Origin of the sequence: Xylocopilactobacillus apicola (assembly GCF_033095985.1) — a bacterium.
Classification (GTDB): Bacteria; Bacillota; Bacilli; order Lactobacillales; family Lactobacillaceae; genus Xylocopilactobacillus; species Xylocopilactobacillus apicola.
Map to the genome: position 1 here is coordinate 1,610,373 of NZ_AP026802.1, position 57,671 is coordinate 1,668,043.

The window sequence follows — 57,671 nt, forward strand, 5'->3', positions numbered from 1 at the left end:
AGTACTAATTCCATGGGAGTTTCTTCGAAAGCAATTTTATTTTCAATAATTTGCGTAATTGCCTGGAGATGGACTTCCTGATCGTCGCAAACATATATTTTCAACATTTCCAGCCTCTTTATTTCTTGATAAAAACCTTTTGCGTGAAAGTATAGTTGGAGCAAGTAGTTTCAAGATCCAAATGATCGGAACTGCGGACAATATCTCTTAAGTTCTGCAACCCAAACCCTCGATTTGCCCCTTTACTTGATTCCCCAATCTTTAAATTAATATTTGGCTCAACACAAGAATTAGCCACCATAATTAAGATCTGTTGCTGCTCATCCAGCAGCATCATCTCTATTTTGGGGTGATCCTGCTCGGCACAAGCTTCAATAGCATTATCTAAAATTATCCCAAGGATCCGAGATAGATCAAACGGATCAACTTTATTAATCTCAATTTTCTCGCTACATTTAATTTTCACATCAATTCCTGCTTGGACGGCTTCAATTATTTTGGTCGACAATAACCCTTTAACAGCGGGCAAATTAATTCCCTTAAGTTGATTCAAAGTACCGGATTTAATCTGAACCTCACTATGGATGAGCTGATTTTTTACCAAGAAATCCTCCAGCCCTTCGACATCAACTCCATCTTTACTCATAAATCCTCTAATCCCAAGCAGGATATTTTTATAGTCATGCTGATTTTTCTGAATTTCCAACTGCATCTTCTCTAAGGTATCGATGTAGCTTTCCATCAGCAATTTCTCCGCCGCCAGTTGCGCCTGATTACGATTGCGCTTCACCTCATAGTTTACATAGATGCCGCCTACAAAAATAAAGATCACCAAGAGAACGAAGACTTGGTTGCCAATTTGAACTTTTTGACTAATATTGGCGGGAGTGATTTTTGGCATCTCAACTTTATTTTTTGGTGCGTCGACTCTATAATAAATCGGTCCCTCCATTCTCAAAAGTTCAGCATTTTGCCAAATAAAATATGATCCTAAAAACGCTGCGAGGACGACCGTTATCAAAATGGTTTTCCGCTTGGAATTAAATAAAACCGAAATTGATTTTTTGAATTTTACTCTCAACATTAGCGTCAGAAAAATCTGAAAAATCAAATTAATTCCTTTGACATAAGAAGATAGTCCTAAAGGGACAAACGGAATTCCTAAAATAATTGTCATCAAGATATTTTCCAACATAAAAAACAAAAGCATCGGCAGGAAATTTCGTGTTTTGGGTAAGAAAATTAGATAAAAAATTCCAATTACCAGAGCAGTAATCAAAAAATAATGGTCGCTCGTCGATATCATAAATGAATCGCTTGCTTTTATAGAAGCAAAGTAAAACACAACGCTTACCAATAAGTCGATTAAAAGAATGGCAATTTTGTTTTTCCAGCTAAATAGGCGATCGAAGTACAAAAACATATTTAGCATTAATGTAAGCGACAAAAATATAATGGAGATTATGAAATCATTAATCAAAGCGAAGATCCTTTTTTTAACTAGTTTATCATAACTAGAAAATGTCCGTTTCTTGTTAATAAAAATTCTTGAGTACGAAACTAATACCAGTCATTTCTTTATCAGATAAAGTTGCAATAACATTATTGTCAGAGCGCATAAAGGGATCTGTAAATGTTTCAATCGAAATTCTAACTTCCCAGGTCCTCACCCCATTCTTTTTCTGGTGTATCAATGCTTCCGTACTCTTTTTCTTGCTCTCTAACAACGTCCCAAAGGTTATAATTTTTGGATAAATTACAATTTTACCGTGTTGTTCAACTTCCCATTCAATCGAATCATTAGACTGTATGTTTAAAATATTTCTAATTGTAACTTGGTTTTTGCTGGTAATTTTTGAAGCAATTCTCAGTGAAGTTTTTTTGTTCATCGGTTTTGTTCAGTAATATAGAAAACATATTCAATATTAAAGCAAGTGGTAGAATTATGATGTTAGCGATCCTTTTTGAATTTAGTTTAAGATCAATTTTGTTTTACAAAAAAATGTTGCTGAGGCCATCAGATAGTGGACTGAGAAGTTGCAAGAAGACAGATCTCGGCTTAAATTATTACAACTTTAAACATAATCTCCGGTTTATCAAGCCACAATAGATTCATCATTTTCAAATTTTATTTAACGTTTTACGAAATTTTCGCGTAATTTATTACCTAGGGGTTGAGGCCACTATAATAAACCAAGGGAGTTTCATCAATGAAACAAAGATTATTGCCCAAGAATGATAAAATTTTTAAGATCATTTTTGGGCGCAAGGAAAATTCCTGGATTTTTAAGGAATTCGTTCATGACTTGATTGGGATTGAGGTGAACGAGGTTACATATCTCGATCCAACCAAGATTTTTTCCATTCGTCATTCAAAAGAAGAAGAGGTCAAGAAAAAAACTGCACCTAAGACTCGAATAGTTGATATTCTAATGGAAATAAATAATCAGACAATGTTGACTTTGGAGATGCAAGTGCGCAAGACGAACTATTTTCTAGAGCGGATCATGCTATACATCTTCTCTTTGTTACCGTTATAATTACGGTAACAAAGAGAAGATGCGGGAGCCTAACAACAAGTATAGTGGGCTCGAGCCTGCAATTCAGATCTGTATTTTGGATTATAATGAATTTGATGATGACAAAGCGATTCATCAATTTCATCTAACTGGTGAAGATGCGGTTGACGGGGTGAAACGACTCATTACAATTGTGACGTTCGAGTTGCATAAACCGATTATCAATGTCGAAGATCCCGTTAGTAGAGATAATCTAGAAGCTATGAGGAGTATCTATATTGATGGAGTGCTTGACAGTGATGCTCCGAAGTATGTCCAGGCAGTTTATAATAAATCAAATTATTACAATTTAACGAAGGAGGATCAATTAGAAGTGGATGCAATAGAAAGCGCAATTGACCAAAGAGAAGCAGAGCTTAGTTATGCCAAAATCGAGGGTAAGAACGAAGAAAAATTTGAAGTCGCTCAGAGTTTACTCGCGCAAGGAATCGATCTTAATATAATTATTAAAGCGACAAAACTTAGTGCCGAAGAGATTGAGAAATTGAAATAGTTGGCAATCAGTCGTAAACAAAAAATTCAGTTCAATTAAGAGCTGAATTTTTTTCGTTTATACTAATAATTTTTTGGATTACTGGCGTGCACAGCGAATACGGAACTAGACAATCTCCTATCTGTAAATACATTTTAAGCAGTGCTGATCATGATCCATGTGAGAAAAACAGTACAATTATAAACGATAATTTTGAAGACGACGATTTGGATGCTAATTCTTCTAGAAGATGATTTAACAGTGTGTAATAATCCTTATTTCCGTTGAGAAACTGCGACTGATATGCTTCCAAGCAACAAAATTCCCAAACAAATTATGGTAACCATACCAAACGGCGGCACGAGTCTTACCGCTGATAATCCGACCGAATTCATTAATAGCGAACCTAACGGTGACCCAATCAGCACTCCAAAAGTGATCCCAATTAGTTGACCTAAAACAATAACTGATAAAAATCGATATAAGAGAATATGTCTAATTCGGAAATTGGAATAACCAATCATTTTCAAGGTATTAAATTCCTTGACCTCTTGAATCAACGTTAATTTAACCAGCATTGACAGAAGCATACATGTTAGCACAATCGTAATTATTAAGATAAAAAGTAACATCGCCTGCAATATTAAGCGCACGTAATTGATCCCAGAAATATAAGTTGCCCGACCGTTTTGAACATTAACGTTATCGACGTTGTCAAACTTCTTAATCAGTTTATTAATTTTAGCTTCATCATATTTTTTAAAATTTATGACCACTTGGCTTGGAGAAAAATTAGAATTCAGTCTTTGAAAACCGCTAATCGACATTTTTGCCGACAATCCATTGTTATTGATACTCTGATAAAAGCCAGTAATTTGATACTTTTTCTTCACTCCTCGGTATTTGAGCTCAATTTGCGCACCAACTTTTTTGTGCAAACTCTGCGCCATTTTCTTGGTTAATAAGATTTCATTTTGATTTGTTGGATAAGACCCCTGCAGCAATTTCGTTGATTTATTAAAATGTTCGAGTATATCTACTGTTGTTTTTTGACCATTTATATTAACCATCATCTGATCGGCTTTAGAAACATAGGTAGGGTGTGTACCTTTAGAAATTTGAGTTGCCACATTGGATAATTGAGCTGAACTATTTTTTGCTAGCAAAACAAGATCCCCGTCAGGCGCCCCTAACACGCTAAGTGCTCCGCTCGTACTATTAAAAAGACTTGCAAAGCCCAGAATAACTACCATTAAAAACGTCAAAAGACTCACAATCGAAAATAAAGTTCCAGTTTTTTTAAATTGACCAATGAATTTGTTGACTCCAAGCGTAAAGTTCAATCGCTTTGGTGAAATTGTCGCTAATTTAAAGTGAAAATTTTTGTGACTCTCAGTAGACTGCTGCATGATTTGAATAATTGGACCAACCCTTAATGCCTTTAAAAAACCAATTACGCAAACAATAATTAAAGCAGCTGCAATCAGTAAACCTATAGTTATGGTGCTAAATAACTCATTTTGACCACCCCAGGAAACTCCAGTGACGTTTGACAAATAGCCGCTTAGAAATACGTAGCTGAAATACCCGATTACAATACCAATTATTGTCCCCGTTAAAATAATAGAAACTGATTTAACTAAATAATTTAAAATTACCTTCAATCGAGTAAAACCTTGTGATAGAAGAATCGACATTTCGAGTTTATTATCGTCAATTGTAACTGTTATCAAATACCACAACATAATTAAAATTGAAATTAAGATAAATAAAGATAATGTTAATAGTAAGATGATAAACACTGAGGGAATCAACATTAAGTTTGATTCAATGTTTGCAAAAGAATAGTCAATCGCACTACTAGGTAAATTTCCTAAACTTTTGAGTACTTTTGGTGTCGTCTTTGCAATCTGGTGATGATTTGAAAGATAACCGGAAATTAATTTATACTTTGCCATGCCGTTTTGCGGATAGTGACTGCTAAACGAATTAAATTTGCTGCTACTCACTAGAATCCTTTTTTGACCTGCCAGAGAAGAAGAAAAAATTGGATCGTCAAAAAACCCCTTGATTTTGAATTTTTGGAAACTTTTTCCCGGTTTTAAAGTAATCGTCTGATTGAGCTTTAGACCATAAACCTTTTTTAAACTTTGAGGAATTAATACTTCGTTACCATTTAATTTTTTTAGATCCTCTCTTTTGAAATCTCGATTTGAATTGGGAGAAAAGAAAACGACTTCTTTATCTTTTACTTGATCAACAAAATTTCCTGTGTAGTACTCCTGAACATAAGAAGTCTTGATCTTACTGTTATTGACCAGTTTCTCAGCAAAATTAGATTTATATTGATTATTTTCAACAGCAACCAGAACTTCTGGCTGTTGACTAGCTGAATATGATTCCAATAAAAACTTTTTAGATTCCAAATGTAAATGAATCGCTGTTGAAAACAAGGATGTGAGAATTAAAGTCATCAACAATAAAACAACGGAAAGAAATTTCTTTTCTTTGAAATTACCTTTTAAAATACTCTTATAAAACATTATTACCACCCCTTTTGACTCAAAAAGGCATTAATATCAGAGATATTTTTAGAGTAATCTAAAGTTAAATTCCCTAAGATCTTACCGTCTGAAAGATAAATTATTTGATCGCAGTAAGATGCTGACCTGACATCATGAGTTACCATTAGAACGGTTGTTTTAAGTTCAACGTTGACAAATTTCAGCGTTTCCATTACTTGCTTTCCTGCAGCAGAATTCAAAGCTCCCGTTGGTTCATCGGCAAAAACAATCTCAGGATTATTCATTAAAGCTCTAGCAATTGCTCCCCGTTGTTTTTGACCACCAGAAAGCTGACTTGGATAATGATTTTTTACATTAAGAAGCTGGACTTTATCTAATAAATCGTTTGCCTGTTTTAAGGCATCTGACTTTGATTGTTTTAAATACCCCCGAACTAACAAGTTATCAAGCAGACTCATATCTTCCAATAATCTAAAATCTTGAAAAATAAAGCCCATATTTTTAGCACGAAAAGATGCCAAGTCACGATTAGACATTCGGCTTAATTCATTATCTAAAAGCAAAATCTTGCCACTATCTGGCTGATCCATGCCACTAATACAGTTTAGAAGAGTCGACTTTCCCGCACCTGAATTACCCATTATCGCAATAAATTGACCTTCTTCAACATTCAAAGAAATGCCATTTAAAATTGGTGTCCTACCATATTTTTTGTTAATGTTTTGCGCTTTTAAAATAATTGTCACAATTAAACCTCCGTTTCACTTTCAAATATCCTCAGTTTATAAACAAAAACGGATGGATCGGTTTAACTTACGTCAATTATCAGTTTTATTACGCGAATTAATCTTCACTTGATTTAAATTTTGCCAGGATGGGGGCAAACTTTTTTATCTGCCACTTTGAACATTCAATTGTGAACCCATTAGAAAGCTTGATGATACCTTCTTTTGAAGAACATTCGACAACTTCTTTTAAGTTAACCAAAGCATCACGACGACAGCGAATAAAATAATCAGGAAAGTGCCCTTCAAACTTTTCTAGCGAACCATTACATTCAAAAATCTGATGTTTAGAAACGACTTTTAGTTTATGATTGCCTACCACTTCTATATCAACGAGATCCTTAAGACGAATGTACTTACGATCACGATCTGAAGTAAATTCAATTTCTTCTTCATGATTATTGGCTTGATCGATGCGATAACGTTCACAGATCGTATCGATTGCTGAATCAATCTTATTTTTCAACAATTCAGGATCAGTTGGTTTAACAATATAATCAAAAGCTCCAAGCTTATATTCAAAAGTCAACATCCCAAATTCAGAATGAGACGTAATGAAAATAATGAAACCATGAGGATCGCTTTCTCTGATTTTAAGCGCTAATTGTAAGCCATCATATTGCTCATTAGCCAAATCAATATCAAGAAAATAGATGCTTGTTGTTGCGGCATCTAAATTACCAATAATTTCCTGCGGATTTGTGGTGGCGACCTCAATTTGCATCGCGATTTCTTCGAACATGGTTTTATCTTTAATAATTTTTGTAATTGCAGCTAAATGAGTTTCTTGATCGTCACAAACGAATATTTTTATCATGGAGTTTAGTCTCTTAACTTATTTTTTTATAAATAATTTTTGAGTGAACGTATAATCGACACAAATTGTTTCAAGCTCTACGTAATCTGAACTTTCAACAAAATCTGCTAAATTTTGTAACCCCAAACCGTGGTTTGCACCCTTTTTTGACCTACCAGCCTCTACATTAATAGTCGGCTCATCACACGTGTTAGCTACAATAATTATCGTCTGTCTTTCGTCATCAATAAAGGCTAAACTCAATTTTGCTTGATCTTGATCAATGCAAGCTTCAATCGCATTATCCAAAATGATACCAAGCGCTCGTGACAAATCAAAGGGGTCTACTTTATTAATTGTAATCTGATCACTGCATTCAACTGTGACATCAATACCTAGTTGAACCGCTTGAATTATTTTTGTTGAAACCAAGCCCTTCACTGCGGGAATATTAATGTTTTTCAGCTGATTTAAAGTCCCCGATTTTATCTCAACATTACTTTCAATCAATTTGTTTTTGGTTAAAAAATTTTCGAGACCAACAGAATCAACTTGACCATTTTCCACAAATCCGCCAATCCCAATCAGCATATTTTTATAATCGTGTTGAACCTTTTTAATTTCCAGCTGCATCTTCTCTAACGTATCAATGTAGCCTTCCATCATCGATTTTTCAGTATAAAGCTGGGCTTTTTGACGATTATTTTTGACTTCGTGATTTACGTAAATTCCCACCACTAAAACAAAAATTGCAAAAATAATAAATGCCTGGTTTATCTGATTGAATTCTTTTAGCGATAGACTAAACTTCTGCCATTGAGTACTTGAGCCAGAAAATTCCGTTCCTTTCCTTTGAATCAAGATTAATAAAATAAAATTAGTGAAAGAAATGTACTTACTAAATGTGACTTTCTCGGCGTATTAAGAAGGATTGAAATTGTTTTTCTTAATTTTTTTCTCATTACTAGAGGCAAAATAATTTGAAAGACAAGATTAATAGCCAATAAATAAAAATACATTTCTTTAAAATTGAATGAAGCTAGAACGATACACATCAGTTTTTGGATAAATAAATTTTCCAGCACGAAAAACAAGAGCATGGGAAAAAAATCACGACATTTAGGCAGGAAAACAAGGTAAAAAAGACCAACTACGATGCCTGCAATCAACAAGTATTGATCAATTCTAATGACTGGATTGTGATCAATCATTTGAGAAATAAAGTAAAATGCCGAGCTTACTATCAGGTTGATTAAAATGACGGCGATTTTACTTTTTGAGCTGAACAAGCGATTGAAAAACAAGAAAATATTTAACTCTAAAAATAGTGACCACAACAATATTGATAAAATAACGATCAAAGTGAATACCCTTTTTGTAACCAGTTTAGCACATTCAAGCAAAAAAACCTCAAGGTTCGTTGGAACCTCAAGGGAAAATTGACTTTAAATTTAAATCAGGAGAATCAATTTTGTTGAAAGGAAGAATGGCGATTTAAATTCAAAAAATTGTTATATCCGCAAGATCTGGCGACTTTGCGGCAGCATAAATATCAGAGACCAAAGGTACTAAAGTAATAAACCCCATCTCATCTTTTGAGATAAAAAATTCTTGATCAGGTTCAATACTTAATTCATCCGGCAAAGAAATTACTAGCGAATTTTTTTGCCTTTGGGCTTTTACCTTTTTCATTATTTAACCTCTTTAACAATCTTTTTTAAAACAGATGTTGGCGTGTCTTGATTTGGTAAATCCAAATACATCGGCTGCCCTCCCTCTACAAGAATTACGGCATCATAAGGAGTCTTAATAATTTGAGATTTTTCAATTATTTTTTTACCAGATTCAGTAGTTCCATCTACTGTGTATAGCTTCTCGCCGATCTCTTGACATTGTCTAGAAAGCTTTTTTAATGCCTCATCTGATTTTTTGGAACCAGGAGTTTTAAAAAAGATAATCTGTCCAGCAGCGTCTTTGTTATCCACCTTTTTTACATATTCCTCAGCTGAAATTTCTTCAATTTCCGGTTTTGAGCTGCTACTTTTGCTACTTTTCGAAACAGAAACACTACTACTAGTTGAATCTTCCTTTTTCGCCTGACACCCTATCAGCAATAACGTGCAGAAAAGTAAGATTATCCCTTTAGTTTTTGACATTAATTCGATTATTTCCCGCCTTTTTTACCATCTGGACCACCTTGATATTCGATTTTGACACCATCTTTTTCCATTTCTTTGAGCTGCTTATCTGTCATCATCATCGAATCGCCTTCTTTCACATTCTTTAAATCTGGTTTCGTATTTAATTTGATTACGATAAAAACCGTTGCGATTACTACAATTAGAGCTGCCGCAGCTCCGATGATCATAAATTTCTTGCCATTATTTTTCTTTTTCATTATTTACTCCATTTCAAAATTTATTTAATTAATTCAACTACATCTTTTTTAGAAGCGTTCTTCGAAGGAATATAGCTAAATACCAACCCGACGAGAACTGAAATTCCCATTGCTAGAAACGCCACAAAAGGATCAAATATAAAATCCAAATTCATTGATTTACTGATGACAAAAGCAATGATATCTCCCAACAAATAACCAATGATTCCACCGAACAACGTCAGCGTTAAACCTTCTAACAGAAATTGCATTTGAATTGCCCTTTCTGTCGCTCCGAGAGCTCTGCGAATTCCAATTTCTTTGATTCGCTCTGAGATCGAGGTATAAACCATGTTCATGACGCCAACGCCTGAAATAAACAGCGAGATTCCGGCAATGAAGCTCACGATCAAGGTTAACATCTGCAGACTTGAACTAATTCTATCAGTCATTTCTGCATCATTTGCAAACTCGTATCTACCTTGATTTTTCATGCTGCCAGATTTACTAAGATTTTTGACAACTTTGTCTGCAACTTTCGCCAAATTTTGATCACTTGGAACTGTGATTTGAATATTTTTCAGTGGTGCTCCACGGAAATAATTCTCATAAGTCGCCTTGTTCATTTCGATTTTGGTGGTATTAGTAATATCTGGTTCGAAAACTCCTTTAATCAGAAAAGATTCATTAGCGATTTCAACTGTTTTTCCCACCGCATCACCATTAGGAAACAGTTCTTTAACTAACTGATTTGAGACTGTCACAACCTTATTACCAATATCAGCGCTGCTTAAATCCTTGCCAGCAATTACTTTTTCGCCCTTACTGTCAACCAAATGGATTTTGGTATTTTGAGAATTTTTACCTAAAACGACCTGCTGGTAACGATACACCTGATCTGGCTTTTCCTTTTCGTACTGCACCTCGGAAACACCAGGCACACTGCGAACTAAATCTAAATCATGCTCATTGAAGTAGACAAAACTGCTTTTACCAAAATTCTCATCATCTTCTGGAGAAAAACTGATCTTCGTCCGATTATTCTTGATATCTTCAGTGTTTAGAAGCTGCTTCAACGAATATCTTTCATACCCCCGCCCAACCGTCACAATTGTGATCACCGCCGCAATTCCGACAATAATTCCAATGATCGTCAAAAAACTGCGGCGCTTGTTTTTTAAAATCGCCTTGATGGCTGTTTCAATACTAATTGTTATTTTCATCCGATCACCTGACCATCTTTAACTTGAACTACTCGCTTACAATAAGAGGCGGCTTCAGGATCATGCGTCACCATCAAAATTGTCGTGTCATGCTCGGAATTTAGCTTTTGAAAAAGAGTCATGATTTCAGATGAGGTCTTACTATCGAGCGCACCAGTTGGCTCATCGGCAACAATGAACGTCGGTTCATTGGCAAGCGCTCGTGCAATGGCAATTCGCTGCTTTTGACCACCTGAGAGCTGACTTGGAAATTGATCTTTCTTAACAAGCAGCCCAACTTTTTCTAATTGTTTAATGACAATGGGCTTCGCACTACGATGAGTTTTTCCGCAATACAACAAGGGCAACTCTACGTTTTCATAGACGGTATCAGTCTCAATTAAGTTAAAGGACTGAAAGACAAAACCGACATTGTGATTACGCATCGTGGAAAGATCTTGATCTTTGAACTCTTTGACATCTTGATCAGTGAAATAATATTCACCCGAGAAATCACGATCTAAAAAACTAATAATATTAATCAAGGTCGACTTCCCAGACCCGCTTGGACCCATAATCGCCGTGAATTCTTTTTCTTTAATCTCAAGGTCAATGTCTTTTAAAACATATTGAGGGCTATCATCATCATTCATGATGTAGGCCTTATTAATTCCTCTCATCTTAATCATCGGCTAGTCCGCTGCTTTATAATTCTTGACAATTGATTCGTCATTTTTCAAACCGCTGGTAACCAAGAAATAGTTGTCCTTTTTCGTTCCTTGAATCTCTTTTTTCGTGTACTTCGAGCCATTCGCTTTATAAATGTAGAATTTCTTATCTTCTTCTTTAACAGCTGAAAGAGGAATTTTAACTTCATTTAATGGAATCGATACTTGAACGTGATTACCATTTTTCAAAGCTTCTTCCGTAGTAATCGAAACCAGATAAGTTGAAATTTTACTTGTGTTGTTATCGGGCCGCTCAGCAATACTACTAATAGTTCCCTTGATCTTGTTACCAGAATCGACTGGCGATAATTTCACCGCTTGATCTTTTTGAAGATGACTGAGATCATATTCGCTGACTTGAATCTGAACAGAGGCTTCGTTACTACTAATTTCAGCCAATGGTTTAACTCCGTCATTACTACCTGTAGGCACCGTCAAAACACCATCAAACTGGGCGTAAACCTTGTTTGGCGCATCATCTCGCATCTTATTGAGATCTTTAGTTAATTGATTCACTTCATTAGTTAAATTGGTAATTTTTGTAGAATTGCCCTGCACATCTTGCTTGAGATTATTAATATCAGCATTCTTTTGATTAATTTGCTTCTTCTTATCCAAAAGCGTGTTGTAATCTTTCGTGCTGTAATATGTTGCTATTAGATCTCCTTGGGTTACCGCTTCGCCATTTTGCTTTTCTAAATTAACTGAATCCCCCAAAGCCTGATTGAAGCTAACACTTTGAGTATTGTTTGATTTATAAATTCCATTAAAGCTAAGCGGCTCACTCTTTTTGACCTGCAGAGTTTCTGTAATTGTTTCCCTGTCAGGCATCTGAGCAGCAACTCGGCGTTTTTGCAATAATGTCATTGCCCCGACCAATACTGCAATTATTGCAACACTCGTGATCGTAATTACTATCCAATGTTTTTTCATTTTCTTTTCCTTTGTTTAAGATAAATTTTCAAGTTATTTTTTCATTTCAGTGCGTTCACCTTCCACCATTTGTTGAAAAACTTGTTTTGACGAAATTCTATTTTTTGAACTTCGATGTTTTTATCATACAAGGATAAATTAGATTGAGGAGTAAGTTTACGTCAATCGACGGATTTAGATTATGAGTAAAAAAAAAGAACCGTTCAGGTGTTACCTAAACGGTTTTTCATTATGGAGTTGTATCAATCAACGTCCAAGTAAGTTTAGAACTATAAGATCGGCCATTAAGTCGGCTATCGTTATTTGGACGATAGATCGTTAACTTATTATTTGAATCAGTTAAACCTGCACCGGTTAATACATCAAAATCATGATTACCAACACCCGAAGCAATGGTATCAGCAGTTGAAATTAAATCAGAAAAAATATTTGTTGTATTTTGAAGCAATCCTAAATCAATTGTTTCGATCGGAAGTTCAGTAACTCCCGGATAAGTCTCCTTAAACTTTGAAGCTACAATATCCAACGACCAATCATGAGTTTTATCAACTCGATCATCAAGGATTTTCCCAGCGTAGGAAGTTGTATCTTTTGATTTGAGATAACCCGTATTGTAAGATCCATAACGTCCGAAACTAATTGGTGCAGTTAAATTATTCGAATCTAATGGTAACTTCAATTGTAAAGTATCACTTCTTAGTTCAATTGTTGCATTAGCGGTTGTAGTTGTTGCTGCAGGAGGTACCGCACCAGTTGGCACAGTATAAGTAATATTATTTACTTGTTGACCAAATGCATTTGCATTGTTAGTCATTTGACTACTAATATCAGTGGTCGATCCATCAGAATTAATTTTAAGAGCCCTGGCTTCATTCGGATTAGTGGTTGTTACCCAATTTTGCCACTGTGCTGGAGTCCAAGAAGCAGATCCATCAGGAATTTTTACAACTGCATTTGGCTTATTAACTTCAATGAAAACCGGAAGACTAGAGATTGTTACTTTCCCTTCTACAACTGTTGTATTGCCACTTGGATCAGTTACATTAACGTAAACTGACTTATTATTTCCAGGAGTTCCCCAAAATGTCGTATCAGTTGCTAAGTTGCGTGAATCAAAAGTAAATTTATAATCGCTAAGCTTAGTAAAAGCATTTGAATTAATACCTGGATACAAATCACTAATTTTAGTAAGTCCTGTAGCAGGATCCACACTAGTATCAACAAAATATTTTGGATCAGGAGCTGGGCGATCCACAACTGAATATCTTAAAGGAGCTGCTTGAGCCCTTGGTTTACCCTTATCTAAAACTTCTGTATTCGCAAAATTATAATTACCTCGACTAAATGCAAATGCCTGAATCCTTCCATTTTCATTCGGTCTCGTATTTTCAGGATCACTCGGATCACTCGCCATAAAGGTTTCAAAAATACCAATTACTGGTTCCCCTGCAAGAACAGTAAAAGTCCCATCTGGTTTTGTAATCGCAGAAAATTTAGAAGTAATGTCCAGACCTGATGCTGAAATGTCTGCCCATCTAGGATCAGGATCAATTTTATTATAAAATGGCTGATCTAAATCAACTGAACCTACCTCACTTGCCGCTGCAGTATTTTTAACGTGTCCACTTAATCTGACGTATGCCCCATCCATTGGCACATAATCACCTTCGGGATCATTAATGTTATCAGTAACAACTTTGCCGCTTATTTGATAAGAATTGACATCGCTACTTGGACTATCAACTGGTTTTGAAGTAAAGTCCATAAAGTAGACCGTCGGAATATAATGAAACATTACCCGTTGGAATCTATTGGTATTATAGTTAATACGCATATCTGCAATATCATTTGGGAAAAGAGAAGATGCTGCTGCATCAATATTCACAAATCCCGCACTGTTATAGTTTGCAATAAAGTTAAAAATCGACTGCCACATGAAATCTTTTCCCTCAACATTATCATAAGGATCAGGGTGTGTGCCTGTTGCTGCAGAATTCCCACGATTCCAGGCGTAAACATCCATGTTTTCAACATGCATCTGTCCTGGATTCATTGAGATCAAATTAGTATTTGGCTGTGTTCCTTTATATTGAATATTAACCATCCGAGCACGGTTAAACTCAAACGTTGCGGTGGAACCAAGTTGAATCAAAGAACGAGCGCCAGTATAATCACCATCTCCCTCTAAATTAAAGGTTCCTGGCTGAGCAACGCTAACCTTCGCTCCCGATTCCATGTTTAATACTGGCTGAATACTTACTTTCGCGTCAGTCGATTCAATATTAAATTTTGCCCACTTACCAACATCTAATGAAGCTCCTACCCCCAAACTCACTGCTCCTCTACTTAATCCTGCTGAAGCAATTGGTCCCGTTTGAGTTCCGTTAATAGTGGCATAATCATCAACTTTAACATTAGGATTAAATCCACCCTGGGGCGTTAAATTAATGAGGTCTCTAGTGTAAGACGGATTATGCGTTATATTATTTGGGTTAGTATCACCACTAGGAGAAGTATTTTGAAATTCATATGCATTAATATTTAGTACTGCGTGAGGATGAACTTCTAGTTCCCCACTCCATAGTTGAATAGTCGCCGTATAATCTGAATATTCTGCTCTTGATCCTTGATTAGTAGATTCAACATTAACTTCCGCATGATCCATAACATTGACATTACAAGGTTTTCCGTTACTAAGATAATATCCTAACACAAAAGCACCAGTTGTGGCTGTTTTTCCTTCGAATTTTGTATTAAGCGCAAATGTTACATTATAACTTTCCATAATCTGTTGGCACTCATATGATTCAGAAGAACCGGCTGGAGCATTGGTTGGTAAATGACCAAAAGCATAAAGCATCTTCCCAGGTCTTGCGTCATCATAAATTAAACCGTTACTGTTTGTTGCACCAGTAGTACTGACAGGTTCTAACGTTTGATAAGAAATCGTCGATTGAACATCGTTATAACCAGTGAATACTATATCCGTACGATAGGATGCCGCTAACTGAGAACCACGATATTTTATATTGCGATAAATAACAGTTTTATCGATTGGATTCCCGACGGCTGAACCAGGGCCAAAATAATCTGTGCCTTGCAAATTAATATTATTAAATACAAACTTAGACTTAAAATAATTACTATTCAAATCGATCCTAGAGTTATCAATTGAACCATTAAAATCTAACGTATGTTTTGTTTTTGTAGGATCCCTCGGATCAATTCCATCAATTACTATATTTCGGTTTGGAATATATTGATTCGTATAAGCAACCAAATTATTAAAACTTTGATAACCATTGACCGTAGTTGCTAATGTAAAAACAATATCCTTGGTCAAAACAATGTGGGTAATATTAACCTGAGCTATTGCACCAGATCCATCTGGAGCAAATGAAGGAAAAGGATCTGTTGATTTATATGCCCCTCTACGCCCCCAAAGTGCATTCAAAAGTTCATCAGGTGTTGAAACATAAGCGGTCTCTCCCTCAGACTTATATCTTTGAATCTGATCATAGACATCATCTTTTGTTAAGCGCTCCTTAATTTGAAGATCAGTTTCTGGGTGGGTCTTCACTCGAAACTTTTTAATATTCTCTGGATCGTCTGGGTCAGGCGTATCATATTGTGTTCGAGGATCATCAGTTGCACTACCATAAATCCCAGGTAAAAACCCATTTCCATAAAAAGGAGCATAAATATCAGGTTTAGAGTTCAAACTATTATCTTTTGCCAAAACTGAGATAGGATGCAAGTCCATTAAACTAATATTAGATAGATTTGAAGTTTTACTTGCGCTAACTCTCAAACCTGAAAATATTACAGTTAAAAAAACCAACAAAAACAAACTAACCAATCTCCAAATATTATTCCTTGAACTTCTTTTGGAGATTAACCTCGATATTCTAAACTTTTTCCCACTAACTAACTTATTCAACAGCTGTACTCCTCCCTAAATCAATCCCTACAAACCCTTGTTACATGCTATAAAACAGCTTCGTTTTAATTATATCACCTATATTTAAGTTAACCACAAAAAAGTCGAATTTTTTTGCATATTTTAGGTTATTTTTTTTCGAAATCTGAAAACTATTTCCAATTTTCCAAAAAAATTCGTAAGTCTTGTTAACTGACTAATATACTTCAACAAGGTATTTACGAAGGTTTATAAACTACCATAACTCGAAAAAATCAAAGAATAATCCTAAGATAAATTTTTTTGACTCTTTAATAATCATATGGTATAAGAAGAATGATCTTAGATTTTTTAAAGAATAGCAAATTTAAATTGATTTTCTTGTGACAGCGACAGTGGTTATGTCAGCAATCAAAAAAACAACCTTCAAATTGGTTGTTTATCACTTTGAGTATGGTTGAAGATTGAATTCATTTAATAATTTTTCGAATTTTTTTTGCTGCCTCCTAGAACATTGGAGCTCAGCCCCATTGGACATGGAAATTATCTCATCTTTGGCCGAACGGCTGACAACTTCCTTCAAATTAATGATTGTACTGCGGTGGCAACGGAAAAAGTAATTTGGTAACTCGTATTCAAGTTTTCCAAGCGAACCGTTGCATTCAAAGTTTTGATGCTTCGACATGACCTGCAGTTTATGGTTACCGACGATTTCTAACATGATGAGCTCATTAATTGGCACATATTTCTCTTCATAATCCGAAGTAAACTTGATACGCTTAGGGTGATTTTCTTGCTCTTGATTGACTTGCTCGGTTTGATAACGCTCAGCAATTGCTTTTAATGTCGATTCTACTCTATTTTTGAGTAGCGCAGGATCAGGAGTTTTCACAATATAATCAAAGGTACCAAGTTTATACTCAAAGGTCAGCATCCCAAATTCCAAATGCGAAGTAATAAAGATGATGAAGCCCCGCGGGTCGCTTTCTCTAATTTTAATTGCCAGTTTCAAACCATCGTAAGTTTCATTTGAAAGATCAATATCTAAAAAATAAACATTAGTTTCACTAGGTTCAAAATGTTCAGCAATTTCAACGGGATCGGTAGATGCCAGTTCAATTTGCATCGGAACCTCGGCAAAAAGAATTGCGTCCTCAATGATTTTTTTAATTGCTAATAAATGGATTTCTTGATCGTCACAAACATAGATTTTAATCATAAGTTTATTTCCTAATAAATATTTTTTGAGTAAAAATATAGTTGGCACAAGTTGTTTCAAGCCCGAGATGATTTGAACTATTAACAATTTCTTTTAAATTCTGGAGTCCAAAACCACGATTTTTTCCTTTGGTCGATTTTCCGGCAACCACGTTAAGTGTTTCCTCTTTGCAAGTATTAGCAACCGCAATAATCGTTCGTTCGTAAGAATCGATAAAAGCAATTCGAATCATCGGCTGTTTTTGGTTCCGGCATTCCTCAATCGCATTATCCAAAATGATCCCAAGCCCCCGTGACAAATCAAAAGGGTCAACCCGCCTAATTTGGATGTCTTCACTGCACTCAACCGATACCCTAATCCCAAGCTGGGACGCTTGCACTACTTTGGTCGAAATCAGGCCTTTGACTGCCGGAAGATTGATTCGCTTAAGCTGATGGAGCGTTCCTGTTTTAAGCTTAACATTATTTTCCATCAACTGATTTTTCTTAAGAAAATGCTTCAACTCAGGAACGTCAACTCGGTCATCTTCAATGTAGCCAGTGATCCCCATCAGCATGTTCTTGTAGTCGTGCTGAACTTTTTGAATATCAAATTGCATCTTCTCTAAAGTATCAATGTAATTTTCCATCATCACTTTTTCCGTAGCTAAGCGCTTATGCTTACGATTCTTATTTACTTCATAGCTAGTATATGCCACCGCCACAATGATAAAAGCTACAAACCAGCGGAAAACCCTATCAAGATCATTGAATTCTTTAGAGTTCATCTTGATTGTAAAAGTTTCCCCGTGCTTAACTACATCGTTGTTTGGTTTTGAGATAATGGTGACATTATGGGGGGATTTTGGCGCAAAGAACAGTCCAAATGCGACTACCAAAAGAAAACCACTGATGATAACCCTTTTGTTTCGTGTTTTAAACAGTAAAGATATCGCTCGCCGAAACTTATTGCGCAAAATTAGAGTTAAAACTATTTGAATTACAATTTCTAAAACAAATTCCACTATATAGAACTGCGGAAGCGGTTTCATATTCTTTATAACTCGCAAGTAATTTAATAGATCAAATATTTTTTTGATAAATCCATTTTCAATTAGGAAAAATAAAAGCATCGGACCAAATTCCACCTGCTTACGTCCCATAATCAAATAATAGCCATAAATAATAATCGCCGTAATAACGAGATATTGATTGGAATCGATTACAAACATACTATGATTGAAATGCGAAATCCTGATAAACGCTTCACACACCATGAAGCTAATTAAGAACAACGCAATCTTATGCTTGGCAGTAAATAGTTTGTTGAAGAACAAAAAAATGTTCATTTCAAGTACCACACTACCTAATAGCATGGCGAAGTCACTGAAAATATTAAGCAAATTTTGATTCCTTTTTATTTTAGTTTATCACACACGATTGGAGAAACATTATTTTATTATGCCATATTACCGACAGAAAATGTTAAAAGTTTACGCCAATGCAGCCATTTTCTTCATCAATTTAAAAGAAAAACCGTTCAGGTAATACGCGAACGGTTTTTTGTGTGGATACCCGCTGCTCTTGGGTCATGGGCTCGCTGTAAAAAGGATCACCCCCGCATCCGCGGGGAATACTGATAAAGATGCAAAAAAAATAACCCTTTCAGATTTGGTAATGAGAAAACACGCAGGTGACAAAGAAATTATTGTCACTTACATCAACGGAGAATCGATGAACAGGATTATGCCTAATCACTCTCTAATTGCAATAAAAAAATGTACCTCAGTTAAAGATTTAAGGGATGGCGACATTGTCGCTTTTAAAGATGCTGAGCAAATGTGCGTCAAGGAATTTTTTAACGATTTTCAAAGTCGTACTTTTTCCTTCAGCCCAAACAGCGCGGATAAATCTCTTACCCCAGTGATCTATCGTTGGGAAGATACTAAGAACATCAAGATCATCGGAAAGGTAGTAATATGTGTTGTAAATTTTTAGAGCAAATAAAAAGATCTCAAACCCTGACAAGTAGAGATCCCACGTAGTAACCAATTTATACATACGTTTCTTTTATTTTAACAAATTTACTGACAAGATTCATCTGTTACGACTATCTTCATATTCATTGGTGTCTTTGTAAGAGTCTTTAATTTCGCCGCTCCAGTTGAGATTTTTTAAATCAATTGTCATTTCAGATTTATCCTTGTCTAATCCAAAAACATAGCTAAGTTTCAATGTTTTTCCTTCTTTTAAAGTTTCCGGAACTTTGTTTTGATCTTCCAGCTTCGCATCTAAAATGTTCCCTTTCTCATCGCTAGCCGTTATTTTTTTTCCAGATAGTTCGTGTGGATTTACAGATCCACTTTTACATTTTATCACGCACGTAACGACGGAATATTTTCCGTATTCTTTATTTAATGATTCTGCTGCGTATGTCTGCTGTTCGACCTCGTAAGGATCATAAAATTTAATTTCAGCAACATTTTTACCATCATCTGATTTATAAGTTCCTGTTTCACCAAAATTTAATTTCTGAGTTTCCTGTTTTTCTTTTTTTGAGCAGCCGACCAAGATAAAAACACTCAAAAATGCAAATAATAAAGATCCAACTCGTTTCGTATTTTTCATAATTTCCTCCGTAAACTAAAAGCGTTTTATTACAACTAATCCAGCGTACAGGATTTTGGAGGTGAAATCAAATCAATTAAAAATCTTAAAGGAGTCCAAAAATGGCAGCAATTCGCAAGCGTGGCAAGAAATGGGAGTACACGATTCGATATAAAGATAAAGACGGTATTTCGCAGAGAAAATCAAGCGGAGGCTTTATTAAAAAGGCTGAGGCAGTCCAAGCTGCAGCCGAAGAAGAATTAAAGTTAAAAAAAGGCGTTGCTATAGATAGCGATATAACGCTCATCGACTATTATGATCACTGGATTGAAGCGTATAAAGCTGGCAAACACGATGAAACGACGGAAAGAAAGTACAAAACTTATCGAAATAAACTAGAAAAATATTTCGGGGTTATTTTAAAACTTAAAAAAATGACTAGATCGGACTGGCAAAAATTCATTAACGACCAAGGAAAAACTCGCGCAAAAACAACCGTTGCAGAGCTAAACAGCCACATCCGGGCAATGGCAAGATCTGCGGTACGTGATCGAGTAATCGACTCAAATTTTACCGAAGATATAGAACTTGTGGGAGGACCTTCAAAACTCGAAGCCTTAAAGTACCTTGAAGCAGATGACTTCCGGAAGCTAAAAAAATACGTTTTTGAGCACACTTCTCTTGATAACATCATTTGTGGTATGATCGCTACTTCTATCATGTCTGGCGCCCGTTTATCGGAAGTGATTGGGCTGACATGGAATGATATTGACTTTAAAGATATGACCATAAATATCAATAAATCTTGGGATCATAAGTACACAAAAAAATTCAAGAAAACAAAGACACCATCAAGCGTCCGAGTAATTGGGGTTGACTCTGAACTTTTGTCTATACTTGGAAAACTGAAAATTGAACAGGAAGAATATTTTAAGAGTATTGAGTATACTAGCTTAAACAGTCAGATATTTTTGGATAGATCGCTGAAACCACCTACTGGAAAAGAGACAAATGCTGAACTTCGTAGTATAGAAAAAGAGTTAAAAATTAGACCTGAAATCACTTTTCACGGCTTAAGACACACCCACGCGAGTTTTTTGATTTTAAAGGGAATTGACATAAATTACATCAGTCACAGGCTGGGGCATGCTAATGTATCGATCACAATGAACACTTATGCCCATTTATTAAAAGAGCACGAGAAAAAGGAAGCGAAAAAGACAATTTTGGCTTTGCAAGCACTATAGAAATTGACGTCAGTTTGTCGTCAATTTTTTAATTATCTATGTTTCTCTATGATAGCAAATCCTGTTAAATCAACGTTTTTGACACTCTATGACGCTCTATATTAACACGGAAACGTTCCGCATCCGCGGGGAATACACTAAGAAAATCCCGCCAAACAAACGTTTCTCCACATATAAATTTCATTTTTTTATGAGTATAAAATTAATTCATATATAGCCTTCTATCTATAGATGTAAATTTTTCACTAATTAACCTAAATAAATAATCGAGCTCTACACTCTAAATATATCAAACATACAACAAAAAGTCTTAAAATAATGCGGAAAAATTTGTTTTATAACTCCAATATTTTTCTTGCTTATTATCCTGAATCGTGCTATTTTGTGACTAAAAGATATATTTAGTCAGGAGTCTAAAATGAAATTTACCGCTGAACAAAAAAATGAAGTCAAACAAGCCATTGAAACTTCTGGTGAACAGTTGTTTTTAAAATATGGATTACAAAAAGTCACAATTGATGACATCGTTAATGGGGTCCGAATTGGAAAAGGAACGTTTTATGTTTTCTTTGCCAACAAGTTCGACTTATTTTTAGAAATTAGTAAACGTCGTCAAGAAAAAATTTTCGATCAAATAACGGATCTCCCCATTTCGCCAAATAAACAAGTTCTACAAGAGGTTTTACTTAAAGCAATCAAACTTTTTAGCACTGATGATTTTTTAAAAATGTTAGATGCTCCAACAAAAGAATTATTACAGCAAAAATCTTCCGACAAATTTATAGAAATTCATAATGCTTTTGATCAGACCGTTCTAACAAAACTTAACGAATTTGGTCTGAAACCTCTGGTTCCGAATGATGTGATGATCGAATTAATGAATGTAATTTTCATCTACGGAATTGAAGTTTTTTCCACGCAGAAAGATGACCGCGCTTTAAGACAATTAATTGATCTCGTCGTCTCAAATGAGTTGAAGGGACTGTCTGATGAATGAACTAATAACATTTCAACGAGTAGATAAAACCTACGAGATGACATCCGCCTTGAAAAATATTAATTTTACAATTAATGAAAAAGAATTTGTTGTAATTTTAGGACCTAGCGGTGCCGGAAAATCAACTCTCTTAAATTTATTAGGTGGACTTGACCAGCCCTCAACAGGAGATATTTGGGTTCAGGGAATTAATATTGCCGAATTTAACGAAAATGAATTAGCCGATTATCGGGCAAAAAAAGTCGGTTTCATTTTTCAATTTTATAATTTATTGCCAACACTAAATGCCTTAGACAATGTGAATCTGGTACATCAAGTTAACAATTCAAGTCTTAACGGAGAAAATATATTACAAAAAGTCGGTCTTGCCGAAAAGATGCGTCAATATCCGTCAGAGCTTTCTGGCGGAGAACAACAGCGAGTATCGATTGCTCGTGCCATTGCAAAAAATGCTCCGATCTTATTATGTGATGAACCAACTGGTGCCTTGGATACTCAAACGGGTAAGCAAATTATGAAACTACTCAAAAGTTTAAATCGACAAGGAAAAACTGTAATTGTGGTAACTCATAATGAAGAATTCTCAGTTCTAGCCAATAAAGTCATTCGATTAAAAGACGGCGAAATTGAATCCATCGAAAGTAATTTGCATCCTTCAGAGGCCGATTAATGATGCTGCTGAAAAAATTATTCAAAGATCTTCAAGCTAATAAAGGACAGTTTATTGCTATTTTCTTGATTATCTTTATTGGGTGTTTAGTATTTTCTGGCTTGAATGCGACTTGGTACGGGATGCAAAAGCAAAGCAATGATTATTACCATAGAACCAATTTGGCTGATTATTGGTTAATTGGCAGCAATATTACTTCCGAAATTAAAAGTGAAGTTACTAAAATTCGCTCAGTAAAAGATGCCGAACGGAGATTCACTTCCCGAGTTGGTGATAACAAAGATCACAGCGCAACCATTGAATTAAACTACGTTGAATCAAATAAGATTTCTAAATCCATATTAGTTGATGGCGCTCCTTTTAATATAAAGTTACGAGGAATCTGGCTCGACAAAGACTACGCTAAAAGTCATCACTTAAAAGTCGGTGACTACTTAAGTGTTTCTTTGGGACCCAAAATACAGATCAAAGGTCTAATAATGAATCCTGAATACGTATATCCATTGGGATCAAACGGTCAGCTACTGCCAGACCATCAAAAATTTGGATTTGGATTTCTTTCTTATCAAGCATATTTTAAAAATCAAAAGAATCTCCCGCCTTTCAACCAACTATTGATTAAAGGGCCTCATTCTGTTAAAAGCCAAATCTCTAATATAACTAATATCAACTACCTGAAAGCCCGCGAAAACACCTCTTCGGATCGAATGTTACAAGACAAAATAAAACAATTCCGCACATTATCAACGATTTTTCCAACTTTATTTTTCATTGTCGCGATTTTGATTACCTGGACTACGATGAGTCGAGTTCTTAAAAACCAGCGGATCCAAATTGGAATCCTATCAGCATTAGGATTTAAAAAGAAAACTCTTTTGAGACACTATTTGTTTTATGGCGTCGTTATCAGTCTCCCAGCCTCTGTAGTCGGTTATTTACTAGGACCAATTCTCTTGCCTCCCATTATTTATCGATCTCTTTCAATGTTTTCACTTACCGAATGGAAGGCTAGTCAACCAAATTACGACCTTTTGATCGTTCTTATTAGTATCTTCGTGACTATAATTGCCATCTACTTTAGCTGTCAAAAAATTTTGGCTGAAAAATTGACAGATTGTTTAAAATCCCCTCGAACCAACACAATAAAAGTTCGTATGCTTAGTAAACACCTTTCATTTGCTGCGAAATGGAATCTTGCAGACTGCTTAAACAACAAGACCCGAAGTATCACAATTATCATTGCCGTGGCAAGTTGTATGGCTTTAATGCTGACGGCTCTGGGTCTAAAAGATTCATTAAACGATATTATTGATTGGCAGTATCATCAAATAGCAAAATATGAAACTAAAATTGTTCTACAACCACATCAACCATTGCCAAATATTAGTGGTGAACGCATCGAAGAGCAAATCATTGAAATTAAAACAAAGCACCAATCTAATTTAGAAAATTTAACGGTTTATGAAAACAGCCAGCCCAGAATGATTCAATTAACTGACCTTCATCGAAATCATTTTCTTCTTTCGTCCGAAGGGCTAGCTGTTAGTTATCGACTAGCGGAAAAAATTCACTTAACAAAAGGTCAACAAATTAAATGGCGCTTAATTAGTGGACATCGATGGCATCAAACTAAAATATCTGATGTTTATCGAGTTCCGATCAATCAAGGATTCTCCACGACCAAAAGTTTTCTAGCAAAACAAGAAGAATTTTTTCAACCTACTGCCATCCTTAGTTCTAAAACCAATATTAACAAAAATTCCGTCCAACAAACTATCAGCGTCGATTCGGAAAAAAATAATATTAAAGAAATGATTTTATCAATGTCTAAATTGGTAAGCTTACTGATTATTGCAGCTACTTTTTTAATGACCGTGGTTCTCTACAATTTAGGTAAACTTAGTTCTAGCGAACGAGACCGGGAAATTAATACTTTAAAAGTTTTGGGTTTTAAAAATAAAACTCTCCGAAAAATATTTAAATCAGAATTACAATTCTTAACCGTCATCGGAATTGTTATTGGGATGCCGATCGCTTTCCTCTTGCTTAACCAAATTTTAAAAATGATGGGAAGTACCACCGATATGATGCTTGTCGTGAATTTCACCACAATCTTTGTTGCTGTTATTGGTACTTTTATTACAGCAAATATTGTCAACACTTTTCTTTCGAGGCAAATCAACAAAGCTAATCTCGTGGAAGCACTGAAATCTATTGATTAATTTTATCCACGATTATTAATTCGTACCTTTAGCTTTCATCCGGCGATAAATAGCAAAGCAGCTCAACACAGATACTAAGACCATCACAAAAATAATTGAGGCAACATTTATATTTATGTGATTAAATATCAGCTCACCAGGGGAGTTAAGTCTGGTCATCATTCCTTTAACGCTACCATTAATTAGCGGGAAGAATCCAAGCAATTGATACCCAGTTCCGCTCTTAAAGACTTGCTTTAACAGCCACGGAACAAAGAAAATCAGAAGCGAAACCGCCAAAGAAGTTGATGGATTTTGAGTATAACTCGAAATAAACGCTGTCAGAAAAACTGTGAATAAAATTCCCAAATATTGAAATAGCAGGCTCCACAGTAAAAGTTGTAAGAAATTCATCTTTATTGGGAAATCAAATATATGCCATTCGAAATTAAGTTGAACGCTTGTGTTCCAACCACTAAAGCTAAAATAATTAGCGAAAACTCCAATCGTGATGATCTCGGTAACAGCAAAAATTACTGTCGCAATAATCCACACAGCACACAACTTGGCACGAGTTTGTTTGGTGCGACCATATTTGGTGGTCAATAATAGTGGCAGTAAATTTTTGGAAGAATCGCCAGAGAAAACAGCGGCGCAAAGATAAATTGACATGATTGCAATCAAAATAGCCGACCCACTCATCACTCTAAATAACTCATCCCATGGTTTAAAATTACCAATCCTCAACTCAGATGGCGGAACTTTAGTGCCCAAATCGTTAACGGACAAAAATTTAATTCCTTTACGACTTACACGATCCACTCCATAAAATTTATCATGATCTTTTTTGGGCAGAAATGTCTCTACAACATTCCATGAAAAAACATCCATGAATTGATTTTTATGAAATTCATTATTGGCAGTTTTGACTCTAAAATCAATAATCTGACTGATTCTTTTGTCAGTTAAAGAGCCAGAATGATCTTCGGCAATTTTCTGATTCAGCTTAATCGCTTCTCGACTATTAATTCCTCTTGCAGGGATACTGACCTGTGACTCAAAGAAAAATACAAAAAACAAACCATAAAAAATCAACAGTGCTACCAGTACTCCGCCAAGCGCTGCCTTATTTTGAATTAATTTCTTGATCTCAAACTTGATCATTGTGCTTTCCTTTCGCTATTAAAGTGATATAAATATAAATCTTCGAGCGTCGGTTCAACTTGCTTCGCCTGGTTGCCAGGGTTATCTTCACTAACAACCCGCAGAACCACACCTGCGATAGTATTCTTCTGGTTAATTACGTTGTATTCGGTAAAACTGCTTCGATTTGTTGTAGTGAACTCCCAAACCCGACCAGCGATTGTCGTTAAAAGTTCTGACGCAGTTCCTCGCTCCTTGAAATCTCCGTCCTTTAAAATCAAAACTTCATCGGCAATATATTCAATATCTGAGACGATGTGAGTTGACAGGATCACAATTTTATCGTTAGAAAGTGAACTGATTAGATTACGAAACCGCACCCGCTCCTCTGGATCCAGCCCAACCGTCGGTTCATCGAGAATTAAAATCGGGGGATCGTTCAGTAGCGACTGCGCAATTCCTAAACGCTGTTTCATCCCGCCAGAGTAAGCTTTTATTTTCTTGTTTTTCACGTCTGCTAGCCCGACTAATTCCAGAAGTTCAGTCCCTTTATTCCGTGCATCATTTTTGGTTAAACCTTTTAAAAGTCCCAAATAGATCAAAAAATCTAAGCCAGTGAACTGCGGATAGTAATTAAAATCCTGTGGCAAAAATCCAAGCGCAGAATAATATTGCTGCAAATCATCGTTAATCTTTGTATCATTAAATAACACCGTTCCACTGTCAGGTTTATTAGCACCACTAATTATGTTCAAAAGCGTACTCTTACCCGCACCATTTGCGCCAAGTAGTCCGTAGACGCCCGCAGAAAATGAATAGGTCATCTGATCCAAGACGATTTTCTCTCCGTATTTCTTAGTCACCCCTTTTAAAGCTAGTTCCATCTGTTGACTCCTTACCTTGTTTTTTAGATCTTATCAAGAAACAAGCGGTCGCAAACTAACAGTTTTGTAAGATTGGCAAAAAAATACCCTGCAGCCAAAGGCTCAGGATATATAAGTTATTCAATAAAATTCCAATACTGACCGCGCGGATCACCTTTTTTTCTTTGTTGATTATCAAGGATGGTTACAACGAGATCGACAACTACAAACACAACGTCGAAAGCTCCTGCTAAAATCCCCCAACCAGCTAATTTAGGAACGAATGATCCCACGATTGTAATAATGATCGCAACTAGCCAGATCGGCTCCAAATAGTGATAAAAAAATTTTCTAACGGGCGTATATTTGGTTGGATATTTTTCAATTATTTTTTGATAGAAGTTTCTTTTCATTATTCCCTCAAAAGAAGTTCCAATATTTATATTCGGGAGCGGCTTTTTCTCTCAAATTCCAATCCAAAACTAACGTTATTAGGTACAAAAGCAAATAAATGCCGCTAATTAGTTTCAACAAATCATTCCAATCGTTAAAAATCGGATTTAGAGATGACAAAATCACGATCGTGACATCTGCAGCGACAACCGGCAAGATTAACCAGTAAAACATCTTCATCAACGGCGTATACTTGGTCGGATATCTTTCAATTAAAACCTGAAATTTCATTTTTTTCATTTTGAAATCCTTTCAATAAAAGTTTACTTCTTTTTGTTGAAAAAATTTATCTTTTTACTTCAACTGCCTTTTTCACCGGCTAAACGACCAATTTTTTTCGCTCACGTCTTACGCCAACGAAAAAACAACTTTTCTATTTTACCTCAAATTTGCTTGAAGTCTAGAAAAATATCTAATTTACTAACAGTTTTATTTTGGATCCGCTATAATTAAACATCATAGGAGTAAACAAATGGAATTTCGAGTTTTACAATACTTTTTAGCGGTTGCTGAAGAAAAAAATATCAGCCGAGCAGCCGAAAAACTTCATGTAACGCAGCCAAATGTTTCAAGACAACTGAGAGACTTGGAAACGGAGTTGGGAACCACCCTTTTTGAGCGGGGCAGCCACCAAATCGAATTGACAAGCGATGGTTTATATTTGGCAAATCAAGCACGCCAGATTTTGGCTTTAGTCAACAAAACCGAAGATAATTTGCAGAATCTTGCTGAAATTTCCGGATCGCTTACGATCGGCAGCGGCGAATCTCCAACAATGATGACGATCGTTGAAAATATTAAAGCCCTGCAGGAAAATTATCCAAACGTAAAAGTCAATTTGGTGAGTACTAACGCAGATGTTGTCCAAAAGAACCTCCAGACAGGCATTTTCGATTTCGGAGTCGTGATGGAACCGACTGACAAAAGAAAATTTGATTTTCTAACGCTACCAGGCGTTGATGAGTGGGGACTTCTGCTTCGAAAAGATCACCAATTGGCGCAAAGAAAATTTATCGAACCTCGCGATTTTCACCAGCTTGATTTGATTATTTCGCAACAAAGCGGAGTCGAGAATTTCTTAAAAAATTGGCTCGGCACCAGTATCGCACAATACAAAATAGTCGCAAGCTACAATCTTTTATACAACGCTTCACTTTTGGTCGAGGCTCGTTTGGGTGCTGCACTTGCGTTTAACGGCATTATTAATAATACCGAATTAAAATTCGTTCCTTTAAATCCGCCTCAAACTGCTCACTGTAGTCTCATTTGGCAACGTGGAACAACACTTTCACCCGCTGGCAAAATATTTTTAAAAATGGTTAAACAGTTTTGCGCTGAGACATCAAAATAATTAGAATTGCTCCACTTAGGAAAATAATCGGCGCAATAAGCGAACTTTTCGTTCCCCAATTAACAATAAACTGTCCTGCTACTGCCGACCCAACCGTGGTGCCCAGATTAGCGCCAGTGATAAATAAGCCGTTTGCTAAATCCGGCGTTTTGCTTAGCGCTTTATTCATGATAAATTGATTTAAATTGCCTTCCATCCCGGCAAAAGTTCCCAATACTAAAATCAGCACAAAGATTAGCGACAAATTCTGATTCACAAAATATAAAATCACGTATGGTACAAACATCACTAACGGCAGTCCGAATAAAATCATCTGTGGCTTCAAGGCTAATAATTGCCCTGCAAGCCAATTTCCCAAGACGTTTGCTAAGCCGTAGACAAATAATAGAAAGCTGATCGTGAGGCTGCCAAGAAGGCTAACTTTTCCCAGAAAATCTGATAAATAGCTGTAAAAGCTAAACACTGCACCGTTAAGCAAAATGATCGACAGCAATGCTAGTAGCGTTGGAAGCTTGAATAAAGTTTTCATCTGATCTTTAAAATTTAGTGCCTGTTCTTCTTTCAGCGGAACCATAAAAATTGCACAAGCCAGGAAGATTAATGCGTTGATCAGGGCAAAAGTTAACATCACTAACTGAAAAGAACCGTAATTGGCAATCATCGTTGCAAGCGGAACTCCCAATACCATTCCAGCTGAAACTCCCATGAAAATTTTGGAAACAAATCTCGAAGCCTCAGCAGAATCTTTTGCTAAAGATGACGCCAAAGACATCGCATATGATACAAAAACCGGATGTAAAAACGCTGGGATCAAACGAACTATCAAAAGCCATGAAAAACTTTTGATAAATACCGACGCCAGACAGCTAAACACAAATAAGCCAATTGAGAGTAGCATTATTTTTTTCTTGTCGAAACGCGATAGCAGCGCAGGCAAAAAAAGGCCAGAAACTGCGATAATAAACGCAAAGTAGCTAACTAATTCCCCTGCCGTGGCGATTGTAACGTGAAATTGCTGTGAAACTATCGGCAAAATTCCCATAATGCCCATTTCCGTGTTCGTCACGCCAAAAGTTCCTAAAGCTAAAATCCAAACTAGTAAATTTTTTCTTTTTACTTCCATTCAAAACCCCTTCAAAAAATTTAAAACAAATAAAAAACGACTTTCTTCCATTATTATGTGGAAAGGTCGTCGTTCAATCCAATACTTATATTTACTAGTGAATTATAACTTTTAGGCATATTTATTGTTCAATATTCTTACAATATCCTTCTAGCGCTCGCAAATCACAACAATACCGTCGAATATTTTCGTGTGTTTCAGGTTCATCGAAAATAAATCGACGTAATAAAGCAGCATTTTTGAAAATCAACTTTTTCTTTCTTCGACAAAGTAAATGTTCTCTTTGTAACAAGTTCCGATAATTAATATCTTTAACCTGAATCAAATCCAAAATACAACATTTCGAGGCAGGAACAGGAATCATATTATTTATATTTAGTACAGCTAACAACCTACCACGATCCACCAATTTTATAAACGTTAAACTCTACTTCATCTTGTGATGTTTATTTTTAGGAGAAGATAACGGAACAAAGTAATTAAGTGAATTAATTTGGAGAACTATTCCAATGTATGGTCGATCGTTGTCGCCGTGATGATACTCTACTTTAGGATCTATTTGATTCAAACTATCAACGTAGTCAGAATCAACACTGTAAATTTCTAGGTCCATTTTTTCTCCTGATATAAAAAAAACGTCGAATGCAAACAACACCGACGTTCTTATAAAGATCACTTTTAAGTCTCTCACTTTACGGTAGAGAATCACCGACTTTTATGACACCTATTATAAAGGAAATAAAAGAAATAAGCAAGAATATCTTTATTTTACAGTTTTCCCTTTAATGCTGTCCATCAGCATCACCACTCCCGCTCCAACAAACAAAAGCCCAGGCAGCAAATGATGACGTAACAGCCAGGCAGCGCCTAACATCAGCCAAGTTAAAGCAATTGCCACCTGAATTGGGTAACGAATAATTTTTCTTTTCATCAAATCCTCCTATAGCAGTGCGCCGGTTTTCTTGATATACCAGCGTTTAACGACTGTTACTAACATAATGTAAGCAACACAAGTGACCACCAGCAAGAACCAAAAACTGACAGGCAAAGCAGTTAATTGTAAAGATTTCCCGAGTCCTGTAAAAGGGAGGACTGAACCAAATAGCAGCGCAATCGACGTTACTAGCGTGACAACTCCTGAGGCGCGGCTTTGAATAAACGGAATTTTCTCGGTGCGCAAAACGTGCAGAACTAGCGTCTGGGTCCAAAGCGACTCAACGAACCAACCACTGTTAAATAGTTGAATAAACTGTTGACGCTCAGGCCCGGACGTTGCACCGAAAGCAGCTCCGATCACCGCTGGACATATAAGAAAATACATCGCCAAATACGTTGTAATATCAAAGACTGAACTCGTGGGTCCAAAATCTTTCATAAAGCTGGAAATACTTTTGGCTTCCCATTTACGAGGAACTCTTAAGTATTCTTGATCCATATTGTCCCAAGGAATGGATAAACATGATAAATCATAAATTAAATTTAACAGTAACAACTGCATTGGCTGCATCGGCAAAAATGGCAAAAACGCACTTGCGCATAGAACCGAGAAAACATTACCAAAGTTTGAAGAACAAGTTGCCTTAATGTATTTCATGATGTTGCCAAAAGTTTGCCGACCGCTAACAACTCCCTGCTCTAAAATCATCAAATCTTTTTGTAATAAAACGATTGAAGCAGACTGTTTTGCAATATCCACAGCGGTATCAACGGAAATCCCGACATCAGCCGTTTTCAAAGACGGCGCATCATTAATTCCATCACCTAAAAATCCTACTACATGGCCATTATTCCTTAAAGTTTGAACAATTTCTGCCTTTTGTTCAGGCGAGACTTTAACAAAAACGTTATTCTCTTCGACGACCTTAGCTAGCTCATCACTAGCAAGCTCTGACATTTGAGATCCGGTCAAAACATTCTTAGCGTCAAATCCGATATTGCGACAAACTGCCTGCGTCACGGGCAGACTATCACCAGTGATGATCTTAACTTTAGTGCCATGATCGTTTAAAGCTTGAATTGCTTTTTGAGCAGTGCTTTTCGGCGGATCAAGAAACGCTAGATACCCTAGAAAAATCATCTCAGATTCATCGTTTATTGAAAGCTCATTACCGATACTTGGTTGCGGATTCGTCTTAATTGCGAGTCCTAAAACCCTAAGCCCATCTTGGTTTAAATCAGCAACCTGCTCTAAAATCCGATCCTTCCACGCAGCAGTTAATGCCTCGGTCTTGCCTTTAGCCAGAACCTGGCTGGACACGGACAACATTTCCTCAATTGCCCCTTTAGTGATCATTTGAACTTCGCCATTTTCTTCTTTGACAATCGTACTCATCCGGCGCCGAGAAAAATCAAACGGCAGTTCATCAATTTTTTCGTATTGCTCATCATTGATTGAAAGTTCGCTGTCTGCCGCTTTAATGACCGCTTTGTCCATCAGATTTTTCAAACCGGTTTGGAAGCGACTATTCAAATATGCATATTTCAAAATTCGATCTTCTTCTTGATGATCCACGTTGTAGTGATATTCCAAAATGATCTTGTCTTGGGTTAACGTTCCCGTCTTGTCAGTACACAAGATATCCATCGCGCCAAAATTTTGAATCGAATTTACATTTTTGACAATAGTGCCGCTTTTAGACATTTTCAGCGCTCCCCGCACCAGATTAGTGGTCACAATCATCGGCAGCATCTCTGGCGTCAGACCAACGGCTGTCGAGAGGGCAAACAACAACGCCTGCGCCCAATCGCCTTTCGTTAAGCCATTTAAAATACACACAATCGGAGCCATGACCGCCATAAAGCGGATTAAAAGCCACGAAGTTTGGCTAATCCCTAGATCAAAATTAGTCGGCGTCGGCTTATTATTGGTGATGCTTTGGGTAACTTGACCAAAGCGAGTCTCGCTGCCAACTGCAATTACAAGACCCACTGCCGTCCCACTAACCACGTTACTGCCCATAAAAGCCAGCGTCTGATAATCGGTCACATCTTCATTCGAGCCACCCGTGTAGTCAGCAAGTTTTTCGACTGGATAACTTTCGCCTGTTAAAGCCGCCTGCGAGATAAACAGATCTCTTGTCTGCAATAAGCGCAGATCCGCAGGAATCATATCCCCAGCTGCTAATTTCACAATGTCACCGACCACGATATCATCTAACGAAACTTCTTGTAAATATCCATCACGATAGACGTCTGCCTTCACTTTGACCATCGATTGCAGTTTATCGGCTGCGTTATTGGATTTAACCGACTGGATCAAAGTCATCGTTCCGCTCGCTAACACCATCACCGAAATAATGATTGTCCCCATCAAATCGCGGTCAGCCGGTGCTGTCCAAAGATAATCGGTGCAAAACGAAATCAGGCCGAGAATTGCCAAAACAATCGTGAATGGCGTTACGAATGCCTGGAGAAACTGCAGTGACAAAGGAGTTTTGCGCTGGTAATTAATTTTATTGCTGCCATACTTTTCCCGCTGTTCATTCAAATCTTGTTTTTTTAATCCACTAAGTTGTGAATCGAAAATTTGCAGCACCATTTTTGGTGTTTGTTGAGCAATCTTGATGTAATCTTTTGTTTCGTACATAATAAAAAACCTCCTGACGGTTGAGTCTAAGGAGGTTCCTACAAATAATAATAGCCGCGACTACAGTACGGCATTAGATAAAAAAATGCCGCGAATAAATCGCGGCCCCCTAAAATAAATCTTTTTATTTTAGCACTACCCGGCGTAAAGACGTCAGTCATTAGCTACTTGGGAAATAACCTTCGTTCGGTTATTTCTGTCCTATACATTGGCGTTTCGCAACGTTTCTGTACAGCAGCTTATGTCCGTGTAGGAGCCTCGTATATTTAATTAAATCGTTCAACCTGGCAAGAATAACACGCCAAATATTAAATGTCAACAAAAATATTTGCAATTGTCCGAATCAATCACTTATTTGTAAAATAAAACCATGGTGCCAATCCCCACAAAGAACATCAGTCCTGAGAACAACAATGCCTGCCATAAAGCTAACATCATAAACGGTGAGGTAGTCCTGTTACTTTTGCTTTTCAAATATTTATAATTTCTGCGAACCGCCATGAGTTCATAGATGCCGATTGCAATTAAGATGACTCCAATTACTATTGCCCAAATTCCCATAATTATTTCCTCTTTCTATGTGATACGAACATTGTACGCGCTTTCTTTGAAAAAGAAACATATTTTTTTTAACGTTAAGAATCGGACGGTTATCGTCTAAAGTAAAGTGGACTGCGGGATTATATGTACCAATATCGAGCAAACAAAGCAAAACAATTAATGTTCAGATTGCGGGGAGCATTTTCAAATTTATGCGTCACATGCTTAATACAATACAGCAAGTATATTTCGGTGTTCATTATCAATAATCCAAAAAGAACAAAAGACTGATGCCAAAAATCCCAGGACGATAGATCCAAGAAGGAAAAAGCTAATAATTGTTGGCAGCTTTTAAACAATCATTATTTAAAACTAAAATTTCTTTAACCTTGGCTTCTGAAAAGTATTTAACTGCAAGCCGTTTGATCAAATTCAACAAGAGTCCGTCAATCAGTAAAAATCCTAAACTTATGAATATCAAAGCGTCCCCTCCAGATCTTTTACTGTATTTTATCATTGGTTTATCCTCAACTGTTCGGAAAATCCGAACAGTTAAAAAAAAGACAAACTGGAAGGGAGAAGAAACAGTTTGTCATTTTTATTGTGAAAGAATTTACTTTAATTAGTCTAAATTCTTTCACATGAAGAAATGCCTTTCAATAAATACAAGAACATTTACGATAAGAAGACCGAGAAGTCAATAACAACGGGTTTTTTCTTTCGCATTATTTTCCACCGGTATTATCGTTCGGTCCCCCGTGGATTTCCATTTTTTCTCCACGTTGCTCTGCATCTTTTTGCATTTCTTTCATTTGTTTGTCAGTAACAATCACAGAAGTGCCTTTTTTAGGATTTTTCATACTATTATCGTTTTGCATTTTTAAGAATACAAATATTGATATTGCTAAAATTAACACGCCTGCTATCGCAGATAATACTATTTTCTTTGTTTTACCTTTTTTCTTTTTCATGATTTCTCCTTAATTTTTATAGTTTTCGAAAGCTTCTTTCATTTCATTTAAGATTTATAAAGTACTCTACTCTATAAATCCACGATTTTGGATACTGTTTACGTGAATTATTAAATTTCATACGTGATTACCTGATATTGGTATTCACGTATTACCTGAATGAAAGTTTTGCGGCTAAACTAGATAATTATTTTTCTTTTGATCTTTTAACTAACACATCTAAAACCTTAGTTGAAGTCTCTTGATCTGATAAATCCAAATACTCCGGTTCGCCGCCTTCTCTTAGAAGAACACCATCATAAGGAGTCTTAATTATCGAATGTTTTTTGATAATTTTTTTCCCGGCGTCGGTACTTATATCTACGACATATAATTTTTCTCCAATTTCTTGGCATTGTTTAGAAAACTTTTTTAAACCCTCATCTGATTCTTTTGAACCAGGTGTTTTAAAAAAGATAAGCTCACCAGCACAACTTTTGTTTCCTATCTTTTTTTCGTATTCCTCAGCTGAAATTTCTTCAATTTCGGGTTTTGAACTAGATTTATCATTATTACTTGAAGAGTTTTTATCAGAAGATTTCGATTCGGTTTTGTTCTTTGAGGAAATAGTACTACTAGAAGAAGTCTTTGGGCTTGACTCCTTGCTTTTCTGACAAGCAGTCATCATCACTAAACCACTAAAAAGCAAAATTAAGTTTATAATTTTTTTCATCTTTCAATCCCTTATTTTTTATAATTTTCTGCGTCTTCATCAGCAAAACCTTTGATTACTTCGGCAGGAAGATTTGGATCATTTTTAATATCTAAATATAATGGTGCTCCACTTTTAATAATTACTGCGTCATAGGGCTTCGCGATCCTATTGTATTTTTCTACAACTTTCTTTCCAGTTTCAGTGGTCATGTCAACTACATATAGCTTTCTGCCTATTTTTTGACATTTTTTAGCAAATTTTTTTAATCCATCATCAGCTTCTTTTGAACTAGGTGTTTTAAAAAAGACAATTGCTCCTTCATAGTCTTTGTTTTTAAGCATTTTTTGGAAGTTCTCGGCTGAAATTTCCTCAATTTCTGGTTTAGAACTATTCTTTTCACTTGAAGAGCTTTTATCAGAAGATTTCGATTCAGTTGCAGTGACGCTGGAAGAATTCTTGGTAGTTGAAGTTTTTTTCTCCTGACAACCTGTCAACATTGTTAAAGCTCCGAAAATTAAAACTATTCCTTTAACATTTTTCATAATTGATTTACTAATTCCTTTTCGTGGCTTGTATATTACATAATACAAAGAAGATACAATTCTTAAATTCAATAATAATGGTTATATCAGTATCAGATCTATTCTCCTTTCGTTAAGACTTATAGATATTCTACTTTATAAGAGTAGAATTTTTGGTAATGTTTACGTAAATTACCATATTTCATACGTGATCAACTTTTAATCTGATTCACGTATTACCTGAATGAAAGTTTTGTGCCTAAATTAGCCTATGAATTTTTTCTGGCAGTTGTAACCACGTCCTTTACAACTGAAATTGGTTCTTGTGCATTTGGTAAATCCCAATACATCGGTTTTCCACCTTCTGTCAGAAGTACAACATCATAAGGAGTCTTAATTAATGAATATTTTTTGATGATTTTCTTTCCAGCCTCAGTCGTTACATCTAATGTATATAATTTTTCGCCTATTTCTTGACATTGTTTAGAAAACTTTTTTAATGCTTCATCTGATTCTTTGGAACCTGGCGTTTTAAAAAAGATAATCTGACCAGCAGCATCTTTGTTATTTACCCTTTTTTCATATTCCTCAGCTGAAATTTCCTCAATTTCGGTTTTAGAACTAGATTTATCATTATTCTTTTTACTTAAAGAGCTTTTATCAGAAGATTTCGGCTCAGTTGTGTCCTTTGAAGCAGTGACACTAGAAGTTGAATTCTCAATAGTTGAACCCTTTTTCTCCTGACAGCCAGTCAACATCGTTAAAGCTCCCGAAAGTAAAACTATACATTTAATATTTTTCATAATTGTTTGCTAAGTCCTTTTATATTTTGTAGTAAAAAACGATGATTCTTAAATTCAATAACAGTAATTACAATCCTGTCTCCTCTCTTCAAGTTTTATAAAAGCATGATTTATGGGAGTGCTATTTTATTAATTCAACGACGTCTTTTTTAGAGGCGTTTTTCGATGGAATATAGCTAAACACCAAACCAACCAGGACAGAAATTCCAATTGCTAAGAACGCTACAAAAGGATCAAATTCAAAGTCAAATTTCATGAATTTACTGATTATAAAGGCGAATAACTCACCAAACAGATAGCCGATAATTCCTCCAAAAAGCGTCAGCATTAAGCCTTCTAACAGAAATTGCATTTGAATTGTTTTTTCAGTTGCTCCTAATGCCCGACGAATCCCAATTTCTTTAATTCGTTCTGAAATTGAAGTGTAAACCATGTTCATGACCCCAACTCCTGAAATAAACAGCGAAATTCCAGCAATAAAAGAAACAATCAACGTTAACATTTGAAGGACAGCACTAATATCATTGGTCATCGCTGCCGTATTTGAGAATTCATAATTGCCCAAACTCTTCACACTGCCTTGTTTTCCAAGCTTCTTAACAACTTGATCAGCAACTTTTGTTAAATTTTGATCACTAGGAACCGTAATCTGAATATTTTTATTATCGGATCCCGGAAAATAGTGATCATAAGTAGACTTATTCATTTCAAACCGAGTGGTATCGATAAGATCTGATTCAAATACTCCCACAATCAAAAAAGATTCGCCGCCTATTTCTGCCGTCTTGTCCACAATATCATTGTTACTAGCCTTAGGATCCAAGTCCTTAACAACTTTGTCAGAAACGGTAACTACTTTATTGCCGATATCAGCCGAACTCAACTTCTTGCCAGCAACGACGTTCTCTCCAGTTCCACTAACTAGGTGAATCTTGAGGCTCTGAGGACCTTTACTTAAAGCGACAGATTCCTGACGATAGATTTTGTCGGGTTTTTCCACTTCGTATTGAGCCTCGCTGACACCAGGAACGGAACGAACCAAATCCAAATCATGCTGGTTAAAATAGCTAAAACTGCTTTTAGCGAAATTATCATCATCTTCCGGAGAAAAACTAATTGTGGTTCGATTGTTCTTAACGTCTTCAGAGTCTAACAACTGCTTGACCGAATATTTCTCGTAACCCCGCCCAACAGTCACAATCGTGATCACGGCTGCAATTCCTACAATAATTCCAATAATCGTCAAAAAGCTTCGGCGTTTGTTTTTCAAGATCGCTTTAATTGCCGTTTCAATGCTAATTGAAATTCTCATCCGATCACCTGCCCGTCTTTAACTTCAATTACTCGCTTACAATATCTCGCAGCCTCTGGATCGTGCGTCACCATTAAGATCGTCACACCGTGTTGAGCATTGAGATCTTTAAAAAGCGTCATAATTTCATCAGATGTTTTACTATCAAGCGCACCAGTCGGTTCATCTGCCACCAAAAACTTCGGTTTATTGGCAAGCGCTCTGGCGATTGCAACTCTTTGTTTCTGACCGCCTGAAAGCTGACTAGGCAGCTGATCTTTCTTTGAAAGAAGCCCCACTTTCTCTAATTGACTTAGAACTTCAGGCTTGGCACTCCGATGAGTGGCGCCTCGATACAACAAAGGCAGCTCAACATTTTCATAAATTGTGTCCGTTTCGATCAAATTAAATGACTGAAAAACAAATCCGACGTTCTGATTTCGCATCGCCGAAAGCTCATTATCCTTAAATTCTTTAACATCTTGGTCAGAGAAATAGTACTCTCCTTCAAAGTCCCGATCGAGAAAACTAATAATGTTAATTAAAGTCGATTTTCCCGAGCCACTCGGTCCCATGATTGCCGTGAACTCTTTTTCTTCGATATTAAGATCGATATCTTTTAAGACATAGAGCGGCTCATCTTCGTTTACGACGTAAGATTTATTAATTTTATTCATCTTAATCATGATTTAATCCGCTTCTTTGTAGTTCTTTACGATTGATTCGTTGCTCTTGAGACCGCTCGTTACAACGAAATAATTATCTTTCTTGGTGCCTTGAATTTCTTTCTTGGTGTACTTGGAGCCATTTGCTTTATAAACAAAGAACTTCTTGTCTTCTTCTTTGACAGCAGATTTCGGAATTTTGATTTCCTTAAGCGCAATTGTAACTTGGACATGACTGCCGTTTTTTAACTCTACATCTGGCTTAATATGCGCAGTATAAGTAGAAATCTTACTGGTAGTGTTGTCTGGGCGATCAGCAATATTAGTGATCTTACCTTTAATCTTCGTTCCTGAATCTACGGGAGCAAGTTTCACTTCTTGATCCCAGAAAAGATGACTGAGGTCGTATTCACTGACTGAAATCACCACACTTGCGTCATTACTTGAGATCTCAGCTACCGGTTTCATTCCATCGCTGCTGCTTGTTGGAACTGTCAATACGCCATCAAACTGCGCATAGACTTTATTAGGAGCGTCATCACGCATTTTATTAAGTTCTTTATTAAGCTGATTCACTTCGTTTGTGAGGGTCGTGATTTTCGCCGAATTATTCTGAACATCTTTTTTCAGCTGATCGATTTCGTTATTCTTCTGGCGCACCTGGCGCTGTTTATTCAAAAGCGTGTTGTAGTCTTTCAAGCTGTAGTAAGTCGCAACCAAATCGCCCTGCGTGACTGCTTCACCGCTTTGTTTTTCCAGATTAATGTTGTCGCCAAGTGCTTGGTTCAGCGTGATACTTTGAGTGTTCTTGGATTTTGCGATCCCGTTAAAGCTCAATGGATCACTTTTCTTTACCTCAACTGTTTGGATTGATATTTCAGGAGGCTTGCGATTACTGCTGCCTCGCTTAATAAATATGATACCAACCACGACTACAATTACTGCAACGGTCGTTATAGTAGTAATGGCTACCCAATGTTTTTTCATTTTGTTTTCCTTTAATAAATTAATTTGTTTGATATCTTAATATTACCAACCGTTTGTTCTTTAAATTTCGTTTCTTACGCCAAATACAGAATTGTTAACCTTAGCAACTAAAAAAAGCATTCACGTAATACGTGAACACTTTTTCAGGTTAACAATTTTCGTCTTGAACGCAATTTTAATTACTATTCTTATACAGGATCTGGATTGTCTCTTTTAATTCTCTGGCACATTCGTAACACTTTACTAATTTTCCTTAAATTATTATTAAAATATCAGGAGTGCTTTATACATTGTAACTTTGAAGGGTTTATTTACTTTTCAATATTTAAAATTGCATTTTGATTATTGTGAACTTAAATACAGTTTGAATATATCTGTTGAAAATCAGAAATAACCAAAAATGCAAAAATTCGAATCCAAGTATTCATTTCCATTTATGTTATGCCTGAAAGTTTATACAAATTATATATTATTATTTATGCAATTATCATCAGTAATTAATTTAATCGCTGTAATAGCAACGTTTATTAACGAAAGTTTAGAATATTTAACTTATTTAAAGTATCTTTGAATTTATTTTGTTGCCATTTAGAACATCTAATTACGCTTCCGTCTGACATAATTATGGTTTCGTCTTTAACAGACCTACCTTTTACTTCTTTTAAATTGACAATCGAGCTACGGTTACATTTTAAAAAATATTCTGGAAGATTATTAAAAATTTTACTCAACGATCCATTACACCTAAATATATGGTATTTCCCTGTAACTAAAATTTTATGATTGCCCACTACTTCCAAAGAAACAATGTCATCAACATCAATTTGCTTTGTATCATAGTCAGAAACAAAGTTCATCAATTTTAAATCGTTTCTTTTCTCCAAGTTTGATTGCTCTGTTTGATAACGTACGGCAATCGTATTAAGAGCTTTACCTATCTTTTCTTTAAAAGCCTGCCAATCATCGGTTTTCACAATATAATCAAATGCTCCGATCTTATATTCAAAAGTTAGCATTCCAAACTCCAAATGTGAAGTAATAAAGATAATAAACCCATGTGGATCATATTCTCTAATTTTTACAGCCAATTTAAGACCATCATACGTCTCATCATTCAAGTCAATATCAAGAAAATAAATGTCGTTTTCATATATTCTTGAATCTAATTTGGAAATTAACTCGGCAGGTTTAGTTGTAGCAAGCTCAATTTTCATCGGCATATCTATAAATAAGATTAGATCGTTAATAATTTTACTTGTATTTTTTAGATGAATTTCTTGATCATCACAAACGAATATTTTTAACATTTTTTTATCTCCATTTGAGTTCGTATACAAACTTATCTTGTTTAAGAGTACTACAATTGCATAAAAAAAATCGAAATTATACGTGAATTAAACTATTTTAAACGTGAACACTCATGCAAGTTCGTAACGTAATACCTGAACGCTTTATTTTTTAATGGAAATCTTTTGCGTAAAAACACCGTTAGCAACTTGAGTCTCCAGGGTTAAATATGTAGAACTATCAATTATTTCATTTAAGTTTTTCAAGCCAAAGCCACGATTTTTACCTTTCGTCGATTCTCCTGGAGTGAGGTTCAAAGGAGCATTTGGACAAGTATTACTTACGATAATAATTGTACGCTGATCATCGTTGATAAAAGCGACTTGAAGTTTTGATTGATCATGTTTTTCGCATTCTTCCATTGCATTATCCAGGATAATTCCTAATGCACGAGACAAATCAAATGGATCAACCTTTTTAATATTAATTTCTTCATTGCATTCGACAACTACATTTATTCCTTTTTGAACTGCCTCAACCACTTTTGTTGAAATTAATCCTTTGACTTCCGGAATATTAATTTTTTTTAGTTGGTTCAAAGTTCCTGATTTAATTTGATTTTCTTTTTGCATTAACCGATTTTTTTGAAGGAAAGCTTCCAACTCAGGGACATTGGCTTCACCGTTACTAATAAATCCACTAATACCCGTCAGAATGTTCTTGTAATCATGTTGAACTTTTCGAATATCTAACTGCGTTTTCTCCAAAGTATCAATATAATTCTCCATTGTCATTTTTTCGGTTTCCAATCTTTTACGATTGCGATTATTTCTAACTTCATATCCGATATAGACAGAAATTATCAGAATGAATACCAAAAAAAGTAAAAAGAAACTGCTCAACTGACTCATCTGCTGATTACCCATTTTATAAACAAATTTTTTAGATCCCCGTAATTCAATATTTGAAAGGTTACTACCTTCTTCAATATACAGAGTTCCTTTAAAATTTTCGTCACTGGGGTTTAGAATCCCGAAAAGAACTAAAAAAAATACTATTAGGAGTAATGGAACACTAGCTCCTATCACTTTTTTTCTAGTGTTCAATAAAGAATGGACACGACTTCTAAAATATTTTCTTAAAAAAAGCGTTAATAATATTTGAAAAATCAAATTTAACAAAGAATCATACGGTAAATGCGTTGGTGTAGTTAAGTGGGAGCTGATTAGGGAACTTAGAAATTTATTAACAAAGATGTTTTCAATCAAGAAAAATAGAAGGAGCGGAAAAAACTCAGACCTTTTTTTTCCTTGTATTAAATAAAATCCCCCTACAATTAAACTGGAAATGATCAAATATTGATCTGAATTAATCAAAAATTGGTTGCTGTCTGGTCGAGAAACAACAAAGAAAACCACACACGTAAGAAATGTGATTGAAAAAAGTACCAATTTACTTTTAACAGTAAATAGCTCTTTGAAAAACAAAAACAAGTTTAGTTCAAGAGACACAACTCCGATTAAAACTGGTAAAAAAATATACAAAATCTGAATTCCTTTTTTTTAACCTATTTTAACATATAGGAAGGTGTACCTAGAATATCTTCAAGAAATCTGTAACTAACAAAGACACAATGTTGAAATTATTGTCTACCACCAGTAAAAATCACCTGATCTTGTCATAGGAGTTAAAATAGCTTTCTTGTTTTACGTGAACGCATATTTGTTAATGCTCGGGTAAACAATCGGACAATTTGAGTAAAATTTGCCCAAAATCCATCATCTTCGAATAAAATTTATTGTATAAAACTCAAAATTAACGTATTGGGCTGAACACGATTACGTTAGTTATATTAAAGGAGCATTTCAATGAAAAAAATATTTTTAATTTTTTCTTCAGCAGTAGTAATGCTGCTGCTGACTTTTTCATTAATTCAAAACAAGGACATCATTGCGTTTCAAAATTACGCTGGTATAGACGTCCTGGGACAAGAAGCAAACAAAGCCCCCATTCATAGAGATAAGTTTAATCTAGAGATGAATAAGTTTACAAAAGAAAACAATATTGTGCTTGCTCAAAGGATTGTAGAACCCAATAAAGCTGGAAAAACCGAATTTAAATATGCAATTTTTGGAGAAGGAAATCTTCCCAAAGGCTTAGAAAAAGCTTCTACTAACACCTTGAAATTTAGTGATATAACTGGGAGCTACTTAGTTGTTAAAGGGCAGGTGGATCCCAATATTCTAAAGAGTAAATTTGCTGATTTAGGATATACTGCTTTTCCTGCCGTGAAAACTCCATTAATCCGAAGCCTTCAGATGCTTTTAAATGCAACCAGCGTTCTCTGTATCTTTATTTTCTTATTAACATTTGCGGGTTTGTCGCTGATTTATCGGATTAAAGATCTCCGCTTTGCAGGAATCAGACTTATTTCGGGGGAATCCCTTGCCGCCGTTACTTTACGTCCAGTTAAATCAGATCTAACAGCAATCGGAATCATCAATCTAATAACCTGGTTTATTGGATTATGTATCTTACTATTCAAAAAAGCATTTTACTTGCGAACCATCACGGTATTATCAATAGGCATTTTGATTTATATTTTCGTATTGCTCTGCATTTCTTTAATTTTGAGTATTGTTTATTTATTTAGCTTAAAGAAAAGCACGTTGATGTCCCTAATTAAAGGAAAATTGCCGCTTAAGAAAATCATTTCCATTATGTTGATAGCTCAATTTTTATCAATTTTAACTGTAGGATTTACCGTTAAACAATTTACAGGCTTTTATTCAATTTATCAGGAAATGAATCTAGCAAAAGACAAATGGCAAAAAGCAAGCGATCGCTTTATTCCAAATTATTCAATGACAGCATCTGCAACTAATCGAAAAGAAGACGATCGCCGAAACAAAATTGAATACAATCTAGTAAAAGATTCAATTGAAAATCATGACGCCCTCCTTTGCCAAAATAATTTAGATCGTTACTTGGGACAAAAAGAATTAGATGGAGTTAAGGCAACAGATTACTTACCAGAAGGTAATACAATCTATGTAACTCCTAATTATTTAAGTGAACAAAATGTTGAAATTAGCTCAAAATTGAAAAAACGGCTCCAAAATTTAAAACCGGGTGAATTTGGATTACTCCTGCCAGAGAAATTAAAGACACAGGAATCAAAAATAACAAAAAGATTCATAAATTTGTTTAATCTTGACCTAAAAGACACTAAATTTAGCAATACATCATATTCTGCAATCAAAGGATATTTAAGCAATAACCAACAAAGATTTCTGTATAACGGAAGTTCGCTTTCTAATACCGAAACTCAATTCTTGAAAGATCCAATTATTGTTGTTCGGACTCCTACTTCCACACGTAGCACTCCGGCAACAAACTCTTATTGGTCAGCTGCTCTCAGCAAAGAAATCTCATTTAAAGGATATGATTCGACCATTAAAATATTAAAAGATCACAAAGCATATCAATGGTTTTCTGTTGTCACTAACGGTAATCTAAACTATCTTAATTCGGTCAACAAATTCAGAACGCAGCTAATATCACTGCTGATCGGTTCCTTAATGAGCGTTGTCACCTCAATTTTCATGTTTGCCATGAATTTATTATATTTTGAAGAATTTAGAAAAGAAATTTTTATCAAACGTCTATCCGGAATGACTTTTACAGAAATTCATTTTAACTACCTATTAGCACAACTAACCGTCCTGCTTGTTGCGGCTATCGGAGGATTCTTACTAACTAAAGACTTAATCATTATTGTAGGTACAACGATTCTATTTATTGCAATGGGATCTATGATGATCTATCGCCAAATAAAAACTGAAGATACAGTTGCTGTAACTGTAATGAAAGGAAAATGATTGATGTTAAAAACTCTAAATATGACTAAAAAATTTGACCAAAGAACCTTATTTGATCATTTAAATCTGGAATTCAAATCTGGTAAAGTTTATGCCTTAATTGGTCCAAGCGGCAGCGGCAAAACCACTTTGTTAAATATTCTTGGACACCTGGAAAAGATTGATGATGGTGACATTCTTTATGATAGTAAGAGCCTTTTTAAGATCAAGACTCAACAGTTTTTCCGTCACGATCTCGGATATTTATTTCAAAATTTTGGTTTACTGGAATCTCAGACGATTTCAGACAACCTTGATTTAGGTTTAATTGGTCAAAAACTAGAACCAACCGAGAAAAAGCAAAAAAAACTTAACGCCTTGAAACAAGTTAATCTTGAATATTTAAAATTAGATCAAAAAATCTATTCTATTTCTGGCGGTGAAGCCCAAAGAGTCGCTCTTGCCAAAGTTATTTTAAAAGATCCGCCTTTAATATTAGCTGATGAACCAACCGCAGCACTTGATCCTACAAACGGTGATGAGGTAATGAAGCTCTTGTTATCACTCAAGAATGACCATCGGACAATAATCATTGCAACACATAATAATTCCATTTGGGAGCAAGCAGATGAAATTATTGATATTTCAACCTTAAGTTAGGGCGAGTTTTAGGGAAAAAATAGCCTCCATATGCGATACGTTTATTTTAAGCGATTCACGTAATTCAATCCGGTAAAGATTCCACATATAAAACCGATCAATATCGAAGCAACGATTATAAACATCACTTCTTTTTTGCCAAAAATTTCCAATAATTTTTTCATTTTCGCTCCTATCTAAGTCAATTTTCCCAACTTTTATTTACAAAGAAATACAACGTTACAATACATCCCAAATTCATGAGATCATGAATCATTTCTGAACTACTTTTATATGTAAAGAAGCCATAACCCAGAAATAGAATATATATAATCATACAAAAGTTAAAAACCTTTTTTTCGGTGATAATCATCGCCAACCCCCATATCGCTAATCTTAAATGACAAAATTATACCAAAAATTCTGGGATAAAAGCGCACATTTTTTTAACGTTAAGAATCCGATGATTATCGTCAATAAGCTTGTGCCTAATTCAAGGTCGAGATCGATCTCCCTTGTGATATACTTTTTCACATTGGAGGAAAAAATGTTTAATAAAGAAAATAGTGTACTTCTCGGAAAAAGTGTCTTAAGTATTATCATTAGCTATATTTTTGGTTCGGTCAGCGGTGGGTTCATCGCTCAGGTTCTTTTGAAAGCCGCCCCTCAAAATGAACAAAATATCAGGCATCTTTGCATTAGTATTTTCATTATTATTTTCCTACGTTTGTTTATGAAACTTTCGATTTTCAACAAGATTTCCGAACCCAAAAAATCCATTGAAATCATGCTGGCAATAATTTTTCTTTCTTTAATCACGAATCACGACCAACTGTTCTCTAATTTCACGTTTCAAATTTTAGTAACCGTAATTGTCGTGGGAATTTTTGAAGAAATTCTATTTCGGGGAATTATTTTTGTCCCACTAACTCGGATTTTCCAAAATCAGCGTCACGGATTTCTTTGGGCATCAGTGGTTAGTTCTTTGATTTTCGCAGCCGCTCACCTCAATAATCTTTCTGGGCAGAGCCTCGCCTATACTCTTGGAATTCAATGTGTTTTTGCATTTATCTGCAGCATGTTCTTTAGCCTTCTTTATCAAGTGTCTGATAATATCTTGTTGCCCATCTTTGCACACTTTGTAATAGATTTAATTGCGATGAGTGCCGCTCAATTTAGTGTTACCAAGGTCGACCTCGCAACTGCAATTGAAATCGTCATCTTCGTGATCTGTTCGGCGATTGTTTATCTTTATTTCTTGCGAGGTGAGAAATATTAAAGGATATCGCTCCAACATTGAACGGCTATCGTTACGCTATTTATAAAGATCGATTTGACTATTTGTTATTTGATTTGAAATGCTACTTCAATGGGGCTGCCACGCCGATGCAGAAAGCTTACGAAAACGGCACCACCAGAATTTGGCTCGACCAATTTAATCATGACTTTCCCAAATTCATCGATCAAATGCAATTGAACTCTTTCGTCAATGAAAATTACGAAGTAATAGATCTTGCGGATGGCTCAACGAAAGTGATTCACAACTTAGCAACCGCATTAGAAATTCAAAAAACTATTAACGTCTATTTAGCAAATTTATTGGACTTAACTTTTTTAACAAGCCTTAAACTTACAAAAAAAGGCAGTAATGCCTTTTTTAAATACTTTATTCGTAACGCAAAGCAGTAATTGGATCCAGCTTTGATGCTCTACGGGCTGGTAAAGTTCCCGCCAAGAACGCAATAAACATGATCAAAACTATAATCATACAGATGGAAGGAAACGTAAATTTGATCAGAGTAAAACCCGGTAAACCTTTAAGAAAACTATTGGAAGCTGCAGAATTTAGTCCGCTGCCGACAAGAATCGCAACGATAATTCCGAGAATTGACCCAATTAAACCAATCAAAATCGATTCACAGCTAAAGATTGAGAACACCTTGCCTCGACCAAGACCTAATGCCTTCATTAATCCAATCTCTCTTGTCCGATCTCTAACTGACATATAAAGTGTGTTGATCACGCCAAAGCTTGCCGCTAAAAGGGCAATTGCTCCAAACAAGATCAAAACTCCTGTAATCGCATTAACCACTTGCCTTAGCTGACCAATCTGATCTTGAAAAGTTTGCGCTTGATAGCCTTTTTTCTTAAGTTTACTTTTAACTTTAGCAATATTATCGTCTGTCGGATTTTGGATCATCGCTGTCGCACCAATATAATTTTGCTGCATCTTCTGCGGTAATCCTGCTAGATTGTGCTCAGAAACTTGATCGGCTAGCGATTGACTAATAATTGATTGGTTTCCTTGAACAATGCTAACGTTTCTTACTCCAACAACTTTGGCGTCGATGATCGATTGACGGTTAGTAGCTTTTGACGAAACTGCGATTTTGACCTTTTGACCAAGCGCTTGTTTCGCAGATTTAAATCCAAGCGCTTTAACGTAATCTCCCGCCAGCACTACTTCATTTTGCTGACCTTTTTTAGCTGCTTGCCTCCCAGCTTTTAGGTCAACGTTAATTCCAGTTGGCGAAGAAGCTTGAAAAACATACTTAGCTGATTTAGAACTCTGAATATAGTCAATACTTGTATCTTGAACCCCTTGAACATTCTTCAATTCATTCATTTCTTTTAAACGCTTCATCTTGTCGGGCGTAATACTTTCTTGTTCGTTTGCGTTACCCCGATTAGGGTCATACTTTTGAATTTTGTCGTTGCTTTCAGCGCTTGAAGAAGGGATAATCATCACTAATCCCTTGTCCCCAACGTTTGCCACCTGCTTGGAGACGTAATCGTTCACTCCTGAATTGACCCCAACCGTCAAAGCAATCGTCATTGCCCCGATCATAATCGCAATCACGGTTAAAATTGTTCTACTCTTATTATGCCAAAGGTTTGCACTAGCCGAATGGAGAATATCAAAAATTTTCATTATGCCAGCTCCTTTACAACTTCACCGTCTCTGATTTGAATTTGCCGCTCACATTTAGCAGCCAAATCATCATCGTGAGTGACGATAATTAAAGTTATCTGATTATTTCGATGCAGATCAAAAAGAATATCTTCAATCTTTTCTCCCGTTTGAGAATCTAAATTGCCCGTTGGCTCATCTGCAAAAATAATATTAGGATTGTTAACCAGCGCTCTAGCAATGCAAACCCGCTGTTTTTGACCACCTGATAAATCGCTTGCCCGATTATTTTTCTTCTCACTTAAACCGACCGCATCAATTGCCTTTAGCGCCATTTCTTGTCGTTTGCGCCCAGTAATTCCGCTAATTTTTAAAGGCAGCATCACGTTTTCCAAAACTGTGTCTTTTGCATTTAAGAAAAACTGCTGGAAAACAAAACCAAAAGTTTTATTGCGAATACTATTAAGCTCTTTGGCTCGAATATCTTTAGTTGATCGTTCATTTAATTTAATCTCGCCACTAGTTGGCTGATCAAGTAAAGCCATAATATGCATTAAAGTCGATTTTCCGGAACCACTTTTGCCAACAATGGCTACTGATTCGCCTTTATCAATATCAAGGCTAACGCCTTTTAAAGCTTCGAACTTCGACTCTCCTTTGCCGTAAGATCGGGTGACCTTTTCAATTGTTAATAAACTCATCTTGTCCCTCTTTCTTTTCTTATAGCTTTAAATTAACACAATTATTGTCGGTTCGAGCGGTTTAATGTTTAACGTTCGTTTTAGGCGGTTTAACGTTATTTATAATTCTGTCAAATTTTGTTCCAATTATACTTATCAAAAGATATTATATAAGTATAATTGTTACAGGAGTAAAATGAATGAAACAAGCTGATAAGGTTGATGCTAGGAAATTACATCGATCCAGTAAAATTTGGTAATGAGTCTTCTGCCCTTCAAGATAGATTCTCTAAAGGGAAAAACGCCTATTTTTATATGGCGAACTCCTATTACCGAAATATTTTTACAAATCTAAAAATGTACCATAAAAAACCTTTCTGAATGTAACCGTCAAGTATAATCGATTACAAATCCATAATTTATTGGACTTAAGCCCAAAAGAATACTTTAATTATTGGTAAGAAGTTTTATCTCGTTGAAAAGCGTGAGAAAGTGATCGAGCAAAATGACGATTAAAATAAAAAATGCAAATATCAATAATTTAAACAATGTTAGTTTGACAATTCCCAACGGTTTAACTGTCGTCACCGGCATCTCTGGCTCTGGGAAATCATCATTAGTTTATGACACTTTATATCAAGAAGCACGTAATCGACTTTTTGAACTATTTTCAAATAAAAACGATACTTACCCGTCAAGCAACACAATGGTCGATTCAATCGAAGGCTTGAAACCTGTAGTAGGAATTAAGCAAAATACCAAAAATCGAAATCCTTATTCAACAGTTGCAACCGCTAGTGGCATTCACGTTCTTTTAAGGATCCTTTATTCGCGTTTTGGAACTCAATACTGCCCACACTGTGGCACAAAAATTCATCTTTACTCCGAAGATTCAGTAATTAAAGAGCTAATAAAGGCTTCAAAAAATGCCCAGATCCAAATTCAAGCCAGAATTTTAAATAAAGTTCCAGGAAGCCATGCGACATTACTAAAACAATTACGTAAAGATTTTCCTGATCTAGACATCTTAATCGATGATTTAAAAACTATTACTCCATTAGACCCCGATAAAAAACATTCCATTTCAATCATCCTGATTGATTCAAAATCCCCGCTATCTCTTGTGGAAGCAAGAAACATTTTAAAACAAGCAAAATTATTTGGTCTTGGATTTATTATTTTAAGAGACTGCGATTCAAAAAAGAATTATCAGCTCGTATTTAAAAATATCTGTCCTGAATGTAATAGCACTGTTAAAAAAATGGAACCATCCATGTTTAACAAGATTTGCCCCAAGTGTAAAGGAAAAAAATGTGAGAGTTGTTATCAAACTGGCTTAGATCCAACAATTGCTAAAACCACCTTGAATGGTCTAACTTTTAACCAAATGTTGGCATTATCAATTGCCGATTTTACTACGCTTATCGAAAATGAAACCATCCTTCCTGATTCTGCCCAGACCTTGCGAGAAGAAATCTTAAAAAAGAGCCATTCAATTTTAAACTTGGGATTGGGTTATTTAGAATTGAATCGAACTTCTCCCTCCCTTTCAAGAGGTGAATATCAAAGGCTTCAAATTGCAAAAGCAATTTATAATAACATCGACGATATTATGTATATTTTAGATGAACCCACGATCGGACTTCACCCATCAGAAACAGCTCAAATTATGTCAGAAATAAGAGATTTAATTGGAGATGTTATTTATATTGAACATGATGAAACTGCAATTTCAGATGCTGATAATTGTATTGCTCTCGGACCAGGAGCTGGAAAAAATGGTGGCAACATTATTTTTCAAGGAAGTCCAACTGCTTACCTTAAGAGGATTGATCTTAAAGAAAACAACCACCATAAACGTCCTATTAAGGAGTTTTTAGCGATAAAGGATGCTAGAGCGAGAAATCTAAAAAGCTTAGATATAGATATTCCGCTTGGCTGCGCTACTGTTATCTGTGGGGTTTCTGGCTCAGGGAAAAGTACTTTAATTAATGAAGTGATTATTCCTTCTTTAAAACAAAAAACGAATCTAAATTGTTCATCTATTACTGGAAATATTCCTAAAATTCTTGAAATCACGCAAGATCCGATCGGTAACAATGCTAGATCAACAACGGCTACCTATATGAACCTAGCTGAGGAGATTAGAGAACTATTTGCCCATTATTCCCACAAACCAGCGTCTCTGTTTACCTTCAACACCAAAGATGGAGCTTGTAAGCAGTGCAACGGTTTAGGAACCATCAAGATTAATATGAGATACCAGGAATCATATTCAATTGTTTGTCCCTCCTGTAATGGCAACCGATTTTCAAATACTGCTGCTCAGGAATTGATAAAAATCGCTGATAAATCCTACTCAATTGTTGATTTTATGGAATTAAAAGTTACTGAATTTTTGGAAATTTTAAAAGCTCAGCCCAACTTTTTTAACATTTCAATTAATTACGATGCTTTAGAGCGATGTTTATCATCTTTAGTTGATGTTGGTTTAGGATATCTTTCTTTGAATCAGTCTACCTCTTCTCTCTCAGGCGGAGAAGCTCAAAGATTAAAAATTGCTAAAATTCTGAGTAAAAAGCTGAATCACTCGATGATGATCGTTTTAGATGAGCCAACTTCGGGGTTACACAAAGCAGATATTGAAAAAATTTTATGTATTTTTGACATTTTAAAAAATGCCGGCATTACTTTACTAATTGTGGAACATAACCTAGATGTAATTACTTATGCTGACTGGATTATCGAAATCGGTCCCGGTGCAGGTCCTAAAGGGGGAAGTCTCGTCTTTCAGGGCTCAATTAGTGATTTGCTCAAACAAAAAACAAAAACGGCAAAGGCAATTTTAGAAAAAAACACCTTGAGAATTAATCCCCCAAGAAAAATAGAATCCTCAAGCGAAATAAAAATAAACAACGCTTATGCAAATAATCTTAAAAACATTTCTGTCTCAATTCCCAAAAATAAAATGACAGTTATTACTGGTGTTTCAGGTTCGGGAAAATCTACTTTAGTCTGGGATATTATTGAAACCGAAGCTAAACGAAATTTTCTCGAAACCCTGTCAACATACGAGAGATACAATACAAATGAAAAAAGGAACTGCAAAGTTGATTCAATCGAAGGCCTAGGTCTGGTTTGTTCAGTTAGTAGTGATGGTTGGCAATTCAATCCTCGTTCAAATATTGGAACAATTACTGGAATGTATGATCACTTATCAGAACTATTTGTTTATGCCGGAGAAAAACATTGCCCAAAATGCGGTAGTTTAATGAACAACCAGATAAATTTCTGGATCTGCCCAAACTGTCAAACTACAGCGAAAAAACCAAGACCGACAGATTTTAGCAGAAGCAACTATCGTGGTGCTTGTACTTCTTGCCAGGGTGTTGGAACCATTCAACAAATAAGTGTCAAAAAAATTATTATCGACCCCGCAAAGCCATTACTTGATGGAGCAATGCAATCTTATGGTTATTTTCCAAAAAGTTATCTAAGTAAAGCTGGAAGTAGTGGACGCTACTTTTTAGAGTCATTTTCCAAACGATATCATTTTGACCCTTATTCTACTCCGTGGTGTGAAATGACAAGTGAAGCACAAGAAAAATTTATCTTCGGTGATGAAAAGCCCATGAAGGTTCAATTTAAATCATCAAATGGCAGAGAATATAGTGAAACCCTCCCCTTCCCGGGTTTTAAGGGATGGATTAGCAATTGGGATTTAGGAGGTACATTTACCGACCATCTTGTATGTCCAACTTGTCATGGAAGTGGCTTAAAACCTGAACTTAATTCAATCACAATTCAAAACCTTAACATTTACGACGTTTGTCAATTATCAATCGCTGAGCTCAGTGAATTTCTCAACCCGCTCCAAGGTAAACCGATCAAATTTCCGTTAATGAAAAAGTCGTTAAAAATCTTGCAGCTAAAGTGCAGTTTTCTGATCAAAACCGGATTAACTTATCTTAATTTGAATCGTTTTTCATCAACTCTCTCAGCTGGCGAAGCACAGCGAGTCCAGTTAACAACATTTCTTAGTAATGAAATGAAAGGATTGACTATCTTACTAGATGAGCCTTCTCGAGGACTTCACCAGACAGAAATATTGTCATTGATTGAGTTATTAAAAGAACTTTGCAAAATTGGTAATACATTAATCATCGTTGAACATGAAACTGCTTTTATGGAACAAGCTGATAACATCATTGAATTGGGTCAGGGTGCTGGAAAGAATGGGGGTCAAATAATTTCAACCGGAAATATTAACAAAATTATCAAGGAAGATAATCTGACTTCAAAGTGGTTAAAAAACCCTTATCCAATTAAAAATTCTCGCCGGCGATCTGCTTTTAATTATGTAACTATCAAGGGTGCTGTCGAAAACAATCTAAATGTTCAAAAGTTACAAATTCCATTGAAAAATTTAGTTGGAATCTGCGGGGTATCGGGATCTGGTAAAAGCACCTTAATTGTGGATACGATTGCCAAAGCCTACGTTAAAAGAAGGCAAACGACCTCTGTATCATATGAACCCGATGTCATTGGTAAATATCAATCGATTGAAGGCATGCCTAAACATGTTATTTTGATTGACCAATCAAAATCAGATATTACAAATATTTATCGCTATTTTGGGATAGATAAAATTCTGCAGGATATTTATTTAACCGATGAAACTGCTGTCTCTCTCCAATTATCAAAATCTGTCTACCAAAGAAATTGTCCTGATTGTCATGGAAAAGGGTTTAATAAAATTTCAATGGAATTTATGCCACCTTCGTATACCCCTTGTGAAACATGTAATGGAACCGGCTTCTCACCCGAAGCATGGGAAGTGAAAATCAAAGGTTACTCATATCCTGAACTTTTTAACCTTAGTATTGAAGAAATGTATGAGTTATGGAAAGATCATAAAAAATTAGCGGAGAAGCTAAAAAATTTAATTGAGATGGGATTAGGTTATCTCATTTTTGGTCAAAACGCTCAGACTTTTTCTTCTGGTGAGGCTCAAAGGCTAAAACTAGCCAAAGGACTTCAAAGTAACAAATCTAAGGAAACGTTATATATCCTTGATGAACCAACCGTTGGACTACATAATGAAGATACCCAAAAATTGCTGGTAATCTTAAATAAGCTGGTAGATAATGGCAGCTCAGTCTGGGTGATCGAGCATGATTTAAATTTATTGTTGCAATGCGACTACTTGGTAGAATTGGGACCCGGAGGTGGCAATTTAGGAGGCAAAATTGTTGCCAGCGGAACCCCAGAAAGAGTTGCTGAGATGAAAACAAAAACTGGAAATTTGTTAAAGGAAATTTTATGATGAAGCCATCACTGTTATTAACAGATCCCTCACCTTGCCTCCGTTATAAGATCTTGTCAAATATGTCAGATCCTGATAAAGACGAATTAAACGAACTAGATCTTGAAAGAAAAAATGATCCTATTTTGAAATCTATTTTGGATTTACAAAATTCCGATGGTTCATTTCGCATAAGTGATCGAACTGCACCCACTTCCATTATTCAATCAACATCAATTGCTTTAACGATGATTGCTTACCTTGGATTCGATTATAAGATGGATGAAGTTCAAAAAGCTGTAAACTACCTGATGGCAAAACAACAAACTGATGGTTCATGGTCCTATGAAGGAGAAGAATATGACATGGTCCCCTTGCAGACAGCATTTCCACTATGGGGAATTTCATCAGTAGGTAAATCATTAGACCCTCAACTAAAAAAATCCTATGATTGGTTATTAAGTAAACAACTAGCTGACGGTGCCTGGCCAGTTGGAACTGTTTATGGCAATTTCGGGTACATTGCTGGATACCGAAAGCTGCCTAATTCAAAGAATGGTTGTCGAGTAAACACGACTTGTGCTTTACTTGCCTTAACTAACCACCCTAAATTAAAAAAAGATCCTCGAGTTCTCAAAGCTGCCGATGTCCTGTTGGGAAGACGCACGATTGAGCGGCACAGTATGGGGATTAATATTGCTAGATGTTTGGGTGTTGAAAAGTCATCGGGTTTCTTTAGCTACTTTGCAGCTCACGATATTGCCCTTGTGTTATCTATTATTGCAAAAATCGGCATTAATGGCGAAGATCCTCGAGTTAACGAAATAGAAAAAACTGTCAGAGGATTTCAAAATAAATTTGGTTTAATTGAATATGAAAAATCACCCATTGTTACTCATTGGTTAACCTATGACATCAATAACTATTTAAGTATTATTGACAGCAGCAGCGTTTTTATTCACAAAATACCAGATTTTGCTTTTAAAGGTTATCAAAAGAACAACAAATTCATATAAAAAATCCGACCAAATGATCGGATTTTTTAGTCTTTTACCAACACGATTGAGCGATATAACAGCTCCGTAATCAAATAATACATCCCATAAAGCACTAAAAAGATCGTAAACGGGACTAGGAGATTACCATATGGACGTTCCAACAGCTGGGTCACTTTAAACATCTGAAGCCCGAACAGAACGTGGATGATTCCAAGGATTCCTGGCATGAGGAAGAGAACACCGAGCTCTGCTTTAATCGAGCGCTGAAGCACTTTCTTCCTAGTACCAATTTTGTCCAGCATTTGATAACGCTTAGCATCACTTGTCGCACTGGAGAGGATTTTGAACATTAAGATTGAAGCCAACATGGCAAGAAATGCAATTCCTAAGAATAAACCCATAAACTCAAAACCTGAAAACATACTATTAAACACTTGATAAGCCTGATACTTTTGCGTGGAATCATTAATCGGATTCGGCAGCTGAATTTTCTTAGAATTTGATTCAACTAAAGGTTTTAACTGACCTTTTTCTTTCATGAAATCTTCTAGAACATAAAGGCTGAGTTTCGTCTCTTTGCCTTGAATTTCATGATATTTTCCGTCTAGTACAAATGCACCTTTAGCCTGCATGGATTTTGCTGGTAAATAAAGTGATAGCGTTTGGAGCCACTTCTCTGGATTTTTAAGCATCTGCTCGCCTGTGACATGAGGATGCTTAATCGGATGATAAGTTCCATTAGGCTCAACATCGTAATAAGGCTTTCGGTTGAAATCATCGGCATTCCAATACACCTTGCTGCCGATAATCTTATAACGATAAACACTCGTATCCGTTACATTTAATTTGCGGATCTGCTTTTGTTCTTTAGTTGTCGGATCGTGCATTACTAAATCATAATGGGAAGTCATGTTAGTCATATCATCTGCTTCTTGGTGAAAACTTAGACCTACCGTAATTGCACCTAAAGCCAACGCAAACAAAATTGAGATCATTGCTAAAAGCTTGGTTAAATCACGAACTCGAAAACTGAGCTGACCCAAGGTAAAACTGTGCAGACCTTTTAACCTAAATTTATCATTGTTTCTTAAAATTTGAATAATCGCTAAAAACAGCGCATCAAAGACAAAGTAGCTGCCAAGGACAATTGTAATAATTGCGATTCCAAGCCCTTTCAACTGCAATTCCGTCAATTCAAACATCGACCAGTAGCCAATTGCCAAAAGAGTGATTCCAACAACTACTTCAATAAACCACAAAATTTTATTTTTCTTAAGCAGAGTTGGCGTCTTTGCTTGGTTCAACAATTTTAAAATTGGCAGGCGAACTAATTTGCTGGCATTACGCAGCGCCATTAATGCGAATATTACCATGAAGAAAACAAACGTCACGAGGATTGCTGAAAGATTCCACGGCGTAAAATGAGTTACTGCCAAATCCATCTGATTAATCAAAATTTTACTGACAACTTGGGTTAACCCCAGTCCTAAAATAATGCCAACTGCAACTGCAAACAGCCCAATTGTTATAGTTTCAAGAAAAATCAGCTGTGCGATTTTTCGTGATTTAGCTCCTAACATCATGTACATCGCATACACTTTTTGCCGCATCGCTAGAAGAAACGAGTTCGCATAGTTAATGTAAACTACCGTGATAATGCCTAGAAGGACGGCTCCAAAATAAAAGATAAAGACGATCATCTGCAGAGAGGTGTTTGATTTTAAAAATTCATGATTAGAGGCAAGCGACTGAAACATGTAAAAAA

53 protein-coding genes, 1 pseudogene and 1 riboswitch (2 of these 55 cut by a window edge) are annotated in these 57,671 nt (G+C 35.7%); of the genes and pseudogenes, 14 read left to right on the plus strand and 40 right to left on the minus strand.

The genetic code is table 11. The features are described from left to right. The 3 genes from R8495_RS07825 to R8495_RS07835 form a co-directional block, all read right to left on the minus strand. Window positions 1-107 carry the beginning of a LytR/AlgR family response regulator transcription factor gene (locus tag R8495_RS07825; protein WP_317634918.1) on the minus strand. It extends 643 nt beyond the left edge of the window, so the window shows 107 of its 750 coding nt (coding positions 1-107); it begins with the start codon at window positions 105-107; its stop codon lies off the left edge, out of view. An 11-nt stretch (window positions 108-118) separates the two neighbouring features. After that, window positions 119-1,177: a sensor histidine kinase gene (locus R8495_RS07830; RefSeq protein WP_317634919.1), complete on the minus strand. Its 1,059-nt coding sequence runs from the start codon at window positions 1,175-1,177 to the stop codon at window positions 119-121. 358 nt (window positions 1,178-1,535) lie between these two features. Then, entirely contained in the window at window positions 1,536-1,889 is a 354-nt protein-coding gene (locus R8495_RS07835) for an AbrB/MazE/SpoVT family DNA-binding domain-containing protein (RefSeq protein WP_317634920.1), read from the minus strand. A gap of 321 nt (window positions 1,890-2,210) precedes the next feature. Here R8495_RS07835 and R8495_RS07840 point away from each other — a divergent pair, with 321 nt between their 5' ends. Beyond that, a complete protein-coding gene (locus R8495_RS07840; protein ID WP_317634921.1) occupies window positions 2,211-2,540 on the plus strand; it encodes a PD-(D/E)XK nuclease family transposase in 330 nt (109 codons plus the stop codon). A 76-nt stretch (window positions 2,541-2,616) separates the two neighbouring features. Continuing rightward, window positions 2,617-3,072 carry an RpnC/YadD family protein gene (locus tag R8495_RS07845; RefSeq protein ID WP_317634922.1) on the plus strand — a complete coding sequence of 152 codons (456 nt, stop codon included), beginning with the start codon at window positions 2,617-2,619 and terminating at the stop codon, window positions 3,070-3,072. 254 nt (window positions 3,073-3,326) lie between these two features. Here the strand turns inward: R8495_RS07845 and R8495_RS07850 are convergent, their stop codons facing one another. From R8495_RS07850 to R8495_RS07910, 13 genes are all read right to left on the minus strand, one after another. Beyond that, window positions 3,327-5,594: an ABC transporter permease gene (locus R8495_RS07850; RefSeq protein ID WP_317634923.1), complete on the minus strand. Its 2,268-nt coding sequence runs from the start codon at window positions 5,592-5,594 to the stop codon at window positions 3,327-3,329. Between the two features lie 2 nt (window positions 5,595-5,596). After that, entirely contained in the window at window positions 5,597-6,322 is a 726-nt protein-coding gene (locus R8495_RS07855; protein WP_317634924.1) for an ABC transporter ATP-binding protein, read from the minus strand. Between the two features lie 97 nt (window positions 6,323-6,419). Further along, a complete protein-coding gene (locus R8495_RS07860; RefSeq protein WP_317634925.1) occupies window positions 6,420-7,178 on the minus strand; it encodes a LytR/AlgR family response regulator transcription factor in 759 nt (252 codons plus the stop codon). Between the two features lie 18 nt (window positions 7,179-7,196). Beyond that, window positions 7,197-8,018, minus strand: coding sequence for a sensor histidine kinase (locus R8495_RS07865; protein WP_317634926.1), 822 nt, complete (start codon window positions 8,016-8,018; stop codon window positions 7,197-7,199). Between the two features lie 639 nt (window positions 8,019-8,657). Next, entirely contained in the window at window positions 8,658-8,849 is a 192-nt protein-coding gene (mazE, locus tag R8495_RS07870; protein ID WP_317634927.1) for a type II toxin-antitoxin system PemI/MazE family antitoxin, read from the minus strand. Continuing rightward, window positions 8,849-9,313: a hypothetical protein gene (locus R8495_RS07875; RefSeq protein ID WP_317634928.1), complete on the minus strand. Its 465-nt coding sequence runs from the start codon at window positions 9,311-9,313 to the stop codon at window positions 8,849-8,851. The genes mazE and R8495_RS07875 overlap by 1 nt, the downstream gene beginning before the upstream one ends. An 8-nt stretch (window positions 9,314-9,321) precedes the next feature. Continuing rightward, window positions 9,322-9,555: a hypothetical protein gene (locus tag R8495_RS07880; RefSeq protein ID WP_317634929.1), complete on the minus strand. Its 234-nt coding sequence runs from the start codon at window positions 9,553-9,555 to the stop codon at window positions 9,322-9,324. A 20-nt stretch (window positions 9,556-9,575) separates the two neighbouring features. Further along, window positions 9,576-10,757: an ABC transporter permease gene (locus tag R8495_RS07885; protein WP_317634930.1), complete on the minus strand. Its 1,182-nt coding sequence runs from the start codon at window positions 10,755-10,757 to the stop codon at window positions 9,576-9,578. Further along, complete coding sequence (locus tag R8495_RS07890; protein WP_317634931.1) at window positions 10,754-11,425, minus strand: ABC transporter ATP-binding protein; 672 nt, start codon at window positions 11,423-11,425, stop codon at window positions 10,754-10,756. Before R8495_RS07890 ends, R8495_RS07885 begins: the two co-directional genes overlap by 4 nt. Window positions 11,426-11,428: 3 nt before the next feature. Next, window positions 11,429-12,397: an efflux RND transporter periplasmic adaptor subunit gene (locus tag R8495_RS07895; protein WP_317634932.1), complete on the minus strand. Its 969-nt coding sequence runs from the start codon at window positions 12,395-12,397 to the stop codon at window positions 11,429-11,431. A gap of 229 nt (window positions 12,398-12,626) precedes the next feature. After that, on the minus strand, window positions 12,627-16,247 hold the full coding sequence (locus R8495_RS07900; RefSeq protein WP_317634933.1) for a pectate lyase-like adhesive domain-containing protein: 3,621 nt from the start codon (window positions 16,245-16,247) through the stop codon (window positions 12,627-12,629). Window positions 16,248-16,758: 511 nt separating this feature from the next. Beyond that, the gene (locus tag R8495_RS07905; protein ID WP_317634934.1) at window positions 16,759-17,535 is read right to left on the minus strand and encodes a LytR/AlgR family response regulator transcription factor; all 777 of its coding nucleotides are present in this window, start codon (window positions 17,533-17,535) and stop codon (window positions 16,759-16,761) included. Between the two features lie 4 nt (window positions 17,536-17,539). Beyond that, window positions 17,540-18,916: a sensor histidine kinase gene (locus R8495_RS07910; protein WP_317634935.1), complete on the minus strand. Its 1,377-nt coding sequence runs from the start codon at window positions 18,914-18,916 to the stop codon at window positions 17,540-17,542. A 181-nt stretch (window positions 18,917-19,097) separates the two neighbouring features. Between R8495_RS07910 and R8495_RS07915 the strand changes: the two genes are divergently transcribed. Then, the gene (locus R8495_RS07915) at window positions 19,098-19,511 is read left to right on the plus strand and encodes a S24 family peptidase (protein ID WP_317636618.1); all 414 of its coding nucleotides are present in this window, start codon (window positions 19,098-19,100) and stop codon (window positions 19,509-19,511) included. Between the two features lie 99 nt (window positions 19,512-19,610). On the opposite strand, the gene R8495_RS07920 is transcribed toward R8495_RS07915, so the two are convergent. Further along, window positions 19,611-20,141 (minus strand): hypothetical protein, encoded by a 531-nt coding sequence (locus R8495_RS07920; protein WP_317634936.1) that lies wholly within the window; start codon window positions 20,139-20,141, stop codon window positions 19,611-19,613. 101 nt (window positions 20,142-20,242) lie between these two features. Here R8495_RS07920 and R8495_RS07925 point away from each other — a divergent pair, with 101 nt between their 5' ends. The 4 genes from R8495_RS07925 to R8495_RS07940 all read left to right on the plus strand — a co-directional run bounded on the left by R8495_RS07925 (window position 20,243) and on the right by R8495_RS07940 (window position 25,256). Next, the gene (locus R8495_RS07925; RefSeq protein ID WP_317634937.1) at window positions 20,243-21,367 is read left to right on the plus strand and encodes a tyrosine-type recombinase/integrase; all 1,125 of its coding nucleotides are present in this window, start codon (window positions 20,243-20,245) and stop codon (window positions 21,365-21,367) included. A 418-nt stretch (window positions 21,368-21,785) separates the two neighbouring features. Continuing rightward, window positions 21,786-22,364 (plus strand): TetR/AcrR family transcriptional regulator, encoded by a 579-nt coding sequence (locus R8495_RS07930; protein ID WP_317634938.1) that lies wholly within the window; start codon window positions 21,786-21,788, stop codon window positions 22,362-22,364. Continuing rightward, window positions 22,357-23,034, plus strand: coding sequence for an ABC transporter ATP-binding protein (locus R8495_RS07935; RefSeq protein WP_317634939.1), 678 nt, complete (start codon window positions 22,357-22,359; stop codon window positions 23,032-23,034). The genes R8495_RS07930 and R8495_RS07935 overlap by 8 nt, the downstream gene beginning before the upstream one ends. Further along, on the plus strand, window positions 23,034-25,256 hold the full coding sequence (locus R8495_RS07940) for an ABC transporter permease (RefSeq protein ID WP_317634940.1): 2,223 nt from the start codon (window positions 23,034-23,036) through the stop codon (window positions 25,254-25,256). The genes R8495_RS07935 and R8495_RS07940 overlap by 1 nt, the downstream gene beginning before the upstream one ends. A gap of 15 nt (window positions 25,257-25,271) precedes the next feature. On the opposite strand, the gene R8495_RS07945 is transcribed toward R8495_RS07940, so the two are convergent. The 4 genes from R8495_RS07945 to R8495_RS07960 form a co-directional block, all read right to left on the minus strand. Next, the gene (locus R8495_RS07945) at window positions 25,272-26,399 is read right to left on the minus strand and encodes an ABC transporter permease subunit (RefSeq protein WP_317634941.1); all 1,128 of its coding nucleotides are present in this window, start codon (window positions 26,397-26,399) and stop codon (window positions 25,272-25,274) included. Then, window positions 26,396-27,262, minus strand: a complete 867-nt coding sequence (locus R8495_RS07950; protein ID WP_317634942.1) for an ABC transporter ATP-binding protein — start codon at window positions 27,260-27,262, stop codon at window positions 26,396-26,398. Before R8495_RS07950 ends, R8495_RS07945 begins: the two co-directional genes overlap by 4 nt. Window positions 27,263-27,378: 116 nt before the next feature. After that, a complete protein-coding gene (locus R8495_RS07955) occupies window positions 27,379-27,654 on the minus strand; it encodes a hypothetical protein (protein WP_317634943.1) in 276 nt (91 codons plus the stop codon). A 7-nt stretch (window positions 27,655-27,661) separates the two neighbouring features. Beyond that, window positions 27,662-27,934, minus strand: coding sequence for a hypothetical protein (locus R8495_RS07960; RefSeq protein WP_317634944.1), 273 nt, complete (start codon window positions 27,932-27,934; stop codon window positions 27,662-27,664). A 232-nt stretch (window positions 27,935-28,166) separates the two neighbouring features. On the opposite strand from R8495_RS07960, the gene R8495_RS07965 reads away from it, so the two are divergent. Further along, window positions 28,167-29,045, plus strand: coding sequence for a LysR family transcriptional regulator (locus R8495_RS07965; protein WP_317634945.1), 879 nt, complete (start codon window positions 28,167-28,169; stop codon window positions 29,043-29,045). On the opposite strand, the gene R8495_RS07970 is transcribed toward R8495_RS07965, so the two are convergent. From R8495_RS07970 to R8495_RS08040, 15 genes and pseudogenes are all read right to left on the minus strand, one after another. Beyond that, window positions 29,014-30,168, minus strand: coding sequence for an MFS transporter (locus R8495_RS07970; RefSeq protein ID WP_317634946.1), 1,155 nt, complete (start codon window positions 30,166-30,168; stop codon window positions 29,014-29,016). The genes R8495_RS07965 and R8495_RS07970 overlap by 32 nt on opposite strands. A gap of 121 nt (window positions 30,169-30,289) precedes the next feature. Beyond that, window positions 30,290-30,781: pseudogene (locus R8495_RS07975) on the minus strand (type III toxin-antitoxin system ToxN/AbiQ family toxin). Window positions 30,782-30,931: 150 nt separating this feature from the next. Beyond that, the gene (locus tag R8495_RS07980; protein ID WP_317634947.1) at window positions 30,932-31,099 is read right to left on the minus strand and encodes a hypothetical protein; all 168 of its coding nucleotides are present in this window, start codon (window positions 31,097-31,099) and stop codon (window positions 30,932-30,934) included. A gap of 9 nt (window positions 31,100-31,108) precedes the next feature. Then, window positions 31,109-33,754, minus strand: a complete 2,646-nt coding sequence (mgtA, locus tag R8495_RS07985) for a magnesium-translocating P-type ATPase (RefSeq protein ID WP_317634948.1) — start codon at window positions 33,752-33,754, stop codon at window positions 31,109-31,111. Window positions 33,755-33,861: 107 nt separating this feature from the next. Continuing rightward, window positions 33,862-34,031, minus strand: a riboswitch (M-box (ykoK) riboswitch). 74 nt (window positions 34,032-34,105) lie between these two features. Further along, window positions 34,106-34,315, minus strand: a complete 210-nt coding sequence (locus R8495_RS07990) for a hypothetical protein (protein ID WP_317634949.1) — start codon at window positions 34,313-34,315, stop codon at window positions 34,106-34,108. A gap of 310 nt (window positions 34,316-34,625) precedes the next feature. Then, a complete protein-coding gene (locus R8495_RS07995) occupies window positions 34,626-34,775 on the minus strand; it encodes a hypothetical protein (RefSeq protein ID WP_317634950.1) in 150 nt (49 codons plus the stop codon). Between the two features lie 244 nt (window positions 34,776-35,019). Next, window positions 35,020-35,265: a hypothetical protein gene (locus R8495_RS08000; RefSeq protein ID WP_317634951.1), complete on the minus strand. Its 246-nt coding sequence runs from the start codon at window positions 35,263-35,265 to the stop codon at window positions 35,020-35,022. 187 nt (window positions 35,266-35,452) lie between these two features. Continuing rightward, window positions 35,453-35,977, minus strand: coding sequence for a hypothetical protein (locus R8495_RS08005; protein ID WP_317634952.1), 525 nt, complete (start codon window positions 35,975-35,977; stop codon window positions 35,453-35,455). An 11-nt stretch (window positions 35,978-35,988) separates the two neighbouring features. Next, window positions 35,989-36,501 (minus strand): hypothetical protein, encoded by a 513-nt coding sequence (locus tag R8495_RS08010; RefSeq protein WP_317634953.1) that lies wholly within the window; start codon window positions 36,499-36,501, stop codon window positions 35,989-35,991. Window positions 36,502-36,749: 248 nt separating this feature from the next. Continuing rightward, window positions 36,750-37,283 carry a hypothetical protein gene (locus R8495_RS08015; RefSeq protein WP_317634954.1) on the minus strand — a complete coding sequence of 178 codons (534 nt, stop codon included), beginning with the start codon at window positions 37,281-37,283 and terminating at the stop codon, window positions 36,750-36,752. Between the two features lie 121 nt (window positions 37,284-37,404). Next, complete coding sequence (locus R8495_RS08020) at window positions 37,405-38,595, minus strand: ABC transporter permease (protein ID WP_317634955.1); 1,191 nt, start codon at window positions 38,593-38,595, stop codon at window positions 37,405-37,407. After that, on the minus strand, window positions 38,592-39,260 hold the full coding sequence (locus R8495_RS08025; RefSeq protein ID WP_317634956.1) for an ABC transporter ATP-binding protein: 669 nt from the start codon (window positions 39,258-39,260) through the stop codon (window positions 38,592-38,594). The genes R8495_RS08020 and R8495_RS08025 overlap by 4 nt, the downstream gene beginning before the upstream one ends. 3 nt (window positions 39,261-39,263) lie before the next feature. Beyond that, entirely contained in the window at window positions 39,264-40,226 is a 963-nt protein-coding gene (locus R8495_RS08030; RefSeq protein WP_317634957.1) for an efflux RND transporter periplasmic adaptor subunit, read from the minus strand. Between the two features lie 527 nt (window positions 40,227-40,753). Further along, window positions 40,754-41,533, minus strand: a complete 780-nt coding sequence (locus tag R8495_RS08035) for a LytR/AlgR family response regulator transcription factor (RefSeq protein WP_317634958.1) — start codon at window positions 41,531-41,533, stop codon at window positions 40,754-40,756. A 144-nt stretch (window positions 41,534-41,677) separates the two neighbouring features. Further along, complete coding sequence (locus R8495_RS08040; protein WP_317634959.1) at window positions 41,678-42,694, minus strand: sensor histidine kinase; 1,017 nt, start codon at window positions 42,692-42,694, stop codon at window positions 41,678-41,680. Between the two features lie 687 nt (window positions 42,695-43,381). Here R8495_RS08040 and R8495_RS08045 point away from each other — a divergent pair. Together R8495_RS08045 and R8495_RS08050 are read left to right on the plus strand one after the other, a co-directional pair. Further along, the gene (locus R8495_RS08045; RefSeq protein ID WP_317634960.1) at window positions 43,382-45,394 is read left to right on the plus strand and encodes a bacteriocin-associated integral membrane family protein; all 2,013 of its coding nucleotides are present in this window, start codon (window positions 43,382-43,384) and stop codon (window positions 45,392-45,394) included. A gap of 3 nt (window positions 45,395-45,397) precedes the next feature. Then, window positions 45,398-46,033 carry an ABC transporter ATP-binding protein gene (locus R8495_RS08050; RefSeq protein WP_317636619.1) on the plus strand — a complete coding sequence of 212 codons (636 nt, stop codon included), beginning with the start codon at window positions 45,398-45,400 and terminating at the stop codon, window positions 46,031-46,033. A 41-nt stretch (window positions 46,034-46,074) separates the two neighbouring features. Here R8495_RS08050 and R8495_RS08055 read toward each other — a convergent pair whose 3' ends face one another. Next, window positions 46,075-46,197 (minus strand): hypothetical protein, encoded by a 123-nt coding sequence (locus tag R8495_RS08055; protein ID WP_317634961.1) that lies wholly within the window; start codon window positions 46,195-46,197, stop codon window positions 46,075-46,077. Window positions 46,198-46,559: 362 nt separating this feature from the next. Here R8495_RS08055 and R8495_RS08060 point away from each other — a divergent pair, with 362 nt between their 5' ends. Then, the gene (locus R8495_RS08060; RefSeq protein ID WP_317634962.1) at window positions 46,560-47,291 is read left to right on the plus strand and encodes a CPBP family intramembrane glutamic endopeptidase; all 732 of its coding nucleotides are present in this window, start codon (window positions 46,560-46,562) and stop codon (window positions 47,289-47,291) included. 17 nt (window positions 47,292-47,308) lie between these two features. Further along, entirely contained in the window at window positions 47,309-47,701 is a 393-nt protein-coding gene (locus tag R8495_RS08065) for a DUF6994 family protein (RefSeq protein ID WP_317634963.1), read from the plus strand. Here the strand turns inward: R8495_RS08065 and R8495_RS08070 are convergent. Then, complete coding sequence (locus tag R8495_RS08070) at window positions 47,679-48,944, minus strand: ABC transporter permease (protein ID WP_317634964.1); 1,266 nt, start codon at window positions 48,942-48,944, stop codon at window positions 47,679-47,681. The two genes, R8495_RS08065 and R8495_RS08070, sit on opposite strands and share 23 nt — an antisense overlap. Continuing rightward, a complete protein-coding gene (locus tag R8495_RS08075) occupies window positions 48,944-49,624 on the minus strand; it encodes an ABC transporter ATP-binding protein (RefSeq protein ID WP_317634965.1) in 681 nt (226 codons plus the stop codon). Before R8495_RS08075 ends, R8495_RS08070 begins: the two co-directional genes overlap by 1 nt. A 484-nt stretch (window positions 49,625-50,108) precedes the next feature. Here R8495_RS08075 and R8495_RS08080 point away from each other — a divergent pair, with 484 nt between their 5' ends. Both R8495_RS08080 and R8495_RS08085 read left to right on the plus strand, forming a co-directional pair. Then, the gene (locus R8495_RS08080) at window positions 50,109-54,929 is read left to right on the plus strand and encodes an ATP-binding cassette domain-containing protein (protein ID WP_317634966.1); all 4,821 of its coding nucleotides are present in this window, start codon (window positions 50,109-50,111) and stop codon (window positions 54,927-54,929) included. Then, entirely contained in the window at window positions 54,926-55,924 is a 999-nt protein-coding gene (locus R8495_RS08085; protein ID WP_317634967.1) for a prenyltransferase/squalene oxidase repeat-containing protein, read from the plus strand. Before R8495_RS08080 ends, R8495_RS08085 begins: the two co-directional genes overlap by 4 nt. A 26-nt stretch (window positions 55,925-55,950) precedes the next feature. Here R8495_RS08085 and R8495_RS08090 read toward each other — a convergent pair whose 3' ends face one another. Beyond that, window positions 55,951-57,671: the 3' portion of an FtsX-like permease family protein gene (locus R8495_RS08090; protein WP_317634968.1), read on the minus strand. Its footprint extends 88 nt past the window's final position; the window shows 1,721 of its 1,809 coding nt (coding positions 89-1,809); the start codon falls outside the window, past its right edge; it ends in the stop codon at window positions 55,951-55,953.

Bases quoted from the DNA above. Each gene is read 5' to 3' on its own strand.
- R8495_RS07860 (WP_317634925.1), bottom strand. From the start codon at position 7,178: ATGATAAAAATATTCGTTTGTGACGATCAAGAAACTCATTTAGCTGCA.
- R8495_RS08070 (WP_317634964.1), bottom strand. From the start codon at position 48,944: ATGAAAATTTTTGATATTCTCCATTCGGCTAGTGCAAACCTTTGGCAT.
- R8495_RS07885 (WP_317634930.1), bottom strand. From the start codon at position 10,757: ATGAAAATAACAATTAGTATTGAAACAGCCATCAAGGCGATTTTAAAA.
- mazE (WP_317634927.1), bottom strand. From the start codon at position 8,849: ATGAAAAAGGTAAAAGCCCAAAGGCAAAAAAATTCGCTAGTAATTTCT.
- R8495_RS08010 (WP_317634953.1), bottom strand. From the start codon at position 36,501: ATGAAAAATGTTAAAGGAATAGTTTTAATTTTCGGAGCTTTAACAATG.
- R8495_RS07955 (WP_317634943.1), bottom strand. From the start codon at position 27,654: ATGAAAAGAAACTTCTATCAAAAAATAATTGAAAAATATCCAACCAAA.
- R8495_RS07830 (WP_317634919.1), bottom strand. From the start codon at position 1,177: ATGACAATTATTTTAGGAATTCCGTTTGTCCCTTTAGGACTATCTTCT.
- R8495_RS08060 (WP_317634962.1), top strand. From the start codon at position 46,560: ATGTTTAATAAAGAAAATAGTGTACTTCTCGGAAAAAGTGTCTTAAGT.
- R8495_RS08000 (WP_317634951.1), bottom strand. From the start codon at position 35,265: ATGAAAAAGAAAAAAGGTAAAACAAAGAAAATAGTATTATCTGCGATA.
- R8495_RS07925 (WP_317634937.1), top strand. From the start codon at position 20,243: ATGGCAGCAATTCGCAAGCGTGGCAAGAAATGGGAGTACACGATTCGA.
- R8495_RS07970 (WP_317634946.1), bottom strand. From the start codon at position 30,168: ATGGAAGTAAAAAGAAAAAATTTACTAGTTTGGATTTTAGCTTTAGGA.
- R8495_RS07835 (WP_317634920.1), bottom strand. From the start codon at position 1,889: ATGAACAAAAAAACTTCACTGAGAATTGCTTCAAAAATTACCAGCAAA.
- R8495_RS07895 (WP_317634932.1), bottom strand. From the start codon at position 12,397: ATGAAAAAACATTGGATAGTAATTACGATCACGAGTGTTGCAATAATT.
- R8495_RS07905 (WP_317634934.1), bottom strand. From the start codon at position 17,535: ATGATTAAAATCTATGTTTGTGACGATCAAGAAATCCATTTATTAGCA.
- R8495_RS07965 (WP_317634945.1), top strand. From the start codon at position 28,167: ATGGAATTTCGAGTTTTACAATACTTTTTAGCGGTTGCTGAAGAAAAA.
- R8495_RS07920 (WP_317634936.1), bottom strand. From the start codon at position 20,141: ATGAAAAATACGAAACGAGTTGGATCTTTATTATTTGCATTTTTGAGT.
- R8495_RS07840 (WP_317634921.1), top strand. From the start codon at position 2,211: ATGAAACAAAGATTATTGCCCAAGAATGATAAAATTTTTAAGATCATT.
- R8495_RS07875 (WP_317634928.1), bottom strand. From the start codon at position 9,313: ATGTCAAAAACTAAAGGGATAATCTTACTTTTCTGCACGTTATTGCTG.
- R8495_RS07990 (WP_317634949.1), bottom strand. From the start codon at position 34,315: ATGGGAATTTGGGCAATAGTAATTGGAGTCATCTTAATTGCAATCGGC.
- mgtA (WP_317634948.1), bottom strand. From the start codon at position 33,754: ATGTACGAAACAAAAGATTACATCAAGATTGCTCAACAAACACCAAAA.
- R8495_RS08015 (WP_317634954.1), bottom strand. From the start codon at position 37,283: ATGAAAAATATTAAATGTATAGTTTTACTTTCGGGAGCTTTAACGATG.
- R8495_RS07950 (WP_317634942.1), bottom strand. From the start codon at position 27,262: ATGGAACTAGCTTTAAAAGGGGTGACTAAGAAATACGGAGAGAAAATC.
- R8495_RS07940 (WP_317634940.1), top strand. From the start codon at position 23,034: ATGATGCTGCTGAAAAAATTATTCAAAGATCTTCAAGCTAATAAAGGA.
- R8495_RS07960 (WP_317634944.1), bottom strand. From the start codon at position 27,934: ATGAAAAAAATGAAATTTCAGGTTTTAATTGAAAGATATCCGACCAAG.
- R8495_RS08085 (WP_317634967.1), top strand. From the start codon at position 54,926: ATGATGAAGCCATCACTGTTATTAACAGATCCCTCACCTTGCCTCCGT.
- R8495_RS07980 (WP_317634947.1), bottom strand. From the start codon at position 31,099: ATGAAAAGAAAAATTATTCGTTACCCAATTCAGGTGGCAATTGCTTTA.
- R8495_RS08050 (WP_317636619.1), top strand. From the start codon at position 45,398: ATGTTAAAAACTCTAAATATGACTAAAAAATTTGACCAAAGAACCTTA.
- R8495_RS08045 (WP_317634960.1), top strand. From the start codon at position 43,382: ATGAAAAAAATATTTTTAATTTTTTCTTCAGCAGTAGTAATGCTGCTG.
- R8495_RS07880 (WP_317634929.1), bottom strand. From the start codon at position 9,555: ATGAAAAAGAAAAATAATGGCAAGAAATTTATGATCATCGGAGCTGCG.
- R8495_RS08025 (WP_317634956.1), bottom strand. From the start codon at position 39,260: ATGATTAAGATGAATAAAATTAATAAATCTTACGTCGTAAACGAAGAT.
- R8495_RS07935 (WP_317634939.1), top strand. From the start codon at position 22,357: ATGAATGAACTAATAACATTTCAACGAGTAGATAAAACCTACGAGATG.
- R8495_RS07945 (WP_317634941.1), bottom strand. From the start codon at position 26,399: ATGATCAAGTTTGAGATCAAGAAATTAATTCAAAATAAGGCAGCGCTT.
- R8495_RS07890 (WP_317634931.1), bottom strand. From the start codon at position 11,425: ATGATTAAGATGAGAGGAATTAATAAGGCCTACATCATGAATGATGAT.
- R8495_RS08075 (WP_317634965.1), bottom strand. From the start codon at position 49,624: ATGAGTTTATTAACAATTGAAAAGGTCACCCGATCTTACGGCAAAGGA.
- R8495_RS08035 (WP_317634958.1), bottom strand. From the start codon at position 41,533: ATGTTAAAAATATTCGTTTGTGATGATCAAGAAATTCATCTAAAAAAT.
- R8495_RS08055 (WP_317634961.1), bottom strand. From the start codon at position 46,197: ATGAAAAAATTATTGGAAATTTTTGGCAAAAAAGAAGTGATGTTTATA.
- R8495_RS08030 (WP_317634957.1), bottom strand. From the start codon at position 40,226: ATGAAAAAACATTGGGTAGCCATTACTACTATAACGACCGTTGCAGTA.
- R8495_RS07850 (WP_317634923.1), bottom strand. From the start codon at position 5,594: ATGTTTTATAAGAGTATTTTAAAAGGTAATTTCAAAGAAAAGAAATTT.
- R8495_RS08020 (WP_317634955.1), bottom strand. From the start codon at position 38,595: ATGAGAATTTCAATTAGCATTGAAACGGCAATTAAAGCGATCTTGAAA.
- R8495_RS08080 (WP_317634966.1), top strand. From the start codon at position 50,109: ATGACGATTAAAATAAAAAATGCAAATATCAATAATTTAAACAATGTT.
- R8495_RS07930 (WP_317634938.1), top strand. From the start codon at position 21,786: ATGAAATTTACCGCTGAACAAAAAAATGAAGTCAAACAAGCCATTGAA.
- R8495_RS08005 (WP_317634952.1), bottom strand. From the start codon at position 35,977: ATGAAAAAAATTATAAACTTAATTTTGCTTTTTAGTGGTTTAGTGATG.